52 protein-coding genes and 1 tRNA gene (2 of these 53 only partly in view) are annotated in these 55,525 nt (G+C 65.7%); 19 read left to right on the forward strand and 34 right to left on the reverse strand.

Annotated elements, in window-relative coordinates; all coding sequences use genetic code 11:
- The 5 genes from ACNI3R_RS02050 to ACNI3R_RS02070 all read right to left on the reverse strand — a co-directional run.
- Window positions 1-730, reverse strand: the 5' portion of a protein-coding gene (locus ACNI3R_RS02050; protein ID WP_426179493.1) for a cytochrome P450. Its footprint begins 503 nt before the window's first position; the window shows 730 of its 1,233 coding nt (coding positions 1-730); its start codon is at window positions 728-730; its stop codon lies beyond the left edge, outside the window.
- Between the two features lie 73 nt (window positions 731-803).
- A complete protein-coding gene (locus ACNI3R_RS02055; RefSeq protein WP_426179495.1) occupies window positions 804-1,478 on the reverse strand; it encodes a TetR/AcrR family transcriptional regulator in 675 nt (224 codons plus the stop codon).
- 22 nt (window positions 1,479-1,500) lie between these two features.
- Complete coding sequence (locus ACNI3R_RS02060) at window positions 1,501-2,283, reverse strand: SDR family NAD(P)-dependent oxidoreductase (RefSeq protein WP_426179497.1); 783 nt, start codon at window positions 2,281-2,283, stop codon at window positions 1,501-1,503.
- 4 nt (window positions 2,284-2,287) lie between these two features.
- Entirely contained in the window at window positions 2,288-3,187 is a 900-nt protein-coding gene (locus ACNI3R_RS02065) for an NAD-dependent epimerase/dehydratase family protein (RefSeq protein WP_426179498.1), read from the reverse strand.
- Window positions 3,188-3,220: 33 nt separating this feature from the next.
- Window positions 3,221-4,048 (reverse strand): SDR family NAD(P)-dependent oxidoreductase, encoded by an 828-nt coding sequence (locus ACNI3R_RS02070; RefSeq protein WP_426179500.1) that lies wholly within the window; start codon window positions 4,046-4,048, stop codon window positions 3,221-3,223.
- Between the two features lie 170 nt (window positions 4,049-4,218).
- Between ACNI3R_RS02070 and ACNI3R_RS02075 the strand changes: the two genes are divergently transcribed.
- The 3 genes from ACNI3R_RS02075 to ACNI3R_RS02085 are packed head-to-tail and all read left to right on the forward strand — an operon-like array spanning window position 4,219 to window position 6,195.
- Window positions 4,219-5,220: a quinone oxidoreductase family protein gene (locus ACNI3R_RS02075; RefSeq protein WP_426179502.1), complete on the forward strand. Its 1,002-nt coding sequence runs from the start codon at window positions 4,219-4,221 to the stop codon at window positions 5,218-5,220.
- Window positions 5,217-5,555: a hypothetical protein gene (locus ACNI3R_RS02080; protein WP_426179503.1), complete on the forward strand. Its 339-nt coding sequence runs from the start codon at window positions 5,217-5,219 to the stop codon at window positions 5,553-5,555. The genes ACNI3R_RS02075 and ACNI3R_RS02080 overlap by 4 nt, the downstream gene beginning before the upstream one ends.
- Complete coding sequence (locus ACNI3R_RS02085) at window positions 5,548-6,195, forward strand: Dabb family protein (RefSeq protein ID WP_426179505.1); 648 nt, start codon at window positions 5,548-5,550, stop codon at window positions 6,193-6,195. The genes ACNI3R_RS02080 and ACNI3R_RS02085 overlap by 8 nt, the downstream gene beginning before the upstream one ends.
- 9 nt (window positions 6,196-6,204) lie before the next feature.
- On the opposite strand, the gene ACNI3R_RS02090 is transcribed toward ACNI3R_RS02085, so the two are convergent.
- Together ACNI3R_RS02090 and ACNI3R_RS02095 are read right to left on the reverse strand one after the other, a co-directional pair.
- Complete coding sequence (locus ACNI3R_RS02090) at window positions 6,205-7,275, reverse strand: alkene reductase (RefSeq protein WP_426179506.1); 1,071 nt, start codon at window positions 7,273-7,275, stop codon at window positions 6,205-6,207.
- The gene (locus ACNI3R_RS02095; protein WP_426179508.1) at window positions 7,275-7,895 is read right to left on the reverse strand and encodes a nuclear transport factor 2 family protein; all 621 of its coding nucleotides are present in this window, start codon (window positions 7,893-7,895) and stop codon (window positions 7,275-7,277) included. Before ACNI3R_RS02095 ends, ACNI3R_RS02090 begins: the two co-directional genes overlap by 1 nt.
- 120 nt (window positions 7,896-8,015) lie before the next feature.
- Between ACNI3R_RS02095 and ACNI3R_RS02100 the strand changes: the two genes are divergently transcribed.
- Window positions 8,016-9,710: an FAD-dependent oxidoreductase gene (locus ACNI3R_RS02100; protein WP_426179510.1), complete on the forward strand. Its 1,695-nt coding sequence runs from the start codon at window positions 8,016-8,018 to the stop codon at window positions 9,708-9,710.
- 52 nt (window positions 9,711-9,762) lie between these two features.
- On the opposite strand, the gene ACNI3R_RS02105 is transcribed toward ACNI3R_RS02100, so the two are convergent.
- Window positions 9,763-10,638 (reverse strand): alpha/beta hydrolase, encoded by an 876-nt coding sequence (locus ACNI3R_RS02105; RefSeq protein WP_426179511.1) that lies wholly within the window; start codon window positions 10,636-10,638, stop codon window positions 9,763-9,765.
- 64 nt (window positions 10,639-10,702) lie between these two features.
- Here ACNI3R_RS02105 and ACNI3R_RS02110 point away from each other — a divergent pair, with 64 nt between their 5' ends.
- Window positions 10,703-11,812: a helix-turn-helix transcriptional regulator gene (locus ACNI3R_RS02110; protein WP_426179513.1), complete on the forward strand. Its 1,110-nt coding sequence runs from the start codon at window positions 10,703-10,705 to the stop codon at window positions 11,810-11,812.
- Window positions 11,813-11,815: 3 nt separating this feature from the next.
- On the opposite strand, the gene ACNI3R_RS02115 is transcribed toward ACNI3R_RS02110, so the two are convergent.
- Window positions 11,816-12,571 carry an SDR family NAD(P)-dependent oxidoreductase gene (locus ACNI3R_RS02115; protein WP_426179515.1) on the reverse strand — a complete coding sequence of 252 codons (756 nt, stop codon included), beginning with the start codon at window positions 12,569-12,571 and terminating at the stop codon, window positions 11,816-11,818.
- An 8-nt stretch (window positions 12,572-12,579) separates the two neighbouring features.
- Window positions 12,580-13,728, reverse strand: coding sequence for an LLM class flavin-dependent oxidoreductase (locus tag ACNI3R_RS02120; protein ID WP_426179517.1), 1,149 nt, complete (start codon window positions 13,726-13,728; stop codon window positions 12,580-12,582).
- A gap of 165 nt (window positions 13,729-13,893) precedes the next feature.
- Between ACNI3R_RS02120 and ACNI3R_RS02125 the strand changes: the two genes are divergently transcribed.
- Window positions 13,894-14,775 (forward strand): VOC family protein, encoded by an 882-nt coding sequence (locus ACNI3R_RS02125; RefSeq protein WP_426179518.1) that lies wholly within the window; start codon window positions 13,894-13,896, stop codon window positions 14,773-14,775.
- Between the two features lie 21 nt (window positions 14,776-14,796).
- Here ACNI3R_RS02125 and ACNI3R_RS02130 read toward each other — a convergent pair whose 3' ends face one another.
- A complete protein-coding gene (locus tag ACNI3R_RS02130) occupies window positions 14,797-16,584 on the reverse strand; it encodes an ABC-F family ATP-binding cassette domain-containing protein (RefSeq protein WP_426179519.1) in 1,788 nt (595 codons plus the stop codon).
- Between the two features lie 89 nt (window positions 16,585-16,673).
- Between ACNI3R_RS02130 and ACNI3R_RS02135 the strand changes: the two genes are divergently transcribed.
- From ACNI3R_RS02135 to ACNI3R_RS02145, 3 genes are read left to right on the forward strand one after another with little or no spacing between them, the layout of a single operon-like run.
- On the forward strand, window positions 16,674-16,982 hold the full coding sequence (locus tag ACNI3R_RS02135; protein WP_296623835.1) for a PepSY domain-containing protein: 309 nt from the start codon (window positions 16,674-16,676) through the stop codon (window positions 16,980-16,982).
- A 36-nt stretch (window positions 16,983-17,018) separates the two neighbouring features.
- Window positions 17,019-17,681: a response regulator transcription factor gene (locus ACNI3R_RS02140; protein WP_165323976.1), complete on the forward strand. Its 663-nt coding sequence runs from the start codon at window positions 17,019-17,021 to the stop codon at window positions 17,679-17,681.
- 4 nt (window positions 17,682-17,685) lie between these two features.
- Window positions 17,686-19,101: an ATP-binding protein gene (locus tag ACNI3R_RS02145; protein WP_426180244.1), complete on the forward strand. Its 1,416-nt coding sequence runs from the start codon at window positions 17,686-17,688 to the stop codon at window positions 19,099-19,101.
- A gap of 7 nt (window positions 19,102-19,108) precedes the next feature.
- Here the strand turns inward: ACNI3R_RS02145 and ACNI3R_RS02150 are convergent, their stop codons facing one another.
- From ACNI3R_RS02150 to ACNI3R_RS02165, 4 genes are read right to left on the reverse strand one after another with little or no spacing between them, the layout of a single operon-like run.
- Window positions 19,109-19,933 (reverse strand): ATP-binding protein, encoded by an 825-nt coding sequence (locus tag ACNI3R_RS02150; protein ID WP_426179520.1) that lies wholly within the window; start codon window positions 19,931-19,933, stop codon window positions 19,109-19,111.
- Window positions 19,934-19,983: 50 nt separating this feature from the next.
- Complete coding sequence (gene prsR / locus ACNI3R_RS02155) at window positions 19,984-21,339, reverse strand: PEP-CTERM-box response regulator transcription factor (RefSeq protein ID WP_426179522.1); 1,356 nt, start codon at window positions 21,337-21,339, stop codon at window positions 19,984-19,986.
- On the reverse strand, window positions 21,336-23,486 hold the full coding sequence (prsK, locus tag ACNI3R_RS02160; protein ID WP_426179524.1) for an XrtA/PEP-CTERM system histidine kinase PrsK: 2,151 nt from the start codon (window positions 23,484-23,486) through the stop codon (window positions 21,336-21,338). Before prsK ends, prsR begins: the two co-directional genes overlap by 4 nt.
- A 3-nt stretch (window positions 23,487-23,489) precedes the next feature.
- Window positions 23,490-24,878, reverse strand: coding sequence for a TIGR03013 family XrtA/PEP-CTERM system glycosyltransferase (locus ACNI3R_RS02165; protein ID WP_426179525.1), 1,389 nt, complete (start codon window positions 24,876-24,878; stop codon window positions 23,490-23,492).
- A gap of 95 nt (window positions 24,879-24,973) precedes the next feature.
- Here ACNI3R_RS02165 and ACNI3R_RS02170 point away from each other — a divergent pair, with 95 nt between their 5' ends.
- Entirely contained in the window at window positions 24,974-26,059 is a 1,086-nt protein-coding gene (locus ACNI3R_RS02170; RefSeq protein WP_426180246.1) for a mannose-1-phosphate guanylyltransferase/mannose-6-phosphate isomerase, read from the forward strand.
- Here ACNI3R_RS02170 and ACNI3R_RS02175 read toward each other — a convergent pair whose 3' ends face one another.
- A complete protein-coding gene (locus ACNI3R_RS02175; protein ID WP_426179526.1) occupies window positions 26,060-27,448 on the reverse strand; it encodes a helix-turn-helix domain-containing protein in 1,389 nt (462 codons plus the stop codon).
- 311 nt (window positions 27,449-27,759) lie between these two features.
- On the opposite strand from ACNI3R_RS02175, the gene ACNI3R_RS02180 reads away from it, so the two are divergent.
- Window positions 27,760-28,125: a response regulator gene (locus ACNI3R_RS02180; RefSeq protein ID WP_426179527.1), complete on the forward strand. Its 366-nt coding sequence runs from the start codon at window positions 27,760-27,762 to the stop codon at window positions 28,123-28,125.
- 24 nt (window positions 28,126-28,149) lie between these two features.
- Here ACNI3R_RS02180 and ACNI3R_RS02185 read toward each other — a convergent pair whose 3' ends face one another.
- The 5 genes from ACNI3R_RS02185 to ACNI3R_RS02205 all read right to left on the reverse strand — a co-directional run bounded on the left by ACNI3R_RS02185 (window position 28,150) and on the right by ACNI3R_RS02205 (window position 33,130).
- The gene (locus ACNI3R_RS02185; RefSeq protein WP_426179529.1) at window positions 28,150-29,439 is read right to left on the reverse strand and encodes a M20 metallopeptidase family protein; all 1,290 of its coding nucleotides are present in this window, start codon (window positions 29,437-29,439) and stop codon (window positions 28,150-28,152) included.
- Complete coding sequence (locus ACNI3R_RS02190) at window positions 29,439-30,074, reverse strand: DUF4893 domain-containing protein (protein WP_426179530.1); 636 nt, start codon at window positions 30,072-30,074, stop codon at window positions 29,439-29,441. Before ACNI3R_RS02190 ends, ACNI3R_RS02185 begins: the two co-directional genes overlap by 1 nt.
- A gap of 112 nt (window positions 30,075-30,186) precedes the next feature.
- Entirely contained in the window at window positions 30,187-30,972 is a 786-nt protein-coding gene (locus ACNI3R_RS02195) for a 3-hydroxybutyrate dehydrogenase (protein WP_426179532.1), read from the reverse strand.
- A 33-nt stretch (window positions 30,973-31,005) separates the two neighbouring features.
- Window positions 31,006-32,151, reverse strand: a complete 1,146-nt coding sequence (locus ACNI3R_RS02200) for a patatin-like phospholipase family protein (protein WP_426180248.1) — start codon at window positions 32,149-32,151, stop codon at window positions 31,006-31,008.
- Window positions 32,152-32,269: 118 nt separating this feature from the next.
- Entirely contained in the window at window positions 32,270-33,130 is an 861-nt protein-coding gene (locus ACNI3R_RS02205; RefSeq protein WP_426179534.1) for a DUF2171 domain-containing protein, read from the reverse strand.
- Between the two features lie 227 nt (window positions 33,131-33,357).
- Here ACNI3R_RS02205 and ACNI3R_RS02210 point away from each other — a divergent pair.
- Window positions 33,358-33,433 (forward strand) — tRNA-Ala (locus tag ACNI3R_RS02210).
- A gap of 143 nt (window positions 33,434-33,576) precedes the next feature.
- Here the strand turns inward: ACNI3R_RS02210 and ACNI3R_RS02215 are convergent.
- Window positions 33,577-33,732 (reverse strand): hypothetical protein, encoded by a 156-nt coding sequence (locus ACNI3R_RS02215; protein ID WP_426179536.1) that lies wholly within the window; start codon window positions 33,730-33,732, stop codon window positions 33,577-33,579.
- Between ACNI3R_RS02215 and ACNI3R_RS02220 the strand changes: the two genes are divergently transcribed.
- A complete protein-coding gene (locus ACNI3R_RS02220; protein WP_426179538.1) occupies window positions 33,731-33,877 on the forward strand; it encodes a hypothetical protein in 147 nt (48 codons plus the stop codon). The genes ACNI3R_RS02215 and ACNI3R_RS02220 overlap by 2 nt on opposite strands.
- Window positions 33,878-34,004: 127 nt before the next feature.
- Here the strand turns inward: ACNI3R_RS02220 and ACNI3R_RS02225 are convergent, their stop codons facing one another.
- The 6 genes from ACNI3R_RS02225 to ACNI3R_RS02250 form a co-directional block, all read right to left on the reverse strand.
- The gene (locus ACNI3R_RS02225) at window positions 34,005-36,077 is read right to left on the reverse strand and encodes a PQQ-dependent dehydrogenase, methanol/ethanol family (protein WP_426179539.1); all 2,073 of its coding nucleotides are present in this window, start codon (window positions 36,075-36,077) and stop codon (window positions 34,005-34,007) included.
- Between the two features lie 164 nt (window positions 36,078-36,241).
- Window positions 36,242-37,798 carry a GMC family oxidoreductase gene (locus tag ACNI3R_RS02230; RefSeq protein WP_426179540.1) on the reverse strand — a complete coding sequence of 519 codons (1,557 nt, stop codon included), beginning with the start codon at window positions 37,796-37,798 and terminating at the stop codon, window positions 36,242-36,244.
- Complete coding sequence (locus ACNI3R_RS02235; RefSeq protein WP_426179542.1) at window positions 37,795-38,307, reverse strand: hypothetical protein; 513 nt, start codon at window positions 38,305-38,307, stop codon at window positions 37,795-37,797. Before ACNI3R_RS02235 ends, ACNI3R_RS02230 begins: the two co-directional genes overlap by 4 nt.
- A gap of 17 nt (window positions 38,308-38,324) precedes the next feature.
- The gene (locus ACNI3R_RS02240) at window positions 38,325-40,604 is read right to left on the reverse strand and encodes a TonB-dependent receptor (protein ID WP_426179544.1); all 2,280 of its coding nucleotides are present in this window, start codon (window positions 40,602-40,604) and stop codon (window positions 38,325-38,327) included.
- A 128-nt stretch (window positions 40,605-40,732) separates the two neighbouring features.
- Window positions 40,733-42,040: an amidase family protein gene (locus tag ACNI3R_RS02245; protein ID WP_426179545.1), complete on the reverse strand. Its 1,308-nt coding sequence runs from the start codon at window positions 42,038-42,040 to the stop codon at window positions 40,733-40,735.
- A 5-nt stretch (window positions 42,041-42,045) separates the two neighbouring features.
- Window positions 42,046-43,551, reverse strand: coding sequence for an aldehyde dehydrogenase family protein (locus ACNI3R_RS02250; RefSeq protein WP_426179546.1), 1,506 nt, complete (start codon window positions 43,549-43,551; stop codon window positions 42,046-42,048).
- Window positions 43,552-43,815: 264 nt separating this feature from the next.
- Here ACNI3R_RS02250 and ACNI3R_RS02255 point away from each other — a divergent pair, with 264 nt between their 5' ends.
- A complete protein-coding gene (locus ACNI3R_RS02255; RefSeq protein ID WP_426179547.1) occupies window positions 43,816-44,772 on the forward strand; it encodes an AraC family transcriptional regulator in 957 nt (318 codons plus the stop codon).
- 24 nt (window positions 44,773-44,796) lie between these two features.
- Here ACNI3R_RS02255 and ACNI3R_RS02260 read toward each other — a convergent pair whose 3' ends face one another.
- Both ACNI3R_RS02260 and ACNI3R_RS02265 read right to left on the reverse strand, forming a co-directional pair.
- Window positions 44,797-46,152: an FAD-binding oxidoreductase gene (locus ACNI3R_RS02260; protein ID WP_426179549.1), complete on the reverse strand. Its 1,356-nt coding sequence runs from the start codon at window positions 46,150-46,152 to the stop codon at window positions 44,797-44,799.
- Window positions 46,149-48,266, reverse strand: coding sequence for a 3-hydroxybutyryl-CoA dehydrogenase (locus tag ACNI3R_RS02265; RefSeq protein ID WP_426179551.1), 2,118 nt, complete (start codon window positions 48,264-48,266; stop codon window positions 46,149-46,151). Before ACNI3R_RS02265 ends, ACNI3R_RS02260 begins: the two co-directional genes overlap by 4 nt.
- A 264-nt stretch (window positions 48,267-48,530) precedes the next feature.
- On the opposite strand from ACNI3R_RS02265, the gene ACNI3R_RS02270 reads away from it, so the two are divergent.
- The 5 genes from ACNI3R_RS02270 (at window position 48,531) to ACNI3R_RS02290 (ending at window position 52,826) form a co-directional block, all read left to right on the forward strand.
- Entirely contained in the window at window positions 48,531-49,850 is a 1,320-nt protein-coding gene (locus ACNI3R_RS02270) for a spinster family MFS transporter (RefSeq protein ID WP_426179552.1), read from the forward strand.
- A gap of 114 nt (window positions 49,851-49,964) precedes the next feature.
- Entirely contained in the window at window positions 49,965-51,122 is a 1,158-nt protein-coding gene (locus tag ACNI3R_RS02275; RefSeq protein ID WP_426179554.1) for an acyl-CoA dehydrogenase family protein, read from the forward strand.
- 43 nt (window positions 51,123-51,165) lie between these two features.
- Window positions 51,166-51,525: a hypothetical protein gene (locus ACNI3R_RS02280; protein WP_426179556.1), complete on the forward strand. Its 360-nt coding sequence runs from the start codon at window positions 51,166-51,168 to the stop codon at window positions 51,523-51,525.
- Complete coding sequence (locus ACNI3R_RS02285) at window positions 51,522-52,274, forward strand: SDR family NAD(P)-dependent oxidoreductase (protein WP_426179558.1); 753 nt, start codon at window positions 51,522-51,524, stop codon at window positions 52,272-52,274. Before ACNI3R_RS02280 ends, ACNI3R_RS02285 begins: the two co-directional genes overlap by 4 nt.
- Before the next feature lie 78 nt (window positions 52,275-52,352).
- Window positions 52,353-52,826, forward strand: coding sequence for a MarR family winged helix-turn-helix transcriptional regulator (locus tag ACNI3R_RS02290; protein WP_426179560.1), 474 nt, complete (start codon window positions 52,353-52,355; stop codon window positions 52,824-52,826).
- A 47-nt stretch (window positions 52,827-52,873) separates the two neighbouring features.
- On the opposite strand, the gene ACNI3R_RS02295 is transcribed toward ACNI3R_RS02290, so the two are convergent.
- The 4 genes in view from ACNI3R_RS02295 to ACNI3R_RS02310 are tightly spaced (at most 19 nt apart) and all read right to left on the reverse strand, a layout consistent with a single transcriptional unit that may run on beyond the window.
- Complete coding sequence (locus ACNI3R_RS02295) at window positions 52,874-53,665, reverse strand: 2-keto-4-pentenoate hydratase (RefSeq protein WP_426179562.1); 792 nt, start codon at window positions 53,663-53,665, stop codon at window positions 52,874-52,876.
- A 19-nt stretch (window positions 53,666-53,684) separates the two neighbouring features.
- Window positions 53,685-54,200 (reverse strand): aromatic-ring-hydroxylating dioxygenase subunit beta, encoded by a 516-nt coding sequence (locus ACNI3R_RS02300; protein ID WP_426179563.1) that lies wholly within the window; start codon window positions 54,198-54,200, stop codon window positions 53,685-53,687.
- On the reverse strand, window positions 54,197-55,450 hold the full coding sequence (locus tag ACNI3R_RS02305; protein ID WP_426179565.1) for an aromatic ring-hydroxylating oxygenase subunit alpha: 1,254 nt from the start codon (window positions 55,448-55,450) through the stop codon (window positions 54,197-54,199). The genes ACNI3R_RS02300 and ACNI3R_RS02305 overlap by 4 nt, the downstream gene beginning before the upstream one ends.
- Window positions 55,447-55,525, reverse strand: partial view of a nuclear transport factor 2 family protein gene (locus tag ACNI3R_RS02310; protein ID WP_426179567.1) — the final stretch only. Its footprint extends 467 nt past the window's final position; 79 of the gene's 546 nt are visible here — the last part of the coding sequence; its start codon lies beyond the right edge, outside the window; it ends in the stop codon at window positions 55,447-55,449. Before ACNI3R_RS02310 ends, ACNI3R_RS02305 begins: the two co-directional genes overlap by 4 nt.

Here is a 55,525-nt window from a genome sequence, read left to right on the forward strand (position 1 = left end):
TCAGATGCCACGAGCAGACGGTGATGAACTCGCGCGTCGTGACCATGCCGGCGGCACCATAGGTGATGCACTCGGTGAGGATTTCGGTGCCCTTATAGCCCTCCGCCAGCAGGTGCGAAATCACGTCCTCGCGCGGCGCGGCGCGGCGCACCTTCGCGCTCGGCCGGACATCGTACCAGTAGAAGCGCATCAGGCGATATTGCGCGACCAGCGCTTGCCACGTCTTGCGCAGCGCACCTTCGGCAGTGTCCAGCCCATCGGCGAAGAAGGCATTGATCCGCTTGTCGAGACCGGGCTTGCGGCTGTCGGTCAGACCCACCACCTGCGCGGCGACGCCGACGGCCATCTCCATCCCCATGGTGCTGAGTTCGCCCCGTCCCGCCCGCCGGAAGTCGCCGATCACCTTGTCGGCAAGGTCCGTCATCAGTTCGCGATAGCGGCTGTCCACCGCGCGCGGGGTGAAGAAGGGCGCGGTGAGCCGGCGCTGCTCGCGGTGAGTCTTGCCTTCGAGGAACAGGATCGGGACCTTGCCCTTCTCGGGCAGGCGCTCGAGCAGTTCGGCCTTGAACCCGGCCTGCTTGGTCGCATCGCTGCGCAGCAACTTCCGCGCGGCGGCGAAGCTGCGGATGTGCCAGGTGCCGTCCTTGTCGCGTTCGACGGGCACGCGCGACGGCCGGCGGCCAAAGGCGGTCCGCCGCTCATCGGGTTCGATTGTCGTTTCCATATCCATCTGGTTGGCTCCGATTTACGGAACCGAATTATCATAACCTCGGCAGCACGGCAACCTGATCCAAGGTGTCGTGTCAGGGGTGGTGACCGGCCATCTGCTCCATGACCGCTTCCAGGATCGGGCGCCAGGCGGTTGCGGCCGCTTCGTCCGCATAATCGTCGGCTGCTGCGCGGAGATGGGGAAGCTCCTCCTCGTCCCAGCTTTCCAGCGCCGTCTTGAGTTCGCGCGCCTGGTTGGTCCCGCGCGCCGACAGCGCCGCGAAGTGCCCGGCGGCAACGGCCGCGCCAAGCACGACCTTCGCCATCGCCCGATACAGGTCCATCGCCTCGCGCGCGGTGAAGCCCCGCGCCTTGAGCGCGCCGAGGAAACCGTCGACCGATTCGAGCTCGACCTCGATCCCCCAGCGCGCCTCGACGAACTCGATCACCAGCGACGGCTGCTGCCCGACCGAACTGAACAGCGAGGTGGCATGGTCCATCACCAGTTCGCGCCAGGGCTGGCCCCGGTCGATCGGCAGCGCGCGGATCGCCTGACGCCCGACGGCAAGGCGGATCAGCGCCTCGCGATTGTCGACATAGCGATACAGGGTCGCGATGCCGACGCCGAGCGTCGCCGCCAGTTCCTTCATGTTGAGGTCGGGCAGGCCCATCTCGATCGCCGTGTCGAGCAGGCGATCGAGGGTCAGGCGGCGCGGGCGACCAGCCGGCCGGGCGGGGGTAGAGTCTGATTTGGTGTCCACGCGGGTCATCTTCCCGTGCTTCGGCCGGGAATCAAGCGTCCTCTGGCAATTCCGGCGCCCAGGCCACGCCGTTGATGTGCGATCCCCCGTCGAGGAACAGAGTGTTGCCGGTCAGATAGCGGCTCTCCTCGCTCGACAGAAAGGCGATGACCGGCGCTATATCCTCGACCGGGTCGCCCATCCGTCCCATCGGATTCTGCGCAGCCATGATCGCCGCCGTTTCCGGGTTCATCTCGCGGAACTTGCGATAGGCCGCACTGATGCTCGCCGGACAGACGATGTTGCAGGTGATGCCATGCCCCGCCCATTCGCGCGCGGCCGTGCGGGTGAAGGCGCGCAGCGCTTCCTTGCCGACATTATATTCGGCCGAGCCGATATGGGCATTGACGCCGTTGAGCGACGCGATGCTGACGATGCGGCCCCAGCGCTTCGCCTTCATTACCGGGAACACCGCCTGCATCGCCCATTTCGCCGCCATGAGGGCCATGGTGAGGCCATGCTGGATCGCAGCGTCGCTCTTGTTCTCGATGCGGCCGAGCTGCGTTCCGCCCCAGGCATTGTTGATCAATATGTCGACCGTGCCGAAGCGGGCGATCGCCTCGGCGACCATCGCCTCGACCTGATCCTTCTGCATGACGTCGCAGGCGAAGAAATGCGCCCCCGTTTCTTCTGCGGCCCTGCGTCCGCCCTCAACATCGAAGTCGGCCAGCAGCACCTGCGCGCCGTCCGCCCGGAACCTCTCGACGACGCCCCGGCCGATGCCGTCGGCTCCGCCCGTGACGATCGCAACCTTGCCATCCAGCATGTCGGTCATGCGATCAACTCCGATACTGGGCGACGATCTCGCCGATCGCCGGGACGATATCGTTGCGGCGATAGCCGAGCAGTTCCACCACCTTGGGATCGGTATCGTAGAACAGGCTGTTGCCGCGCCCGAAGAAGATGGCGCCATCGGGCAGCATCGGATGCTCCTCGTCGCGCACCGGCGGCTTTTCGCGACCCACGCCCTCGAAGAAAGCCCCGAAATAATCCTGGAAGGACAGATTCTCGTCGCCGACAAGATAGGAGCCGCCCGGCTCGCCGCGCTCCAGCCCGCCCTCGATCGCTTCGGCGAGCGACTGGGTCGAGATGAAGTTGGTGCCCCCCGGAGGCGCGAATTCTGGCATCGGAGCGAACCTGCCCTCGGCATATTGGGTGTAGGCTGCAAACATCGGGATGACGAGGCCCGGGACCGCGCCGACGACGAAGGGTGCGTTGATGCTCATCGCGACGAAGCCGTCGTCGGCAAGTGCGGCGACGCCTTCGTCCGAGACCTTGCGCGATTTCACATAGGCGTTGGTCTCGACGAGGTGCGGCGCAGCCTGCGGATAAAAGCTGCCGACATTGACCGCACGCTTGATGCCGGCCTTCTTGGCTGCCTCGAAGAAGCGGGGCACACCGACCGAATTGGCGTCGTGCCAATGCTGGTCGCCCACCCCCGGCGGCTGGTGGCGCACGTCGTTGCCCGCCGCGAAGACGAGCGCGTCGAACTGGCCGAGCGCGTCGCGGTCGAAGTCCATGTTCACATAGTCGACCCGCAGGAAGGGCAGGTCGCCCAGCGGGGTGCCCGCGGCCGGCGGGTTACGGCCCGCGATGGTGACGTCATGGCCCTTGGCCTTGAGGTGGAGCGCGGCGCGCCCGCCGATCATGCCGGCACCGCCGACGACGATGATCTTCATATGCTTTTCCTTCGCATCAGAAATGGGGGCAGATCAGAAATTGAGGCCATTGCCCGACAGCACGGGCAGGTTGGTCCAGACGCCACGCGGATCGCGATACCAGCCGGCCGCGGCCAGCGCGCCGCCGTCGATATGCAGCGCGGTGCCGGTGATCCACGCCGCGTGCGGACTCGCGAGGAACAAGATGCCCGACGCCATGTCCTGCGGGGTGCCGAAGCGACCGAGTGGTATCCAGCTGGGGATATGCTCGCGATGCTCCTCGGGGATCATCAGCGACACCGGCACCTGCGGCGTGTCGGTCGTCTCCGGCGCGATCAGGTTGATGCGGATGCCTTCCGGCCCGAGTTCGAGCGCGAGGCTCTTGGTGAAGCCGGTGAGGCCCGCCTTGCATGCTGCATAGACCGCACAGTTGGGGATGCCGCGAAAGCCCTCGATCGACGACACGCAGACGATGCTGCTCCCCGCGCCTTTCTTGCGCAGCAGCGGGATCATCGCCTTGGTGACCGAAAACACCTGGCCGAGATTGGTCATGTAAAGCTGGCCGACCTCCTCGTCTGTCAGCTGCTCGAACGGCTTGGCCAGCATCAGGAAGTCGCCGACATTGTTGACGAGCACGTCGAGCCCGCCGAACGCCGCATCGACCTTCTGGCTGAGATCGGCGACTGCGGACGGGTCGGTCACGTCACCGACGACGACCAGCGCATCCGGGCCTAGTGCGGACTGCGCATCGGCCGCGCGCTGCTCGTCGATTTCGATGATGGCGACGCGGGCACCCGCATCGCGAAACGCTTCGGCGGCCGCCCGGCCGATGCCGACACCACCTCCGGTGACCAGCACGGTCTTGCCCGTGAAATCGTGCACCTGCCCCTCCTTTAGGATCATGTTCTCGTTCGACTCGATGGCTAACCCGACACACCGCCATTCGCAAGCCCGTACAACGCAATATGCAGCATCGTGACAGTTTGACTTTGCATTTGCGTTTTCCAGACGGCACAATGTTGCGAAATAGATCATGCGGAGGGGTGCGGACGATGTCCGGTGAAACGATGGAAGCGATGGTTCTCAACCGGTTCGGAGGTCCCGAGGTCCTCGAACTCGCGCGGATCGAGCGCCCACGCGCAGGGCCGGGCCAGGTGGTCGTGCAGGTAGCCTATGCCGGGGTGAACCCCGCCGACTGGAAGGCGCGCGAAGGCTGGCTTCAGCTCTACTTCCAATATGTCTTTCCTTTCGTCGTCGGCTTCGACGCCGCCGGTCTCGTCGCCGAAGTGGGCGAGGGCGTGACCGGCCTTGCGGTCGGCGACCGGGTTGTCACCGCGTCCAACCAGGGCAAGGGCGAACGCGGTTCCTATGCCGAATATGTGCTGTCCGACCGTGAGCGCGTCGTGAAACTCCCCGACCATGTCTCGCTGCGCGATGCCGCCTCGATCCCGACGGCAGCGATTACGGCATGGGAAGCCGTGTTCGACGTCGGGAGGACCCAGGCGGGCCAATATGTCCTCGTCAATGGCGGCGCGGGCGGCACCGGCGGCTTCGCCGTGCAGCTGGCGAATATGGCTGGCGCCAAGGTCGCGGCGACCTGTGGTCCCGCCAATATCGATTATGTCCGCAGCCTCGGCGCGGACCTGGCCATCGACTATCGCCAGGGCGACGTTCGCGCGCAGGTGGCGGCCTGGGCCCCTGCCGGGGTCGACCTCGTCGTCGACACGGTCGGCCAGGGTACGCTGCTCGACTCGATCGAGATGGTCCGCCAGGGCGGCATCGTCGCGCCGATCGGTACGCTGATCGCCGACGAGCCCATGCCCGATCCCGCGCGCGCCGCCGAACTGGGGGTGTCGATCGTCCCGACCATCGCCAATTTCGCCCGGCAGGAGCGCCAGCTGAACGCGCTCGTCGACGCACTCGGCGCTGGCAAGATCAAGGCGCCCGCGATCGAAGTCCTGCCGCTCGCGCAGGCGGGCGAAGCGCATCGCCGCGTCAAGGACGGCCATGTCCGCGGCAAGATCCTTCTCGCGGTCAATGAGGCGCTCGCATGATCTGGGTCGTCGACGAGGTCGAAACCAGGCCCGGCATGGGCCAGGCTTTCCTGGACGCCTATATGGCCGACTATGCGCCGGGCAACGAGGTGCGCGGCCTCAAGCTGGTGCAGACGATGGTCGAGCCGGCGATGTGGCTGGACGACGCGCCCAACCGGCTCCTGCTGATCTGGCAGGCCGATCATGCCGGCAGCGTCTGGGGCGCCAAGCATCAGGCGCGCGGCGACGAGTCGGTCTATCGCTGGTGGAACGAAACCGCACCGCAATATATCCTGTCGCGCAAGCGCGGCACCTATGCCCCGGCGGAGGCGCTGGAGGCGCTGGCCCATGTATAACCAACTGATCATCCCGACCTTCGCCCCGGAACACCGCCAAGAAGCGATGCGGACGATCGCGGAGGCGAGTGCGGCGCTCGACAGCGCCTCGATCCTGTTCGCCCCCACCCTTCCCGGCGTCTACAATGGCGGCGATGCGATCTGGCGGGGAAGCTTCGCAGACCGTGCGGCTTGTGAGGCGGCGTTGGCCAGTGACACATGGGCGCACGCGGCCCGACTGCTGGCCGACCCTGAGGTTACCGCCCATGCGGACAAAGTAGCCTTCCGGAACGGAAAGAACGGCGGGCCGGTCGAAGGCGGCGGCCTTTACCGCGTCGCCCTGTTCCGCGCCTCGGTGAACCCGACGCCCGAGCGGCTCGATGCCTTCGGGCAACAGACCGCGTCGATGCCGGGCGCGATCTCCTCGATCCGCCGCTGGCAGATCTCGACCGCCGACCATGCGTCGGGCCTCCACGAATGGACGCATGTCTGGGAACAGGAATATGCCGACCAGGCGGGGCTGGAAGGGCCCTATATGATGCACCCGGCACACTGGGCACATGTCGAGCGCTGGTTCGACCCCGAATATCCCGAGTTCCTGGTCCACCCGCTGCTCGTCCACACCTTCTGCGCGATAGAGCGGCCGGTGATCGTCGCCTGACTAGTCGCGTCAGTCGGCCGGCGAATAGGCCGGATAGTCGGTGTAGCCTCGCGCGCCCTCGGCGTAGATCAGCATCGGATCGAAGGTCGCGAGCGGGTGGCCGTGGCGGAAGCGGTCGACCAGATCGGGGTTCGCAATGAACGGCCGGCCGAAGGAGATCGCGTCGGCCGCCCCCTCCGCGAGCAGCGCTTCTGCACGGGCCTGATCGATGCTCTCGTTGAGGATCAGCGGGCCGTGCCAATGCGCGGCCGCCACGGCGCGATGATCGATCCCCTGCGGCACCTCCATCGCGATCAGATGGCAGTAGGCGAGGCCCAGCCCGTCGATCGCGTCGAGCAGCGTCGCATGGGTCTCCGCCGGGTCCTCGTCATGCAGATCGTTGAAAGGATTGCCGGGGCAGATGCGGAAGCCGACCCGGTCGGCCCCGATGCGCCCGGCCAGCGCTTCCAGCGTTTCGACCACGAAGCGGACCCGGTTCGCCACCGATCCGCCATAGCCGTCGGTGCGGCGGTTCGTCCCGGTCGCCATGAACTGGGCCGGCAGATAGCCCGAGGTGCAGTGGAGCTCGACCCCGTCGAACCCAGCCGCGATCGACCGCGCGCCGGCCGATGCATAGGCCTCGATCACGCCCGGAATCTCCGACGTCTCGAGCGCGCGGGGAACCATCGTCCCCGACATGCCGGTGGCGGTCCACAGCTTCGCATTGGCCTGGATCGCGGACGGGGCGATGATGTCGGTACCGGCCGGACGGTTCGCCTCGGCGGCGATGCGGCCCACGTGCATCAGCTGAGCCACGATCGCCCCACCGCGCGCGTGGACCGCGTCGGTCACCTTTTTCCAAGCAACCCGCTGGGCGTCGTCATAGATGCCTGGCGTGCGCGGATAGCCTTTGCCCTCGATCGACGGGTGAATGCCCTCGCTGACGATCAGGCCGGCATCCGCGCGCTGCGCATAATAGTCGACGTGCAGGTCGGTCGGCCGGTCCGCCTCGTCGGCGCGGCTGCGCGTCATCGGCGCCATCACGATGCGGTTGCGCAGGTCGAGCGCCCCCAGGCGCACGGGATCGAACAGTCCGGACATCAGCGTACCTTCACCTTGGGCGCGGCAGCCGATCCGCGCATCGTTGCGATGAATTTCTCCAGCGGTGCGGGCTCGGCCACGGGTCGGTCGGCCGGCCCGCTGCGCGCCCAGAATTCCCTCCAGGACGGGAAATAGTCATGATAGCCCCCCTCATAGGGCTCGCGACCGGGCCAGCGCATCTTGCGCGCGCCGATCGGCGGCTTGTTGAGGTCGGTCGCATACCAGTAGAGCGGCAGCCGGCGCCGGAAATACCAGCGGCCATCGATCCGCTCATAGCGATCGACATAGATCATCTGCATGATCACCCATTCGGGGCCGGTCTCATGCTCGTTCTTGGAATAGACGACCCCCTGCGCATGGTCGGGATCGTCGAACTCGATGATATGGCCGCCGATATGATGCGAGGTGCCGTCGAATTGCTGGCGCATCGTCTGGTCGAACCAGTCGCGCAGCGCCGCGCGGCCGGTGGAGCCATCGCCGACCTTGACGTCCTCGGGAAACAGGCCGACCCACGCATCGGCGTCGCGCATGTCGAGGGCGAGGCTGTATTTGGCGGCAAGCTGGCGGATCGCATCGATCGACTCGAGCCGGTCGAGCCGCCTGAGGATATCGTCGGTCACTGCTCCCTCCCAACGCAGACTCCAGCATCATTCCACTGGAAACTGTCGATTTGCGTTGATACACGTTCGATCAGCTTCGCATAGTGTAGTTTTACACGATAAGCGATTACGGGAGGGGACATGGCGTTCGATCGGGAAGTGGATCTGCTGGTGGTCGGGTCGGGCGCTGCCGCGCTGGTGGCGGCGCTGCGCGCGGCGAAGGCGGGCGCCGACGTCCTCGTGACCGAGAAGGGTGATCTCTGGGGCGGCACGTCGGCGACCTCTGGCGGCGGTATCTGGATCCCCGGAAGCCACCTCGCGGCTGCCGCCGGCAAGCCCGACGATCTGGAGGAGGCTTTCGGCTATGTCCGCCGGCTGACCGCGCCGAACGTCAAGGACGAGCAGATCCACGCCTTCATCGACAATGCCCACCGCATGCTCGCCTGGATCGAGCGCGAGGCGGACGTGGAATATGCCGCCCTGCCCTATCCCGATTATTATCCGGAGACCGAGGGCAGCCGCGACGGCTTCCGCACCCATTTGATGCCGGGCGAGATCGACGCCCGGACGATGGACCGCGCCACCTTCGACACGATGCAGCGCGCATCGCCGGCCGCCAGCCTGTGGGGGCGGATCAACTGGAAGCTGTCGGAAACCAACACCGTCCTGTTCCGCCCCAAGGGCTGGCTGGGCGTCACGCTCAAGGTCATGGCGGGTTATTGGCTCGACATTCCGCAGCGTCTGCGCAGCCCGCGCGACCGGCGCCTGACCCTCGGCACCGCGCTGATGGCGCAGCTCCGCAAGGCGCTCGATCGGACGGGCGCGACCTTCTGGCTGAAGAGCCCCTTCACCGGCCTGATCGAAGAGGGCGGCAGGGTGGTCGGTGCCACTGTCCGCCATGAGGGCCGCGAGCTGCGGATCGGCGCGCGCCGGGGTGTCATCCTCGCGGCCGGCGGGTTCGAGCGCAACGCCGCGCTGCGCGAGGAGCATCTGCCCGGCGCGCACCAGCCGCAGGCGAGCGGATCGCAGGTCAACAACGAGGGCGACGCGCTCTTCGCGGCCACGAAGCTCGGCGCTGCGACCCGCAACCTCGATTCGGCCTGGTGGGCGCCGGTCTTCCGCATTCCCGGCGAGGACCGCGCGCGGCTTTCGACGGTCGAGCGCGCCCTGCCCTACTCGATCATCGTCAACCAGGCCGGCAAGCGCTACGCCAATGAGGCGCTGTCCTATCACCGGTTCGGCGAGGCGATGATGGCCCGCCACCGTCCGGGCGCCGGCACCGATCCCAGCTGGCTGGTCTTCGACAGCCGCTATCGCGCCCGCTATCCGGCCGGCCCGGTGATTCCCGGCTTTCCCGATGCGATGCTACCCGCCGCCGTCCGGCAGGTGCTGGTCAAGGCCTCGACGATCAGCGAGCTGGCCGAGAAAATGAAGCTCGACCCGACCACGCTGAAGGCGACCGTGCAGCGCTTCAACACCATGGTCGGCCAGGGTCGGGACGAGGATTTCGGGCGCGGCGATGCCACCTATGACCGGCTCTATGGCGATCCGCGCGTCTCGCCCAATCCGTCGCTGGGGACGGTCGAGAAAGCGCCTTTCTATGCGATCCCGCTCTATCTGGGCGACATCGGCACCAATGGCGGCCTCGTCACCGATGGCCGCGCCCATGTGCTGCGTGAGGATGGCAGCGCCATTCCCGGCCTCTATGCGGTCGGCAATCTCGCCGCATCGGTGATGGGCTACAGCTATCCGGGCGCCGGCGCCACGCTCGGCCCGGCGATGACCTTCGGCTGGCTTGCGGCGGCCGATGCGATCGGGATCAACGAACCCGCCTGAACAAGCGAGGCCCGGCGGGGTGGCGAGCGATGGCCCGCCACCCCGCTCGCCATCAGGCGAAGGCGCGCTTCAGCGCGGCCGCGCCCAGCGCTACGGCCTGGTCGGCGATCGGCGACAGTCCGAAGAAGCTCGCAAAGCCATGAATGCCGCCCGAGAAATCGTGGAGATCGGTCGGCACGCCGGCTTCACGCAGCCGCACGGCATAAGCGAAGCCCTCGTCATGCAGCGGGTCATTCGCCGCCAGGATGATCGTCGCGGGCGGCAGGCCCGACAGGTCCTTCGCGCGGATCGGAGCAGCGAGTTCGCTCGGCTGCGCGTCGCCGATATAGGCCTTCCAGAAGAAGGCCATCATCTCGTTCGACAGGAAGCCGCCCGCCGCATTGGCGCGGTAGGAGCCATTGTCGAAATCATTGTCGATCACCGGATAGAACAGCACCTGTGCCAGCGGGGCATGCGGCTTGCCGCGCAGCGACAGGGCGGTCGCCGCAGCGAGATTGCCCCCGGCACTGTCACCGATCACCGCATAGCGGCTGCGATCGACGCCGAAGCTCGCGGCGCGCGCGGGCAGGCCTTCGACCGCTGCGACGCAATCGAGCAGCGGCGCGGGAAAGGGATGCTCGGGCGCCAGGCGATAGCCGACCGACAGCACGGCGCAGCCGGCCTCCTGCGCGATCTTGCGCGCCAGCCCGTCATGCGTCTCCAGCGTTCCGACGACCCAGCCGCCGCCATGGAACAGCACCGCGACCGGCAGCGTCTCGCCCGGCTTCGGGTGATAGAGGCGGGCGGGCAACGGCCCGGCGGCACCGTCGACCTCGACGTCGCGGACCTCGGCAACCTCGACCGGCGGCATGGGCATGGGATTGTCCATCATCGCCCGCATCGCATTCGCCTCGAGCGGGTCCGGCAAGGCGAAGCCGCTGGCGGCCATGGCATCAATCATTTGCTGCAAGGCTGGATCGATCATTCTATTCCCTCTCCTGATGCTGGACCTGATGCCCGAAGAATATGACGACATGCCCGGCGTGCTCGCCGCGCTGTTCGCGAGCCTGCTGGACGAAGAACCATGGGCTGCCTTTCTCGGCCGCCTGTCGAAGGCGTCGGGCGCGACCTGGGTCACGCTGATCCTGACTCCGCGATCGGCCGAGCAGCCCGGCATGATCCTGACGCCCAATGCCGATCCCGGTGTCGGCGCCGACTATAGCAGCCGCCTGTTCGCCGACGATCCCTTCATCGGCCTGCCCGACGGCAAGGTCGAGCATTTCCGCGATTTCGTCTCGGCGACGATGCTCGACCGCAAGAGCGCCTTCCGCGAGTTCGTCGAGCATACCAGCGACGAGATATTGGGTGTCGATATCGGCGAGGCGAGCCGGCTCGAGCTGCGGCTGCGCCTGACCCGCGCGGCCGACCAGCCGCGCTTCACGGTCGAGGACCGCCGCAAGCTGGAGAAGATCGTTCCGCATCTGCGCATCGCGCTGGCGCTGTTCGAGCGGATTGCTTCCGGCGAGACCGAGCAGCGCATCTATGCGGGCGCGGTCGCGCAGATGGCGGTCGGGTTGATCATCCTCGACCGCAAGGGCAAGGTTCTGCGGCTCAATGCGCCCGCCTCGACCATATTGGCGGAGCAGGACGGGATCGCGCTGCGCAACGGCGCGCTGACTTTCGACGATGCCGCGCTCGGCCGGCAATTGCAGGACCGCCTCGCGCGCGGCGAAGACGGCGCGCCCATGACGATCCGGATCGAGCGCCCCTCGGGCACGGGCGATCTGCTGCTGGTCGCAGGACAGGCGCCCGCCCCCGACTTCATATCGGCGGGGGGTGGCCCCGCGCTGGTGCTGTTCCTGACCGACCCGACCCATGGTCCGCGCATCTCCGCAGAAGCGATCCGCGACTTGCTGGGCCTCACCCAGGGCGAGGCTGCGGTCGCGGCGCATCTGGCGGAGGGACTGGCGCCAGCCGAAGTGGCGGCACGGCTCGGCATTTCGGCCAACACCGTGCGCGCCCATCTTCGGTCGATCTTCGGCAAGACCGGGGTCAAGCGGCAGAGCCAGCTGGTGCAGCTCGTCCATCAGAGCCTGCCCAGCCTGTCGCGACCCGCCGGCTGACCTCTAGAGATCGAGCGGCGGGAAGGACGACAGCAGCGCCGCATCGACCAGCTGCGCCTGACCGTTCACCCCGGCGGCGTTGCGCGACAGCAGGAACAGCGCCACCTCGGCGATGTGCTGCGCCGACAATCCACCGCGATAATCGGGGTCGGTGAGCTCGGCCTTGATCGAGTCGTCCTGCTCCAGCCCGTTCATCGGCGTCAGCACCATGCCGGGACAGATCGCGTTCACCCGCAGCTGCTTCTCCGCAAAGGCCCGGGCTGCCGAGCGGACCAGCCCGACCATGCCGTGCTTCGACGTGGCATAGGCCGCCGCTTCGGAGAAACCGATCACCCCGGCCGCCGACGCCGTGACGACGCAGGCACCGCCGGCACGCGAGCGCGCCAGCGCCAGCTGCAGGCCGAGGAAGGTCCCGCGCAGATTGACCGCGATGATCTTGTCGAACAGCGCGGGGGTCACCTGATCGAACGGGATATAGGGCTGCAGCATCCCGGCATTGAGGAAGGTCAGGTCGACCCCGCCGAACGTGCGCTCGGCAGCGTCGAACATCGCCTCATTATCGGCATCGCTGGAGATGTCGGCTTTGACCGCGATGGCGTTGCCGCCGGCCTGGACGATGAGCGACGCGGTAGCATCCGCGCTCTCCCCGTTCAGGTCGGCGACGACGACCGATGCGCCCTCCGCCGCGAGACGCCGGGACGCGGCACGGCCGATTCCCGACCCGCCACCGGTGACGATGGCGACCTTGTTCGCGAACATGGGCCCGGTCACTCCGCTGCGATCGCGGTCTTCTGCTGGTCGCGGAAGTGGGGGATGACCTTGGTGCCGATGTTGCGGATCGTCTGGAGGATCGATTCGTGCGGGATCGTCCCCATCTGGAACAGGAACAGCACCTCGTCGGCGCCCGCCTCCTGCAGCCGCGTCACATAGCGGATGCAGTCGTCGGCATTGCCATAGGCGTCCTGCGCGACCGAATAGTTGCTGGTGTGCTCGTCGCCGATCTCGATCTTCTCTTCGGACAGATAGGTGACGATCGCTTCCTTGCCCTTGCTCAGCGCAGCTTCCTGCTCCTCGGCTGACAGGTCGTCGATCGAAGGCTTGGGGCCACCCTGATACCAGTGGGCGATCGCCTCGGCGAAGAAGCGCTGACCGCGCAGGCCGATGCGACGGGCCTCCTCGCGGTCGTCGAGCACGCAGGCGGCACAGAAGGCGGCGAGATGCTCGGTCGGCACGACGCCGACCTGGTCCTCGACCTTCCGGTTGCGGAAATTCTCGCGATAGACCGCATTTTTGCGGGCGATTTCCTCGGGGCCGGAGAAGCCCAGAACAAGCGCGCCGATGCCGCGACGGCCGGCCAGCTCCAGCGTAGCCTCGCGCGTGCAGGCATAATAGAGCGGCGGATGCGGCTTCTGCAGCGGCTTCGGGTGGATCGGACGGCGCGGAATCTGGATGTACTGGCCATCATGCTCGATCTCGTCCTGCGTCATGATCTTCGGGATCAGATACATCGACTCGTCGATCATCGGCTGCAGCTGGGTCAGGTCATAGCCGAAGGTGCCGGCTTCCTGCTGGGTACCGCCCTTGCCCATGCCGAAATGGACGCGGCCGCCCGACAGGATGTCCAGCGTCGCGATCCGCTCCGCCACCTTCACCGGGTGGTTCATCGCGGGCGGCAGGCAGACGACGCCATGGCCGATGCCGATGCGCGAAGTCTTGCCGGCAAGATAGGCCAGCATCGTCTCGGGCGCGGACATATGGGCATATTGGGTGAGCGCCGTGTGCTCGACGCACCAGACCGTGTCGAAGTCCATCTGCTCGGCGAGCAACACCTGCTCGACGATCTCGTTGAAGCAGCGCACCTCCGATTCGGGTGAGGGGTCCGCCATCTGCGCTTCGTAGATGATCGAGAATTTCATGATGTCCGCTCTCCTTAAACCTGGCCGGTCTTCGTATCGCCGGCTGCATCCGGGTGAGAGACTATGTGGCGCGGAAATGCGCGGCATCGTCCAATCGGACTATGCGGCCCAAGCTCCCATGCGGCACGTTTGCGCCAACGACATAACCCATGAGGAGGGGACGATATGGTCAGGCTGTCGCATCGCGGAATCTGCATCAGCGACATGGAGGCCTCCGAGCGCTTCTATCGGGAGGGCCTGGGGTTCGAGGACCATCAGGACTATGGGATCATCGAGGGTCCCGACATGGACAAGACCATGGAGCTTCCCGGCGTCCGCCTGCGGGCAAAGATGCTCCGCCACCCCGATGGCCCGGTCATCGAACTGCTGCACTTCCTCGCACCCGAGGCATCCGGCCCGCGCGAGCGCCGGTCGACGCTCGACTATGGCCTTGTCCACCTGTCCTTCTATGTCGACGACATCGACGCGGCGGCGGCGCGGATCGCGGCGGCGGGCGGCCACGTCCATGAAAGCACCCGCGCGCATTATGCCGAGAACGATACGACGATGCTCTACTGCACCGACCCCGACGGGGTGCGGATCGAGCTGATGAAGGCGCCCGGCGTCGCCGCGCGCTTCTCGCACAGCGGGATCTGCGTCGACGATGTCGATGTGTCGCTGGCCTATTATCGCACCCTGGGCTTCGAGCGGGCCGAGGATTATGTTCTCGACCAGGGCCTCGACTGGCTCGGCGTGATCAACGAGGTGCCCGGCATCAAGCTGCGCGCCCAGATGATCCGCGACGCCGAGGGCAATACGCTCGAACTGCTCAAGGTGTTCGAGCCCGGCAGCAAGGGGCAGCGGACGCGCCGTCCGCTCAACCGCTTCGGCCTGACCCACATCGCCTTCTGGGACGACGAGCCCGAGAAGACGGCGGCCGAGCTCACCGCGCGCGGCGGCCATTTCGTCGAGGCGGCGCATGTCCGCACCCCGGTGATCGAGCTGATGCACGGCGCCGACCCGGACGGCGTCCGCATCGAGCTGATGCGACCGCTCGTTACGGCCTGAGCCGAAGATGGCTGCTGGGCATCAGCCCAGCTGCTCGGCCATTTCCGCCAGTTCGAGCCAGCGCAGCTCGGCCTCTTCCTTCTTCAGGCGGGCGGCGTCGATCGCCCTGGTCAGCGCGTCGAAGCGGGCCGGGTTGCTGGCATAGAGATCGGGGTCGGCCAGCGCCGCCTCGTCGCGGGCGATCGCGGCTTCGAGCTTTTCGATCTCGCCCGGCAGCAGGTCCAGTTCGCGCTGGTCCTTGTAGCTGAGCTTGGTCTTGGCCTTGGTCGCGGCCGCGACCTGCGGAGCCGTCTTGGCCGCAGACGGACGGTTGCGCGCCGCCGCATCGGCCGCGCGCTGCTTCTCCCAATCCTCATAGCCACCCGCGACGATGTCGACCTTGCCGCTGCCGTCGAGGCCGAGCGTGACCGTCACCGTCCGGTCGAGAAAGTCGCGATCGTGGCTGACGATCAGGACGGTGCCCTCATAGTCGGCGATCACCTCCTGCAGCAGGTCGAGCGTCTCCAGGTCGAGGTCGTTGGTCGGCTCGTCGAGCACCAGCAGGTTGGACGGCCGGGCGAATTCGCGCGCCAGCAGGACGCGCGACCGCTCGCCGCCGGACAGCGTGCCCACCTTGGCGTCGGCCATCGACGGCTCGAACAGGAACTCCTTGAGATAGCCGTGGATATGCTTGCGGTTGCCCTGCACCTCGATCCAGTCGCCACCATCGGCGAGGACGTCGCGGACGCGCTTCTCGGGCGCCATCAGCTTGCGCTGCTGGTCGATGACGATGCCGTCGAGCGTCTTCGACAGCTTCACCCGGCCGCTGTCGGGCGCCAGTTCGCCGGTCAGCAGCTTCAGCAGGGTCGACTTGCCCGCGCCGTTCGCGCCGACGACACCGATGCGGTCGCCGCGCGTGATGCGGAAAGTCAGGTCGCGGATGATGGTCCGGTCGCCGAAGGCCTTGGTGACATGCTCGGCATCGATCACGACCTTGGTCTTGACGTCGTCGGCGCCGATCGAAAGCTTGGCGGTGCCTTGCGGCCCCATCATCGCCTTGCGCGCCGCGCGCATCTCGATCAGCTTGGCGAGGCGGCCCTGATTGCGCTTGCGCCGCGCGGTGACGCCGCGGTGGAGCCAATGTTCTTCCAGCTTCAGCCGCGCGTCGAGCCGCTCGGCATTGCGCGCCTCGTCCTCATAGACCTTTTCGGTCCAGGCTTCGAAGCCGCCGAAGCCGACTTCGTTGCGCCGGATGGAACCGCGATCGAGCCACAGCGTCTGCTTGGTGAGGCGGGTCAGGAAGGTGCGGTCATGGCTGATCACGACGAACGCGCCGCCGAAGCGGCCGAGCCAGGATTCGAGCCATTCGATCGCGGCGAGGTCGAGATGGTTGGTCGGCTCGTCGAGCAGCAGCACCTCGGGCTCCTGCGCCAGCGCGCGGGCGATGGCGGCACGGCGACGCTCGCCGCCGCTGGCGGTGGCCGCCTCCCGGTCGAGATCAATCCCGATCTGGCTGGCGATCGCCTCGACGACATGGGCCGGCGGCGCATCGGCGCCCGCCAGCGCGAAATCGCGCAGGGTCGCATGGCCCGCCATCGACGGCTCCTGCTCGAGCATGATGACGCGCGTGCCGGGCACGATCGTGCGCAGCCCCTCGTCGGAATCGATCTTTCCGGCGAGCAGCTTGAGCAGGGTCGTCTTGCCCGCGCCGTTGCGCCCGATCAGGGCCAGGCGGTCGCGCGGCGCGATATTGATGTCGAGGCCCCGGAACAGCCAACCGCTGCCCTGCACGACGCCGAGATTCTGATAGGATAGGATGGGAGCGGACATGTGTCTTACTGATGCAACAGGTCTGGGCTTTCTGCCGAAGCACGAACATTCATGCCCTATTCAAGCCCATGACCCTATGCCTATACCCCATGTCAATGCGTAACCCCGTTGCCGCCCTTTCGCTGGCGTTGCTTTTCGTTGCCGCGTCGCCCGCTTCGGCGGACCGGAATCGCGTGCCCGAACAGGATGCGCTGCGCGCCGGGGTGCAGTCGGGCGAATATCTTCCCTATTCCGAAATGCGTGCCCGGGCCCAGGGTCGGGTCGAAGGGCGCATGATCGGTTCGGAATTCGATCCGGGAACCGGACGCTACCGTTTCAAGTTTCAGCGAGGCGGTTCGGTGATATGGATGGACATGGACGGCCGCACCGGTCGCGAACTGGGTCGCGTCGGCCAATGAACTCGACCCCGGACGGGGTTCTGAAAAGGGGAATCAATGCGCGTCCTTATCGTCGAGGATGAACCGAATCTGGGCCGCCAGCTGCGCGCCACGCTCGAAGGCGCCGGCTATGCCATCGACCTCGCCACCGATGGCGAGGACGGGCATTTCCTGGGATCCACCGAAAGCTATGACGCGATCATCCTCGATCTCGGCCTGCCCGAAGTCGACGGGCTGACCGTGCTCGATCGCTGGCGCCGCGAGGGCCGCGACGTGCCCGTTCTGGTGCTCACGGCGCGCGACAGCTGGTCCGACAAGGTCGCAGGGCTCGACGCGGGCGCCGACGATTATCTGACTAAGCCCTTCCAGACCGAAGAGCTGATCGCTCGCCTGCGCGCGCTGATCCGCCGTGCGTCGGGCAATGCTTCGTCCGAACTGACGGCGGGCGACGTCCGCCTCGACACGCGCAGCGGCAAGGTGACGCTGGCCGGCGAGCCGGTGAAGCTGACCGCGCAGGAATATAAGCTGCTCAGTTACCTGCTCCACCACAAGGGCAAGGTCGTCAGCCGCACCGAGCTGATCGAGCATATTTACGATCAGGATTTCGACCGCGACTCGAACACGATCGAGGTCTTCGTCACGCGTATCCGCAAGAAGCTGGGCCAGGACGTGATCACGACCATCCGCGGCCTCGGCTATTCGCTGGATGATCCCGCTTAAGGCGATGCCGGCCGCTTTGAAGGGCTGGTTCTCGCGGGAGGCCGGCCCACGGCGCCATTCGACCGGCTCCCTCACCCGCCGCATGATCTCGATCGCGGCGTTGTGGATCATCGTCCTGCTCGTTGGCGGCGGCTTTGCGCTCGACCGCGTGCTGAGCGAGGCGATCACACGCAATTTCGACGGGCAGCTCGAATATGTGCTGAACGCGATGATCGGTTCGGCCGAAATCGGCCCGGACGGCGAAGTCCGCTTCAACCGGCCGCTCGGCGACCAGCGGTTCCTGGAACCCTATTCGGGGCTCTACTGGCAGGTCTCCGGGCCCGGCCATGAGCCCTTCCGATCGCGCTCGCTGTGGGACCGGGCGCTGCGCCAGGATGCCAAGCATCATGGCCGCGCGCTCCATGTCGACAATAGCGACGAGTTCGACGGCGAACCGTTGCGCGTGCTCGACCGCGAAATCCGCCTGCCCGGCTCCGACACCGAATGGCGCTTCGAGGTCGCCGCCAGCCGCGCCGCGCTCGACGACCAGATCGCGGTGCTGCGACGGACGCTGGTCCGCTCCTTCGCGATATTGGGCCTCGGCCTGATCATCCTCGCCGCGCTGCAGGCGACCTATGGCCTGTGGCCGCTGCGCAGCCTGCGCCGGGCGGTCGCCTCGGTGAGTTCGGGGATCAGCTCGCGGATCGAGGCACGCTTTCCGAATGAGGTCCAGCCGCTCGTCGACGAACTCAACGAACTGCTCGCGCATAATGAGCGCCAGGCCGAGGAGGCGCGGCGCCACGCCGGCAACCTCGCCCATGCGCTCAAGACCCCGCTGACCGTCCTGATGAACGAGGCTACCGCCAACACGCCCGAGCTGGCGGAGACGGTCGTGCGCTCGACCACGATGATGCGGCGGCAGGTCGACCACCATCTCGCCCGCGCCCGCGCTGTCGGACGCCGCGCCAACGCCCAGGCCCGCGCCGAGGTGTGGCCTTCGCTCAAGGCGGTCGAACGCGCGGTCAACCGCATGCACCGCCACGTCACCGTCGATCTGGCCGGCGACAAGGACGCGATCGTCCATGTCGAACGTCAGGATCTGGACGAGATCCTCGGCAATCTGATCGAGAATGCCGCGAAATATGGTCAGGGCCGGGTGTTCGTCACGGTCGGCCGCGTGGTTCGGGACTTGCCGGGCAACCGCAAGGCCGAACAGATCGAGATAGTGATCGAGGATGACGGCCCCGGCATTCCGGAGGCCGAACGCGGCAAGCTGTTCGAGCGCGGCGCGCGGCTCGACACGGGCAAGCCCGGTACCGGTCTGGGTCTCGCGATCGTGCGCGACGTGATCGGCATCTATGGCGGATCAATCATGCTCGAGGAGAGCGAGGATCTGGGCGGTCTTCAGATCCGCGTGCGGCTGCCCGGCGGCGGAAGCTGATCGCGCGTCAGAGCGCCTTGCCGGCCCGCCCGGCCAGTTCGACCACATATTGCCAGGCGACCCGGCCCGAGCGGCTGCCCCGCTGGGTGGCCCAGGCGATCGCGTCGAGCGGTTCGAACTCCAGCCCGTAGCGGTCGGCATAGCCCTTCACCATCGCGACATAGGCATCCTGGTCGCAGACGTGGAAGCCCAGCGAGAGGCCGAAGCGATCGGCCAGCGCCAGCTTGTCGTCGACCACGTCGCGCGGGTTGATCGCGCTGTCCTGCTCCTTCAGATCGCGCGGTACGATGTGGCGACGATTGGCGGTGACGTACAACCGCGCATTGGCCGGGCGCGCCTCGGCCCCGCCCTCCAGCATCGACCGCAGGATACGCGGCCCCTGCCCGCCCGCTTCTTCGTCGAAGCCAAGATCGTCGATGAACAGCAGGAAGGCGCGCGGCACCTCGGCGATCAGCGCGAACAGGCGCGGCAGATCCTCGATCTTCTCGCCCGCGATCTCGATCAGCGCGATGTCCTGCCCCTCGCCGCGCAGATGCCCGACCGCCGCCTTGACCAGCGCCGACTTGCCCGCCCCGCGCGCGCCCCAGAGCAGCACGTCATGCGCCGCCGCGCCCTGGGCCAGCCGCCGCGCATTTTCCAGAAGAGCGGCCTTCTGCGCGTCGATGCCCGTCAGCAGGTCGAGCGGCAGAGGCGCAAAGGCCCGCGCCGCCGCCAGGCCGTGATCGCGCCAGACATAGGCCGCATGCGCCGCCGGATCGGCATGCGGCGCCGGCGGCGGCGCGAGACGTTCGAGAGCGTCGGCGATGCGGCGGAGCGTGTCGGGATCGGTCATGCCGGAGGCTTAAAGGCGAAGGGGACACGCTTCAACCAGTCGGCGCAGCTTTACGCCTCCATCCCATATTGCTTGAGCAGGTCGTACAGCGTCGGTCGGCTGATCCCCAGCATCTTGGCGGCGCTCGATATATTGCCCTCGCTGCGGGCCAACGCGCGGCTGATGGCGGTGCGGTCGGCGACCTCGCGGACGGCCTTCAGGTTCAGATAGCCGCCATCCTCGCGCTCGGGGGCGAGGTCGAGGTCGTCGGCGGTCACCAGCTTGCCGTCGGCCATGATCACCGCGCGCTTGAGCTTGTTCTCCAGCTCGCGGACATTGCCCGGCCAGCGCCAGCCGTCGATCGCGGCAAGCGCGTCGGGGGCGAAGCCCTTGACCGGCGAGCCCATCTCGCGCGCCAGCCGGCGGAGCAGCGCGCGGGCGATCAGCAGCGCGTCGCCGGGCCGTTCGGCCAATGTCGGAATGCGCACGACGATCTCGGCAAGGCGATAATAGAGGTCCTCGCGGAAACGGCCCTCGCCGATCATCGCTTCCAGATTCTGGTGGGTGGCGCAGACGATGCGGGTGTCGACCGCGATCGCCTTGCGGCTGCCAATCCGCTCGATCACCCGCTCCTGCAGGAAGCGCAGCAGCTTGACCTGGAGCGGCAGCGGAATGTCGCCGACCTCGTCGAGGAACAGCGTACCGCCCTGCGCGAGCTCGATCTTGCCCTCGGTCGTCTTGATCGCCCCGGTGAAGGCGCCTTTCTCATAGCCGAACAGCTCGGCCTCGAGCAGATTCTCAGGGATCGCGGCGCAGTTGATCGCGACGAAGGCCCCGGCGGCGCGCTTGCTCGCCCGGTGCAGCATCCGCGCCAGCACCTCCTTGCCGGTGCCGCTGGCGCCGAGCAGCATCACCGACACGTCGGTATTGGCGACGCGCTCGATTGTGCGGACGACCTTGAGCATCGCGGGGTCGTTGGTCAGCAGTCCGCTATCCTCGTCGACGCCCTGCTGCGCCTGGAGCCGCGCATTTTCGCGCTCCAGATCATGCAGCTGGAAGGCGCGGGCAACGATCAGGGCCAGTTCGTCGATCTCTACCGGCTTGTGGTAATAATCATAGGCGCCCGCCGCGATCGCCCGCAGCGCGCCTTCGCGCGCGCCATGGCCCGATGCGACGATGACCTTGGTATCGGGCTTGAGCGACAGGATCGCGTCGAGCGTCGCGAACCCCTCGCTAGTGCCGTCAGGATCGGGCGGCAGGCCCAGATCGAGGGTCACGACCGCCGGCTCGTAATGGCGCAAAGCGTCGATCGCGGCTGCCCGCGTCGTGGCGGACACCACCTCATAGTCCTCGAACGCCCATCGCAGCTGCTTCTGCAGCCCCTCGTCATCCTCGACGATCAGCAGGCGCTGGCGCGGACCGCTCATGCGCGCGCCCCCGCCCGATCGGCGGCCGGGCCGGTCAGCGGCACTTCGGGCAGCAATATGGCGAAGCGGCTTCCTTCTCCCTCGCGGCTGTACACGTCGATCCTTCCGCCCATCGACGCGACGATCTCGCGCGCCTCATAGGTGCCGATACCGAAACCGTCTTGCTTGGTCGACGAAAAGGGGTGGAAAAGGCGTGTGCGGATGAATTCGGGCGCCATCCCGCACCCCTTGTCGACGACCTCGACGACCGCCTGCCCGTCACGGCGCAGCAGGCGCACCTCGACCGGCCGTCCCGGCGGGCTCGCATCGATCGCATTCTGGACGAGATGGCCGAGCGCCTGGCCGAAACGGTCTGGATCGACCGAAGCCGCGACGTCGTCCTGGCTGACGATATGGACCCTGGCCGCGTCGACCCGGTCCCTGACCGTCTCCTCCACCAGCATGCGCAGCGCGTGCGGCGCCGGCTCGTCGGGACGGGCGCGGTGATGTTGTGAGAGACGGGCCAGCATGTCGTTCATCTTGTCGACCGAATTGCGCAGCGTGTCGATCATGTCCGCGCGGAATTCGGGCTTGTCGGCATGGCGCTCGGCGTTGCGGGCGAGCAGGCTGAGCTGGCTCACCAGATTCTTGATGTCGTGCATGATGAAGGCAAAGCGCCGGTTGAACTCGTCGAAACGCCGCGCGTCCGACAGCGCCTCCTGCCCGCGCGCTTCGGCCAGATAGCTGGCGACCTGCCGCCCGGCCACGCGCAGCAGATCATGGTCCTCCTCGTCGAGCAGGCGCGGTGCTGCGGGCCGTTCGAGCAGGACCGCGCCGACCAACCGGTCGAAATGGATCAGCGGCACCAGCACCCAGGCGGTCGCTTCGCTCTGCATCCAATTGGGAAGCGGCACCGCGCCGGGTTCCCCATCGGGCTCGCCGGCGAGCTCGACGATCTCCCCACGCTCGAGATGGCGCGTCAGATCGGTCGGCGCCGCGTTGACCGGTGCATCGAGGCCGGGCCAGTTCCACCGGGCGGAGGCCGTCAGCCCACCCTGCTCGGACGCAAGCAGCAACAGGCCGCCGGGCGCATCCAATATGTCGGCCACGGCCTTCACCGTGCGTTCGGCGAGCGCGGGGGCAGCCTCTCCGGGACGACCGAGCGTCTCGGTGAAGCGGCGCCATTCGACGCGATAGTCGTAGCGATGCTGGAACAGGCGGCGCGTCATCGCCTTCTTGAGGCGGCGGCGATAGCGGCTCGACGGGAAGAGCGACAGGGCAACGGCCAGCACGGCCGCCGCGATCGTCAGCTGCGGCAACCACCGAACCGCCGCCACGACCGCGAGCAAGCGCGCCACGAGCAGCATCAGCGCGAGATAGGCTCCGCTCAGCACCAGCGTAATCGTCTGGAAGCGCGCCCCGCGCGAGACGCGCACGCGGTCGAGCGTGGCGAAGCGCCCCGCCGTCACCAGCAGCGGCGCGATCATCATCAGGAGGATGCCGCGCAGCCCGAACAGCCACATCGGCCAGGCGCTCATCAAATAGGCAACGGTCGCCAGATTGAGGTCGAACGCCCAGAGCAGCGCGAGCGCAAGCATCGGCGAAGCGATGCGGATGCGCGCCTCGGGCGATGCCGCCGCGTAGAGATTGTGCAGCAGACACAGCCCGCCGATCGCGATGAAGGCACGGATCGACTGGTCGGTCAGGAACAGCCCGGTCTGGATGCGGGGGCTGCCGTCGAATGCCAGCGGCAACAGCTTCATGACCACGGTCGCCGCGATCAGCCCGCCGAGCAGCAGATAGATGGTCAGGATCAACGGCTGGCGATGCTCGCGCGAGACCGGCGGCTGGAGCGCGAAGAGAAAGGTGAGCCAGGCCGCATCGACCAGGCTCTTGACGACATTGGCCGAAATGCTCGCCGCCCCGTCCTTTGCCACGAGTACGCACCAGAGCGCCGTCAGCGCGCCTGCGACCGTGAGCATGACGCGCCGCGCACCACCGGTGCGAACGGTCGCCTGCCAGCAGACCAGCGCCGCGAACATGATCGCCGCCAGCGCATGGCTCCACTGGATCGTCCCGAAGACGAGCGGCTCGGACAGTCCGTTCGAATAGACGCTGGGCTGGACCGTCTGCTGGGCCAGCATGGCGGCTTCGAGCCCCCGCGCCATCGTCTAGCGCGCCCCCTCCGCCCAGAGCAGGACGCGCATCGTCTGAAGGATGATCAGCACGTCGAGAAAGGGGCTGTAATTCTTGGTGTAGTAGAGATCATATTCGAGCTTGTGGCGGGCATCGTCGAGGCTGGCGCCATAGGGATAGTTGATCTGCGCCCAACCGGTGATGCCCGGCTTCACCATATGCCGCTCGGCATAGAAGGGAATCTTCCGCTCCAGCTCCTCGACGAACTCGGGACGTTCGGGACGCGGGCCGACGAAGCTCATATGCCCCTTCAGCACGGTCCAGAGCTGAGGCAGTTCGTCGACGCGGATCAGGCGGATGATCCGCCCGATGCGAGTCACGCGGGGATCGCCCTTTTGCGCCCAGATCGCGTTGCCTCCGCTTTCGGCATCCTGCCGCATCGAACGCAGCTTCAGTATCTCGAAGGTTTCGCCATAGCGGCCGACGCGGATCTGCCGGTAGAAGGCGGGTCCGGGGCTGTCGATCTTGACGATGATCGCGGTGAGCAGAATCACGGGGGCGGTGATCAGCAGGATCAGCGCGCTGACGACGAGATCGAAGCCCCGCTTCAGTACCGCCGACAATTGACGACCCGAGGAAAAACCGTCGGAGAAGATCAGCGTCGAGGGGCGGACGGTATCGAGGTCGATACGGCCCGTCTCGCGCTCCAGAAAATCGGAAATGTCGATGATGTGGACGCCGGTCGTCTTCAGCCGCAGCAGCGCGTCGACCGGCACCGTGTTGCGCCGTTCGTCGAGCGCCAGCACCACTTCCTGTGCCTCAGCCCGGTCGACCAGCTGATGCAGGCTGGCGACGTCGGTTCGGATCACTGCGCCCGGCACCTGAGCGGGCGCGTCCTGCATGTCGACGCAGCCGACGATCCGGAAGCCCGAGCCGACGCGATGTTCGAGGTCGACGACCCGCTTCGCCCGGCGCCCAGCCCCGAGCAGCAGCACCCGCTTCTTGAACACGTCTCCGCTGACGAAGCCACCCAGCAGGACGCGGACCATCATCAGCAGCACGACGGCGAGCACCATCGAATAGAGCGAGTTGGACCGCCACAGGGTCAGTTCGGGCAGGATGAAGAACAGCACCGACATCAGGATGACGCCGAGCGAGATCGCGACGAGCAGGCGGGCCGCGGCGAAGCGCATGTTCTTGACGGACTCGGGCGAATAGCAGCCCACCCCGATCATCGACGCCTGAATGGCCAGCGCGAAGGTGATCAGCTGAGGAGCCCTGTCCCAAACCGGGCCGGGAATGCTGCCAATCTGCCGCAGGCGCAGCACCCAGCCGGCCTCCGCCACCAGCAACAGCACCGCAAGGTCGATCACGCACAGCAGAATGACCGGATAAGCGACATAATGCTTGAACAGCCTCACCATCGCCGATGCCATACCATCGGTTCAGCCCCCACCTTCATGAAACCCCCTTGCCGCCAGTCCGCTACCTGTCGGATAACGACATCTTCTTCTGGACCATGGAGCCCGTCATTTCCACCACCATAATCACCCCGGTCATCCTCTCGGGTGGATCGGGTACGCGGCTCTGGCCCCTCTCTCGGTCGCGCCGGCCCAAGCAATTGCTTCCGCTGACCGGTGAGCGGACGATGCTGCAGATGACGTCCGACCGCTGCCGCGAGGCTGCGCGCTTCGCCGCACCGATCATCGTCACCAACGCTCTGCACGCGACCGAGATCGCGCAGCAATTGGCCGAGGAAGCGCCTCGCGCGATCATATTGGAGCCCGCTGGCCGCAACACCGCGCCCGCCATCGCACTGGCAGCGATCGAGGTGGCGCCGGAGACCCCGCTGCTGGTCATGCCCAGCGATCATGTGATCGAGGACGTGCCCGCCTTCCATGCGGCGATAGCCGCCGCCCTGCCCCTGGTCGAGCAAGGCTGGCTCATCACCTTCGGCATCACGCCGGACAAGCCGGAGACCGGCTATGGCTATATCCGCCGGGGCGACGCGGTGGCGCCGGGGGTCCAGAAAGTAGACGCCTTCGTCGAGAAGCCTTCGATCGAACGGGCGACCGAATATCTGGCCGACGGCAACTACAGCTGGAATGGCGGCATCTTCCTGTTCCGGGCCGACGCCTATCTGGCGGCGCTCGAGCAATTCGAACCCGAGATGGTCACCGCCGTAAAGGCCTCGCTGAGCGATGCAGCCCGCGAAGGCCGGATGGTGATCCCGGCGGCCGATGCCTTCCTGTCGGCCAGATCGGAGTCGATCGACTATGCGGTGATGGAGAAGGCCGATCACGTGGCGGTGGTGCCGGTCGAGATGGGCTGGTCCGACGTCGGCAGCTGGGACGCGCTCCACACGCTCGGTGCCCGCGACGGATCGGGCAACGTCATCAAGGGCGACGTGCTCGCGATCGACACCGAAGGCTGTCTGCTGCGCAGCGAAGGCCCGGTGATCACGACCGCCGGCGTGCGCGACCTGATCGTGGTGGCGACCCGTGACGCGGTGATGATCCTGCCGCGCGGATCGAGCCAGGAGGTGAAGAAGATCGTGGAGGGGCTGAAGGCGACCGGCCACGCCACGCTCGACATTCCGTTCTGATCAGTCGCCCACGAACGAGAAAGGCGCCAGCCCCCTTTCGCGCTCGTTGATCGTCACCGCCCGTCCCGCTGGTGGCGCGGCGCGCTGGACGCAGTCGGGGCGCTGGCAGTGGGTGCAGCCCAGCCCGATCCGTTCTGCGGGCCCCGACAGGTCGACGCCCCGCGCGATGGCGAGCGACGCCGCATGTTCGGCCGCGACGCCGACCGCCACGACATGCTCGGCCGCAGGTACGCCCGCCGCACCGCCATGGTGGCGAACGCTGCGCGCGATCGTGAACCAGCGCGAGCCATCTTCGAGTTCGGCAAGCTGATGGAGCAGCCGCCCCGGCTGGCTGAAACTGTGGTGGATGATCCAGAGCGGGCAGCGATGCACCGCATAGACGAGCGCCGCGCCGCTGGCACCGGGATAGCCCTTGGACATCTGCCCGGCCCGGTCGATCCGCAACATGAAGAAGGGCAGCCCGCGCGCGCCGACCCGTTGCAGGGTCGTGAGCCGGTGGGCAACCTGCTCATAGCCGGCGCCGAAGCGCCGCTGGAGCAGCTGGATGTCATATCCGCTCGCCTCGCAGGCGCGCAGGAAGCGGCCATAGGGCATCATCAACGCCGCTGCGACATAAGAGGTCACATGCTGCCGGTAGAGCCGCTCGGCCGGGCGATCGCCGAACGCCGCGCCCGACACCAGCGCCTCGATCCCGGCCTTGGCTTCGATCTGGGCGAGCTGAAACGCCGCCTGAAAGGTTCGCGCCGCCGGATCGAGCAACTCGGACAGCTGCAGCTGCCGCGCGTGCAGGTCGAGCCGGCGCAACCGGTCGGGCATCACGTCGAACGGCAGGATCCGGATCGCCAACTGGTGGCGCACCCGCAACCTTTCGGCAATCGCGCCATAGAGATCACCCGCGCCAATGCGAAGCTCGTCGGCCAGCGCTTCCGCCTCGGCGTCGAGGTCGGCGAAATGGTTGCGCCAGCGCTCGATCTCCCGTCGGACCCGCGCGACCGGCGATGGGCCATCGGCCTCCACCACACCACCGCCCTCGCGCCAGCGGTCGAACAGCCGGGCGAAGGCCTCGGCGGCCCCCGGTGCATTGTCCATCCACGCCTCCAGCTCGGCGCGATCGACCGACAGGTCGGCGAACAGCGGATCGCCCAGCCGCCGACGCATCGCGGCAGCACCGCCACCGGGCTCCTCCTGGCTGAGGCTGCGCACATCGAAGTCGAACAGTTCGGCCAGCCGGAGGATGAGGCTCGCGGTCAACGGACGACGATTGCCTTCGATCAGGGCGAGATAGCTGTCGGAAATGCCGAGCATCTCGGCCATTACCTGCTGGGTCAGGTGCTGATCCCGGCGCAGCCGGCGCACGCGCGGTCCGGCGAATATCCCCTGTTTGGCCATGTCGTAGCATCCGTAAGATATTTACAAGATTACACAGCTCTTAACGCGTCACCGGACAAACGCACATGAAAATCGCGATGCCGGGGATAGCGGGCTGGCGCGAAGGCCGCCAGAAGGCACCCCACGTCGAGACGCTGACGGCGTTGCCTTGCCGCCATTTCGACACCGAGCTTTTCCTGGGGAGGAAGAGATACGCCCGTCAGGCTCTGCCTGGCGGGCGTAATCCTGTATGTTAACTATCGATGGCGATTGCGTCGGCAACACTTATCGTCCATCACGCGCCCAAGGGGGAATTTCGTAGAAGGACTGAAATGGCTACCGAACCCCCTGCGGGAACCCGTGTGCTGATCGTCGAGGATGAGACGATCATCGCGATGACGGCGGAAGACATGCTCGAGGAAGTCGGTTGCACGACCGTCGCGATTGCCGCGAGTGTCGACGAAGCGCTGGCCCGGGCCAAGGATACCGAATTCGATATCGCCCTGCTCGACCTCAATCTGGGCAGCGAGAACAGCCTGATCGTCGCCCACGTCCTGCGGGAGAGCGGCCGCCGCTTTCTTTTCGCCACCGGCTATGAAGGACTGCCGCCGGGAAGCGGTTTCGACAATGCGCCGGTCATTGCCAAGCCCTATCGGCTCGACCAGCTCGCGACCGCCATCGCCGCAGCTCTCGCCTGACGCGAGGCCTGCGGCAGACCTGGCCTATCCCTTCTTCAGCACGTCCAGCGCCGCCGCCGTCATCGCCTCGACAGCCGTCGAGATCACGGCGTCGGCATCGGGCGCCCAGAAGGGGCTGTGGATGGACGGCAGCTTGGTGACGTCGCCGCCGGCCGCCTTCCATTTCTCCGGCGACACGCCTCCGACCCAGAAAAGCATCGACTGGATCGATTTGTCGGCGAGGTAGAACTCGCTGAAATCCTCGCCCCCCATTTGCGGTTTGATCATCTTGACCCGCTCCGGCCCGAAGCGGTCACGGAACAGGTCGACCATGCGGGTCGTGACGTCATGGGTATTGAAGGTGGCGGGTGTGCGCTGATCCTGCAGCGTGACCACGGGCAGCTTGTCGTCAGGCAGGCCGGCCGCAATCCCCTCCCCCTTGGCGATCCGGGCGATGCCGTCGAGCAGATGCTGGCGCACCTCGGGCGTGTAGGAGCGCACCGTGATCTGCAGCTTCGCCTCGGGCGGGATGATGTTGTGCTTGGTGCCCGCCTGGAAACTGCCCACCGTCACGACGCCGGACTCGAGCGGATCGGTCTCCCTCGAGATCAGCGTCTGCAGGGTGGTCACGATTCGCGACCCGAGCACGATCGGATCCCTGGCGAGATGCGGATAGGCGCCATGGCCGCCGACACCCTTCACAAGGATATCGACCGAATCGACATTGGCCATGATGTAGCCGTCGACCGTACCGATCGTCCCGGCCGGAAGCGACGCGGAATCGTGGAAGGCGATCACGGTCGAGGGCTTGGGAAAGCGGCTGTACAGCCCGTCCTTGAGCATCGCCCGCGCGCCCGAACCGATTTCCTCGGCCGGCTGCCCGACCATGACGAGCGTGCCGGACCAGCGACCCTTCATCGCGGCCATCCGTCGGGCGACTCCGATCCAGCTCGCCATGTGCGTGTCATGGCCGCAGGCGTGCATCACGCCCGGATTCTGGCTGGCATAGGCGAGCCCGGTCTGCTCGGTCACCGGCAGGCCATCCATGTCGGCGCGCAGCAGCAGTACCGGTCCCGGGCCATTACGCAGGATCGCGACGACGCCGGTGCCGCCGACGCCGCTCGTCACTTCGAAGCCTGCCTTCTTCGCCTCCACCGCCATGATGCCGGCGCTGCGGCCTTCCTTGAAGCTCAGCTCCGGATGCATGTGCAGATCGCGATAAATGGCGGTGAGGCCCGGCATGTCGGCCTTGACCGCATCGACCAGGGGATCGGCGCGGAGCGGCGTCGCGACCATGGCCGCGCCGGCGGCGAGCAGCGCAATCAGCTTGATCATCATGCCCCCTTGGGAATCAATTCGAAGACGTCGATGGTGGATTCCCATCGCGGATAGGGAAAGGCGATGCGCCAGCGCTGCGGCCCGATGCGCTCGACGATGCCGGCCATGTCGCGCTCGGTGTCGCGGCCATAGGGTAGCGGCCGCGCCTCGTCGCCCAGCGACATCGCCCCGAGGAAGATCATGCGACGACCTTCGTCGGGATAGATCATGCCCACCGGCCGCTGTGATCCGTCGAGTTTTGCAAAGCGCAGGCCAGACGCATCGGCGGTCACCCGGCAGGTGAAATAGGGGTAGGCGATATAGTCGAGCAGGCCCTTGGTCTGCGCGCCCAGTTTGATCACGCGGCAGCGATAGTCACCGACAGGCAAGGCCGGATCGTCGATCGCCATGTCGGGTTGCAGCAGCGCGCCCTGCGCCGCGACCTGCTGCGGGTTGCTGGCGCGGGCCTTGTCGAGACCCGCGATCCAGGCGCTGCGCCAGCGGGCGATGCGATCACGATCGGCCGCACTGGCGAGGCGTTGCCAGCCGGGTGCGCGGTCGGGGGACGAGGCGCGCTCGACGCCGCCATCCTTGCCGCAGCCCGGCAGCGCGAACAGCACGCAGACAGCCAGACCGAGTCGCGATGACTGCAAGCAATCGTCTCCTCACGCCCCTCGTAAAGCATCAGCCTGCCCGCCCGCGCCATGCTTGGCAAGCCCGGCTTTTCAGCGATTTACGCAACAGCGGGACGCGCGGACTCCAAGATCACTGCGCGGTCCAGCCGCCGTCGATCGAAATGTTGGTGCCGGTGATCGACGCTGCCTCGTCGCGGCAGAGATAGAGCGCCATCGCCGCGACCTGTTCGACCGTCACGAACTGCTTGGTCGGCTGCCCCGCGAGCAGCACGTCGTTCATCACCTGCTCGCGCGTCATGTTCCGCGCCTTCATCGTGTCGGGAATCTGATTTTCGACCAGCGGCGTCCACACATAGCCGGGGCTGATGCAATTGGCGGTGATGCCGTACGTCGCCGTCTCCAGCGCCACCGTCTTGGTGAAGCCGGCGAGGCCGTGCTTTGCGGTCACATAGGCCGATTTGAAGGGCGATGCCGTGAGCGAATGCGCCGAAGCCGTCTGGATGATCCGGCCCCATTTGCGCGACTTCATCCAGGGCAGCGCCAGCCGGGTGGTATGGAAGGCGCTGGTCAGGTTCAGCGCTATGATGAGGTTCCATTTGTCGACCGGGAAGTCCTCGACCGGAGCGACATGCTGCATGCCGGCATTATTGATCAGGATGTCGACGCCGCCAAAAGCCTTGGCAGCCTCGGCCATCATCGCCTCGATCTGTTCGGCCTTGGTGAGATCATGAGCGCTGTAGAGCGCGCCTGCACCGCTCGCCGCTTCAAGCGCCTTGCGCTCCTGCTCGATGGCATCGGCATCGCCGAAGCCGTTGAGCACCACATTCGCGCCCTCGGCCGCGAGGCTCTTGGCATAGGCGAGGCCGATGCCCGAGGTCGAACCGGTGATCAGAGCGGTCTTGCCCTTGAGGAACATGCTAACGGACTCCTTGGCAGTTGAAGGGTGCTTTCAGCGGGTGAGATCGAAGGCGGCGATGCGGCCGTCATAGATGTTGCGCGCGAGCAGTTCGGAGCGGCTCATCGTCTCCGCGATGGCAGCGCGCCCGGCGGCGATATGGTCGCGCATCGTGCGCTGCGAGAATTCATAATCGCGCGAGCCGCCCTCCCAGCGATTGGCACGGTAGATCAATTGGACGAGGCTCAGACTGGAACTGCGCGCACGTTCGCGCAGCGCGACCACGTCGGGATCGTCCGCCATGTCGGGTGGCAGTTTGTCGAGCAGCCGCCCGATCAGCTGCAGGTCGCGCCGGCTGCGGATCAGCTGGTCCGATATCTGGCGCGTGCGGCTGGAGAAGCGGATTTCCTTTTCCCGCGCCATAACGTCGAAGATGGTGCGCGGCGGTTCCGAAGAGGCCGCGAACAGATCGACCTGGAACACCAGCATGTCCTCGGCCTGGTTCTCGACGATATGGCTGAGCGGTGTGTTCGAGACGAGGCCGCCATCCCACCACAGCTTGCCGTCGATCTCCACCGGCGGGAGGCCCGGAGGCAGAGCGCCCGACGCCATGACGTGGCGGGCATCGATCCGGTCGGTGCGGTTGTCGAAATAGCGGAAATTGCCGCTCTCGACCTCGACTGCCCCGACCGAGAAGCGCATCGGCCCCTCGTTGAGCAGGTCCCAGTCGACCAGCGCATCGAGCGTCTCGCGCAAAGGTGCACTGTCATAGACGCTCAGCGCCGCCATCGAGCCGGCCGGAGCGAAAGCGGGCGGCAGGAGCCTCGGCCGGAAGAAGCCCGGGACGCCGAAGGTGGCCACCAGCGCAGCCGCGCTTTCATGCAGCGCCTCGCGCCCGAAATCACCCCCGAAATCGCCGTTGAACAACGCGATGGCCGGAAGCGCCTCGGTAATCCTGTCCCAGAAGGCATGCAGCCGCTCCAGCCTGCGTTCGCACGGATTGCCGGCGATCAGCGCCGCGTTGATCGCGCCGATGGAAATGCCCGCGACCCAGTCGATCTCGATCCGGGCGGCGTCGAGCGCCTCGAATATGCCGACCTGATAGGCCCCGAGGGCGCCACCGCCCTGCAACACCAGCGCCACGCTGTCGGGAAGAGGGAGGCCGGTCGCGGCCTGCCTGGCGGGATCGGGTTCGGCCATGTCGCTATAGTGGGCGCGATGCTGCACCGCATCAAGAGGGACGGTCACCGAACTGCAAGCAAAAGGGGCCGATCCGAAAACCGGCCCCCGCTGCCGTCGCGCTGCGACCGGAGAGGCGTCAATAGGTGCCGGAAAAGGCGCGGTTGAGATTGCGCGGACCATCGTTCCGCTCCTCGTCCTTCCACGCGGCCTGCGCCTGTTCCGCCGTGCGGTTCAGCTTCACTTCGGTGCCGACCTCGGCGATCCAGCTGCACGGGACCGAATGGTGACGACCGCCAGCATCCTTGTCGGTCTTGGTCAGCAGGATCCGATCGCCACGAACATGGTCGACGGTGCCGACATGCGTGCCGTCGGAACCGACGACTTCCTGATGCTCGCGGACCTGACGAACCGCCGAACGCTGTCCCTGGCGGGTCGATCGCCAGCTGCCGAAATCGCTCTCGAAGCGGCTCTGATTTTCGCGGCGATAATCGTCATAGTCGCGGTCGAGTTCCTCCATCTGACGGCGGCGCCACTGGATGTAATTGGGGTCCTGACCCCAGCCGTCATGGTCGCGGCCGGCACCGAGACCCCAGCTGCTGGTGGCACCCGCACCACGTCCGGCGCCATGGTCCGAAGCATAGCCGCCGGAGCCGCCGAGATAGCCGCCGCGCGCGCCATAGCCCGAGCCCGAGCCCGAGCCGGCGAAACCACCGCCCGACGATCCATAGCGACGCTCATCCTCCCGGTCGCGCAGCCGCTCGTCCCAACGCCGCCGACGCTCGGCCTCCTCGTCGCCGAACCAGGACCGGACCTCGTCCCCGGCACGGTCGAAAAAGCCGCGATCATCATCATAGTCGCGCGGCCGCGAATAGCCGCGATCAAAGTCAGAGCGGCTGCGATAGCCACGCTCCTCGTCGCGATCACGCTCCCGATTGCCATAGCCATAGCGTCGGTCCTGATCGTCCCGATAATAGCGGCTGCTACGTTCGTAACCCATGACATCCTCCTGCTCTGGTGTGATTTTCCCGGGACTTGCCCGTTGGAAAGGATGTCGCGAGAACGTCCGCCTCGCCGTCCCCGTTCCGGGTTCGGCGTCGGAACGGCATGAGAAATCGACCGGCGGTTGGTCGCAAGCGTAACGCTTGGAGCGGCGGAAATCGGCGGCCATCGATTTGGCCTGTTGCATCGAACCGCGCCGCCCGCTAGAGGAAGCGCCCGGCGTGCGGGGCTGTAGCTCAGATGGGAGAGCGCTGCAATCGCACTGCAGAGGTCAGGGGTTCGATTCCCCTCAGCTCCACCACCCCACGCCGTTTTCTGCCAGCATTTTAATGCATTTACCTTTTGACTCCGAAGATGCGCGCCATCTGTTCCCACACGTTGCCGCGAATTGCGGCGACTGGAGCCGCCCCGCGATAACTCATTCGGCCGTTAAGTGCTGGAACGTCAGCGCGCATGCGGCTTCTGCGCCTTTTCCAAGAGCTCGGCGAAGGCTGAGCGGGGGGGGCCGCCTATCGGCTCGACCTGGCTGAGGTCGGCCAGCGCGCGGCCGAGGCGGCGAAACGCGGCGCGACAGAGCTTTGTCTGCAGGGCAGCATCCATGGCCGGCACCCTCGTCAACTCGGCAGCCGCCGAGGCGCTCAGTGCGGTGCTGATCTTCCTCAACAAGACCTATCAGACCGGCGACGGCATCCGCATCACGGGCGCGCTACTGGCCCCTGCCAGCGGCGTTGCGCTGCCCAGCTAGAGCATGTTCACAACGGCTAAAGAGTCTATCGTCTTTTGGTGCCGCATTTTCCGAGCCATTGACCGAATCCGGTCAACTTGAAAATATTCTAGAAACCGCGATGCCCCCGCCGCTCGGCGGGTGACCGTCACGGCATTGACGGGTCGGCCTTCAGGTCGTTGGCGCGCTTAACGATATAAGCGCGGATCGCCTCGACCTCTTCGGCTGTCAGGTCCTTCGAAAAGTTGGGCATGCCAAGCGGTTCCGCCGCACCTTCGAGGACGAACGCTCTGAAACTGGCCGGGTCGGCGATCGCCATCGAACGACGAAGATCGGGAACCCCGCCATGGTTCACGGCCGTATCGCCGTGGCACATCCAGCAGCGCACATGGTAAAGCGTCCTGCCGCGCTCGATCGCAGCGGCGGATGCGGTCGAGGGCGGGGGCGCCAGGGGTGCTGCCGGTTCATCCGCCGGCATCGGCAGCTTCGCGTTTCCTCCCAAGCGGAAGGTGACTACGCGGTTGACCTTTGGCTTGACCGATCCCTGAAGCGCCTCTCCCATGTTGAGCGGCAGGATACCTCCCCAGCCGACCGCGACCGAGACATATTGCACCCCCGCGACAGAATAGGTGATCGGCGGCGCGACGATCCCCGAGCCCATTGGCATCGACCACAGCTTCCTGCCGCTGGTCGCATCATAGGCAGCAAACTCGCCCGTGCCATTGCCCTGAAAGACCAAACCCGACGTGGTCGACAGCGTGCCCCCGTTCCACGGCATTGGCATGGGTACCGACCAGACGCGCTTGCGGGCCTTGGGGTCCCAGGCAACCAGCGCGCCGCTCATCATCGAGCGGATCTGCTTCCGGATCGCCGGATCCTCCGGCATCGCCGTCTTTGCAGGATCCTGACCGGTGTTCCATCCCCGCTGGTCGAACCGGAAATCCTGGGTCTTGCCGGAGATATAGCCATAGGGGATTTCGGCCGTCGGCAGATAGACGAGGCCGGTTCGAGGATTGTAGCTCATCGGCTGCCAGCCATGGCCGCCGGCCGGTGACGGCATTCCCAGATAGGGCTTGCCCGTGCCGCTATAGCGCGCTGCCGGCACGATATCGGGCCGGCCGGTCTTCGGATCGAGACCCTTTGCCCAGGTCACGTTGACATAGGGCGTACCCGAGATGAAGGTGCCGTTGGTCCGATCGAGCACGTAGAAGAAACCATTCTTCGGCGCCTGCATCAGCACCTTGCGCGGCTTCCCGTCGATTTCGATATCAGCGAGAATCATGTGCTGGGTTGCGGTGTAATCCCATTCGTCGCCCGGCACTTCCTGGAAATGCCAGACATATTCACCGGTGGACGGGCGCACCGCCACGATCGATGACAGAAACAGATTGTCGCCCTGGCCGGCGCTGCGCACGGCTCGATCCCAAGGTCCGCCATTGCCGACGCCGATGTAGAGCAGATCGAGTTCGGGATCGTAGGACATCGAATCCCAAGCCGTACCGCCGCCGCCATATTTCCACCATTCGCCGTTCCAGCTCTTGGCGGCCATCGCCATAGCCGCGCTCTCGAACCCCTTCCTGGGGTCGCCGGGGATGGTGTAGAAGCGCCAGGCCTGCGCGCCCGTAGCCACCTCATAGGCGGTGACATAGCCTCGCACGCCATATTCGGCACCGCCATTGCCGATGATGACCTTGTCCTTCACGATCCGCGGCGCGCCAGTGATCGTGTAGGACTTGTCCTTGTCGGTTGTCTGGACCGACCACAGAGGTCTGCCCGTCTTCGCATCGAGCGCCACGAGACGACCGTCGAGCACGCCGACGAAGATCTTGCCATCGGCATAAGCGACGCCCCGGTTGACCACGTCGCAGCAGGCTCGCCGGGCGATGGCACCGTCGATCTCGGGATCATAGTCCCAAAGCTTGCGACCGGTCCGCGCGTCGAGCGCGATCACCTTGCTCCACGGCCCGGAGGCGTACATCACACCGCCGACGACCAGCGGAGTTCCCTCCACACCGCGCAGCGACCGCGCTTCGAAGTCGGCATACCAGGCGACACCAAGCTGGCCGACATTGTCGGGCGTTATCTCTCCCAGCGCGCTGAAGCGGCTCTCGCCCGCATCGAGGCCGTGGAGGGCCCAATCGACATTGACCGCACGGTTGGTCGGCGCGCAAGAAGCCAGCGCAGCCACCAGCAGGGCCGCGGACACAGCCTGAAATCTCACCTCGTTCACTCCTGATGGCGTGGGCCGGAAAAGGTCATTCCGCCTTCATCGGACCGGATGCGGAGATCGGCTAGTTCATGAGCGCAGTCATTGTACGCGCTGCGCAGGGTTGATGCGGGAAGCGCCAGGCCATGCCTCCCGCCGAGAGCGGACGAGAGCCGTCGTCAGATCTTCCCTGCCCGTATCTGGCTGTCGACATGGTCGGCTTGGCGCAGCGTCAGCGCCACGATCGTAAGCGTGGGATTGCACCCGGCGGAGGTCGGGAACAGGCTGCCATCGGAAAGGAAGAGATTGTCGATGTCGTGCGTGCGCCCAAAGGGGGTGCAGACGCTCGCCTTCGGATCGGTGCCCATCCGCGCGGTGCCCATATTGTGGGTGGCAGGGATGTAATCGCCCATCTCGATGATCTTCTCGGCGCCCAGCGCTTCGTAGATCCTGCGCCCCACCTTCCAGGCATAGGTCTTCATCGCGATGGTGTTGGGATGATCCTCATAATGGATCACCGGCACCGGCAGCCCATAGCCATCGCGCTCGGTCGGGTGGAGCGTGATGCGGTTCGACAGCTGCGGCGGATCCTCGCCGGTCAACAACATGCCGGCGAGATGATCATATTTGTCGAGAACCGAGGTCAGGTCCTCGCCCCAACCGCCGATCATCATGTTCTTCGCCAGGATTTCCGGTGTGAAGGGCACGGTGCTGATCAGGAAGCCGCCAGCGAACCCGCGTTCCGGCCGGTGGCCGCGCTCGTCGCGCACCACCCCTGCAAGATGGGTCTGACGGTGGAAGTTTACCTTGCCGGGCATCACTCCCATCACCTGGATGGTGAAGTGCCGCATATAGTTGCGCCCGACGAGACCGCTGCTGTTGGCGAGCCCGGAAGGAAAACGGTCGCTGCGGCTGTTGAGCAACAGGCGCGTGGTCTCGACCACGTTGCCCGCGACCGAGACGGCGCGACACTTCTGCGTGACCTTCCTGCCCTTGGTGAGATAGGTGACGCTTTCGGCCCGACCCGCATCGTTCAGGTTGACCGCGATAGCCATCGATTCCGGACGCAGTTCGAACCGACCAGTCTCCTCCGCCTTCGGGATCTCGGTATAGAGGGTCGACCATTTCGCGCCGATCGCACAACCAGAGGTGCAGAAACCAAGCTGCTGGCAGGCCGGCCGGTCGTCGCGGGGAACCGAGTTGATTGCCATGTTGTGCGTGTCGATATCAGTATAGCCGCACAGCCGCGCCCCGGCTTCCAGAACCTTGGTGTTGTTGCCGGCCGGCAGGAAAGGCAGCCCTTGCTTGCCCGAGACACCCATGCGGAGTTCCGCCTTGTCATACCAGGGTGCGATTTCCTCCGGCGTCACCGGCCAGTCCACCAATGTCGTATCAGCGAGTTCGCCATAAGTGCTGCGCGCCCGCATCTCGTGCGGCTCGATGCGAGGACAGGCACCGGTCCAGTGCATCGTCGTACCGCCGACGGTCTTGCAGCTCCAGACCGGGAAATTGGCATCCGGCTTTCCGGTGGCCATGCGCCGGTCGAGCCAGGTCAGCTTTTCGAACATCACCGCTTCGTCATTGACGACGTCGGCGAGAGACAGGCGCGACCCGGCTTCGAGGCAGACGACCTTATGCCCCTTCTGCGCAAGTTCGTTCGACAGGGTGCCGCCGGCGGCGCCCGATCCGATCACCACGAAGACGGAATTGTCGTCCAGGCTGAAGCGCGCAGTCATGCCCCGGAACTTCCCGCCTTCGGAAGCCAATCGATGTCGTCGAACCCCCGATCATGATAACCGCCATATTCGAGCGACGATCCCTCATAGCCGACCATCTTCCACACCGACCGGTCGCGATAGATCAGTTCCGCGCCGCGCCAAAGGATCGCCTTGAAGAACGGTTCCTGATCGACCTTTTCGACCAGGCCCTTCTGGATGACAGGCGGCAGATCCGCGAACGGCGCGATATGGCTGGCGTCGAGCAATGCGAGCCCGCGATCATGCTCGGAGATCGCGGCGGGCTGCGCCGCGATCTCCTTCACATAGGTTTCCGCGGCACCAAGGTAGAAGCCGGGCGTCAGTCCGCGATGCGGGAAAGCAGCCTTCAGCAGTGCGGCGGTCGCAGCCACGCGCCGGTCCGGCACCGCCGAAGCTGCCCCGAACGCCTTGCCGGAGGCGAGCGGCAGGGCTGCCGCGAGGGCGATGCCCCGCATAAGACCCCGCCGCGACATGAAAGCGCTGGTCATCGCCATGCCCCGATGGATCAGAGGGAGAAACCGGCCTTCAGATAATATTGCCGGCCACGGTCATAGGCCTGCATGAAGAAGCCGAAGGACGGCTGATAGTCCCCGAACAGCCGGAACTTCTTGTCGCCGATATTGTCGACGCCCGCAGTGAGCGTGAAGACCTTGCTGTCGCTCTGCCAACGGATATTGCCGTTGAAGACGCTGTAGCCCGGCTGATAAAGCTCGGGATTGTTGATGCCATTGGCATTGGTGAAGAAGCCCGACCTGTAGGACCAGTCGATGTGCGGCGTGACCGAACCGTTGTCGCCCAGGCCGAACTCCTTTTCGCCCGATGCGCTGATCGTCCATTTGGAAACATAGACGAACTTGGAGTCGAGCGTGAGCCCCTGCACGCCGGCGTTCAACTGCTTGAACTTCGCATCGGTCATGCCCGCCGCCGCGTTCAGGCGCCAGCCGCCACCGGGTGCAAAGTTGGTTTCCAGTTCGAAGCCCTGAATCCGCGCCTTGCCGGCATTGGTGATGAACGGGCCGACCCGCGTCGCATCGGCAACGAGGAGCTGCATGTCCTTATAGTCGGTGTAGAAGAGCGCACCGTTGAGGCGCAGGCGGTTTTCGAGCGCCATCAGCTTGAAGCCGGCTTCATAGGAATCGACCGTCTCGGGCCGGAAACTCGGCAGACTTGGCTCGGGCGGGAAGATGCGCTGGGTGTAGCCACCGCTCTTGAAACCCTGCGAATAGGTCGCATAGAGCATGGCATCGCTGGTCACCTGATAGGACAGGTTCACCATCGGGTTCAGCTTGTTGACGTCCGCCTTGACCGTCTGGAACGGTACGATCCGTGTGCCCGGCGGGATGACCAGGAACGGCGCCAGCGTCGAGATCACAAATTGGTCGGGCAGAAAGTCCTTGCGATCCTGCGTATAGCGCAGGCCGCCGGTCAGGGTCAGCTTATCACTTATCTTGTACCCAAACTGCGCGAACGCCGCCCAGTTCTTGTAATCGTAAAAACCGCCTGACTGGGCAGACACCACCAGAAAATCGATACGGTTGAGATCCTGCCCCTTCTCCTTGAAGAAGTAGAGCCCCGTCACCCAGTTCAGCTTGTCGTCCAGAGCCTTGCCGGTGAACTGGAGTTCCTGGCTGAACTGCTTCTGGGTGAAATCGTCGAACACATGGTTGATCGGCAGGTTCGATCCGTCGCGATCCTGCGCGAAGACACCGTTGATGCGGCGGATCGCCGTGATCGACTTGAGCTGCATCTCGTCGGTCAGATCATAGGAGGCCGTGAGCGATGCGGACCACAGCTCCAGGTCCGAATAGGTCGGCGCAGTGGAGAAGTTCGTGGTCTTCGAAAAGAGGCGGTTGTTGTAGCACTGCGTATTGCTGGAGCCAGCCGCGCTGAAGCAGCCCGGAAGCGCGCCGAAGCCGGTGGCGATGGCGTTTTGCAGCGAAACGAAGCTGCCGGTAGCGGTCGGATCGATCCCCGAAATGGTGACCGGAGCGCCATTGCTCTTGTCGCGCGTATAGTCGGCGGCGATGGTCGCCTCGAAACGGCTGTCGACCGGCGCGAAACGGATCGCACCACGCACCATCTTGGTGTTCTGGTTACCCAGCTTCTTGCCGAGGCCCGGCGCGTTGACATAGCCCTCCTGCGAGAACAGGCCTGCGCTCAGCTTCGCGTAGAGGCCCTCGGCGATCGGCCCGCTGACCATGCCGCGAACATTGATGCGATCGTCGGTGCCATATTTGATGTCGCCCTTGAGCCTGAACTCGTCGCTCGGCTGAAGGGTCGTCAGGTTGATCGCGCCGCCGATCGTGTTGCGGCCGAACAGCGTGCCCTGCGGACCGCGCAGAACTTCGACCGAGTTGACGTCGATCAGATCGAATACGCCGCCGGCGGTGCGGCCGAGATAGACGCCGTCGACATAGATGCCCACGCCCGGCTCGACTGTCGGAGCAAAGTCATTCTGGCCGATACCACGGATATAGACGGCCGCATTGGACGCAATGCCGCTGTTCGAAGGAATATTGGCGAAGGTCAGGTTGGGGGTGAAGTCCTGAATGCGGCTGACCTGGGTGATCCCTTGCGCCTCCAGGCGATCGCTGGAGAAAGCCGTTATCGAAATGGGCGTGCTTTGCAGATTCTCGGCCTGTCGGCGTGCCGTAACGGTGATCTCTTCGAGCCCCGCCTCACTATCGCTCGTCTGAGCCATTACCTTCTGGCTGACGCTGCCGATCGCGGCAATGACGAACATAGACGAGACAATGTTGCGCTTGATCCAACCTCGACTATTCATGATTTCCCCCTTCTGCTATTTTTGTCCCTGCGATGTCGCGTCGGTCTGTGCCGATCTTGCGGGGGCAGCGTCTCAATTCATGGGCTCGTCGGCTATCCACTTTCCGTAACCGATGTGCGCCATGGGTATCAAATAGGCGTCGCCAGGCGGGGTGCCGGATAGTCAGGACGCGCGATCAGGGCCCGGGCGAAGGCCAGAAGATCGCCGTCGCGATGGCGCGCCCCGATCAGCATCATGCCGATCGGCAAGCCTTGACCATCCGACCCAAATGGCAGGCTGATCGACGGGAGTCCGGCCATGCTGTCGGGCCGGGTGAAACGGGTGAGGGTCGGGAAGGTCGGCGCAGGCCGGCTGTTGAGCATGAGTTGCTCGCCGCTGTCGATCGGGGGCGCCACAAGCGGTGCCGTGGGCAGCAGAACACGGTCGACATCGCCGGCGAAAAGGGTGGCATAGGCTGTTCGCAACGCCGGCCAGTGATGACCGATAGCCTCGGCATAGACCGGGTCGGGCACCGTCACGCCGTCCGAAGCCATTCGCAGCAGATGGGCGACGTCGGGGGTCGCTACCGCCGCGACCAGGTCTTCGAAGGCTATGCCGGCAAGATCCGGCGCAGTGGCGCGCAATGTCTCATAGGTCTGGCGCAGCGCGATCGGGAAGCCGCAGGCTTCGTCAAGCGCGTTGACCTGCGCCAGATCGACCTGCATGACGACATGTCCGGCCGCGCCGAGCAGATCGGCCATCGCGCGATAAGCGTCGGCGACCGCAGGCTCCAGTTCGCCGAGATCGGCGGCGGATGCGATCCCGATCCTGCCCGCGCGATCGCTCGCCGCGACAGGCTGCTCACCCGACAGGATCGCGTCGGCCCATTCGATCCAGCGCAAGTCGCGTGCCATCAGACCGATGGTGTCACGGCTCGGGGACAGACCGATCAGCCCGTCGCACGGATAGCGTCCGGTGGACGGACGGAAGCCGATGATGCCGCAGAAGCTGGCCGGGATTCGGGCCGACCCGCCAGTGTCGGTAACCAGCGACAGGTCACCGAGGCCGAGCGCAAGCGCTGCGGCCGATCCGCCGCTCGACCCGCCAGACGCCCGGCCCCTGTCGATCGGGTTAGCGATCGCTCCGGTCCAGCCATTGGCACCGGTCACGCCGAAGGCCAGTTCGTGGAGCGTGGTCTTGATCGGCAGTATCGCACCATGCTGCCGCAGCAGCCGCACGGCGGTGGCATCGCGTGCTGCAAGAACATCGGCGAAAGCGGGCGATCCTGCCGTCCAGGGCAGGCCGGCCACTGCGACATTGTCCTTGACCAAAACCAAAGGTGCGCTTCCGGGCGGAAGTGCACTCCAGGCAGCCAGGGCCTCGCTGTCCACGGCCGCGATGGCGTTGTGCGCCCTTGCGGCTTCGATCAGCGCTTCGACGATCGCCGGGCCAGCCATTGCGGTCAGGCCAGCGCGATGGTGACGGATTTGCTCTCGGTATAGAGGTCGCGAACGGCATGACCGAGTTCCCGGCCATAGCCCGACATCTTGTAGCCACCGAAGGGCACTGCCGGATCGAGCAGATTGTGGCAGTTCACCCAGACGGTTCCCGCCTTGATCTTGCGGACCAGGCGATTGGCGAGCGACAGATTGTTGGTCCACACGCTGGCGCCGAGCCCGTAGCTGCTGTCATTGGCCATCGCCACCGCGTTCTCCACCTCGTCGAACGGCGTCGCGGCCAACACCGGGCCAAAGATTTCCTCGCGATAGATGGTCATGTCGGGACGGACGTCGGCAAACACCGCCGGACGGAAGAAGAAGCCCGAGCCATCGACAGCCTTGCCCCCGGCGACGAGGCGACCGCCCTGCTGCTGACCGACTTCCAGGAAGCTCTGGACCCGCTCGCGCTGCTTGGCCGACACCAGCGGCCCCATTTGCACGTTCGGATCGAAGCCCGAGCCGAGCGTGAAACTGTCCGCGACCTGCGCCAGCCCTTCCATGACGGCGTCGTAGATCGGACGCTCCACGAACAGGCGCGATCCCGCCGTGCAGACCTGGCCATGATTGAAGAAAACCGCCTGTGCGGCACCCTGCACCGCCATGGCGACGTCGGCGTCCTTCAGGATGACGACCGGCGACTTACCGCCCAGTTCGAGCGAGATGCGCTTCATCGTGTCCGCGGCGCGGCGCTGGATGATCTGGCCGACCTCCGTCGATCCGGTGAAGGCGATCTTGTCGACATCTGGATGATCGACCAGCGCCGCGCCGGGCTCGGCATCGCCGGTGACAATGTTGACGACGCCATCGGGGAACCCCGCTTCACAGATCAGCTGGCCGAGACGCAGCGCGGTCAGGGGCGTGTCCTCGGCCGGCTTCAGCACGACGGTGCAGCCCGCCGCGACGGCAGGTGCGATCTTCCAGATCGCCATGACCAGCGGGAAATTCCAGGGGATGATCTGCCCGACCACGCCGACCGGTTCACGCAGCGTGTGCGAGGTGAACTGCATGTCGGGGACATAGGCAAAGGAAGGACTGAGCGTGGTCCCTTCGATCTTGGTCGCCCAGCCGGCCATGTAGCGCAGCGAGTCGATCGCGATGTTGAGGTCGCCATGGCGGGCCATCATCAGGATTTTGCCGTTGTCGAGGGTCTCCAGCTCCGCGAATTCTTGGGCATGCTGTTCGAGAAGATCAGCCAGCTTGAGAAGCAGGCGCTCACGCTGCACAGGCCTGATGCTGGCCCAGCTCCCCTCAAATGCCTTGCGGGCGGCCTTCACGGCCCGATCGATGTCGGCCTTCCCGCCGGCGGGCACGGTGGTGATCGGAAGGCCGGTGGCCGGATCGGTCACGGTGATGGTTCGGCCCGACTCGGCGCCAACCCACTGGCCGTCGATCAGCATCTGTCCCGGTGCCGACACGAAGACGCGGGCGGCCGCTCCGAGCTTGCTCTTCTGGTCGATGACGTCCGACATTTCCACTCCTCAAGCCTTGCAAAAGACGGCGCAGGCTAAGCGGCACAGGCAGACGCACGCTATCCGCAATGCGAAACGCCGACCCGCATATGGCATCCATCGGAAGCGGCCTCGGCGACGCCACTTGACATTTCAACTAAATTACATTGTCCTTCATGTCCTCGAGAGCCCCGGGGAGCAGAGCCGGCACAGGCCAGCCACTTGCCCGCATGGCATGAGGGGGAATGCGATATGCTGAGCCTGGCCGGACGCGATTCTCGTACCATGCGTAATTTCCAGTCCAATGATCCCGGAGAGATCATCGACTATGTCGGCAAGGCGTTTGCGCCGCATCGTATGGATATGGCCGATCCTGCGCAGATGTCGGCAAAGCTGAGCTGCATCGAGGTCGCACCCACGCAGATCGTCGACATCCAATATGGCACCGACGTCTGGATCGATCCCGGCGAACTGGAGTCCCGTTTCCTCGTGCACGCGTCGATCGGCGGATCGAGCGAGGTCTGGGCCGGGGGGAGCGAGGGGCATATCCGGCCCGATAATCTCTATATCAGTTCACCGGGCGCGCCGATCCGCATCCACATGACACCGGCCTGCCGACACCTGACGGTCCGCATCGGCCATTCGGCGTTCGAGGATTATCTGACCCGGGTCATGAACATTCCGGTCAATCGCCCGCTCGTCTTCCATCCGGATCGCGAGTGCGGGCGCGAACTGCCGGTGGTGTGGCGCAACCTGCTCAACCATCTCATCGATCAGGCAAGCCAGGGTCCGATGCTGATGGCGAACAACCGGACGCAGCGCCAATATTCAATGCTGATGATCGAACTGCTGCTGAGCAACTACGCCAACAGCTATTCCGACCAAATCGCGCTTTACGGCAACGATATCTCTCCCTGGCACGTGCGGCGGGCACGCGACATCATTCACGCCTCGTTCGACGAGAGCATCTCGGTGACCGACCTCGCCAGCCAGGTGGGCGTCAGCGTCCGCAGCCTGCAGAACGGCTTCCGCCAGTTTCTGGGCCTCACGCCGGTCGAATATGTCCGCCGCCACCGGCTCGAAAAGCTCCACGCTGCGCTGATGGAGGCGAGTGCGGATACCAGCGTCACAGAACTCATGCTCGAATGCGGCATCGTCAATTTCGGCCGTTACGCCCAGCATTACCGCCAGCAATATGGATGCCGTCCATCGGAAACGCTTCGCAGCCGCCGGCCCTGTTGACGCACCGGCGGAGCGAGCCCTGCCCTAGAATATCCGACCGCGGTTGAGGATTTCCCTCGGGTCCATCGCCGCCCGGATCCGCCGCATCAGCGCAATTTCCTCGGGGCTGCGGCTATGCCCCAGCCAGGTGCGTTTGAGCAGGCCGATGCCATGTTCGGCCGATACCGAACCGCCCACGTCGCGAACCGCATCATAGACGATCGCCTCGACCAAGGGTCGCTGGTCCTCGCGCGGCAGTTCGACGGCGATGTGGAGATTGCCGTCGGCGATATGGCCGAAGAAGACGGGCCGGCTACCCGCGACCTCTGCGGCCAGACGCGCGCGGACATCGTCGACCAGTTCGCCGATCACCGGGAGCGGAGCGCTGACGTCGAAGGGTTCGACGATCGTCATCCCCCGGGCGATCTCCCCGATCGCATCGCGGTAATGCCAGAAACGCTGTCGATCGCGATCGGACCGGGCGATCAGCGCATCGGTCATCGTGCCGTCCTCGAAGCTGTTGGCGAGCGCGGCCGACAGCCCGGCGTCCTCGGCGGCTTCGGTTTCCACCAGGACGACCAGCGCATGCGTGCGATCGAACGGGCTGTCCTGCCCCAGGCTGCCGCACGCAGCCTCGAAAAACTCGCGCCACATCAGCTCATACGCGGAGAGCTGCGCCGGCATGGCCTTTTCCAGGCGGGCTAGCAGCCGCAGCGCGGCCGGATAGTCGCCCACGGCACATAACGCCGTCTGCTGGCCAATCGCCGGCGGTCGGAGGCGCAAGAGCGCACGGGTGACGACACCGAGCGTCCCTTCCGATCCGATGAAAAGCTGCTTCAGATCATAGCCGCTGTTATTCTTCAGCATGCCGCGCATCGACGAGATGATCGTGCCGTCGGCCAGCACCGCTTCGAGTCCCAGTACCTGGTCGCGCATCATGCCATGGCGCAGCACCTGCGTGCCCCCGGCATTGGTCGCGATCATGCCGCCGATCGTGCAGCTGCCCCGCGCACCAATGTCGACCGCAAGCCGCCACCCAGCTTCCAACGCGGCATTCTGAGCCATTTGCAGTACGCAGCCGGCACCGACGGTCATCAGCCCCGTGTCCGCATCGATCGCCTCGATCGTGGACAGGCGCTCCAGCGACAGGATCAGTTCGCCCGCCTGGGGGACTCCGCCCCGCGCCATGCCGGTACGACCGCCCTGCACTACGACCGGCTGACCGGCGCTGTGGCAACAGGCCAGCACCGCCGACAGTTCCGCCGTATTGGCAGGGCGGACCACGCCCGCGGGCCAGCCCGCCCCGCCGTTGGTTTCATCATCCAGATAGCGAGACTCGACGGCGTCGGCACCGAACATATGGGCGGCGCCGACGATGGCGGAGAGGGCGTCGACGATCACGCGGCCGTCTTGGCGGCAGTAGCGATCACCGGCAGCAGACCGCGCTGCCGCAACGCCGCTACGAAATCACCCAGCCGCGCAGTTCGGTAAGCATCGAGATCGACGCCCGCATAATCGTAGAACCCCGCCCCGTCGCGCAGGCCGCGCCGGTGCCGCGCCATGTTATCGCCGATGATCGCAGGGGCGGCAAATCGGCCCACGTCGATCTTGTCGGACAGGAAGGCGCTGGCGTGGTGCAGGATGTCCCCACCACCCCAGTCGATGAATTCCAGCAGTCCCAGCACGGCGAAGCGGAGTCCGAAGCCGACCCGAACCGCCGTGTCGATCTCGTCGGGCGAAGCGACGCCCTCCTCGGCCATCCGCGCCGCCTCGTTCATGGCCAGCGCCTGGATGCGTGGAACGATATAGCCGGGCGAAGCCGCGCAACTGATCGGGACCTTGCCGATCGCAGTCAGGATAGCGCGCAGACGATCGACGATCTCCGGTGCGGTGCGAGCCGAAGGGGATATCTCGACGAGCGGCATCAGATAGGCCGGGTTGAGCCAGTGCGCGTTGAGGAAGCGTTCCGGGCACTCCACCAGCGGCGCCAGCGTTTCGGCGTCGATCGTCGAGGTGGTGGAGGCGATGATGGCGTCGTCGCGCGCATGCTCGCCGATAAACGCGAAGCAGGCGCGCTTGGCTTCGACCGTTTCCGGCACGCCTTCGAACAGCAGATCGCAACCGGCAATTACAGCCGGCGCCGCAGCACGGCCCACAAACCTAACCCGCCGCAGCGCTGCCTCGACGCCGGCCTGGTCAAGCAGGTCGACGGACTTGAGAAAGACCAGGTCTCGCTCAATCTCTTGCAGCGCTTCGGCTGCGAGCCGGGCGACGTCACCCTCTTCACGCGGCTTGACGTCGACCAGGGCGACCTCGTGCCCTGCGAGGGCGAAGGCGACGGCGATGCCGCGCCCCATCCGCCCCGCACCGATCGCGCCGATCGCGCCGATCTTTGCGCGCTCGGGGCCCTGCGCATAGGTGATCGCGCTCGCTTCGGGACCATGATGCAAATAATCCGCCATGGCCTTGCGGTCGAGCCGATCGAGCCCCAGTTTTTCGAGCGTACGGCCCGAGGCGTAGAGATCCTCTCCCGTGATCGCCGAGGCCATGGCAAGCAGCCCCGACGCGACCGGGGTTGGCGTGCCGAGCCAGCGGCCGATAGAGACCAGCATGCTCAGGCCCAGCGCGGTGTCCTCGCGCATGTAGCGGTGCGTCTTGAGGTCGATCTTCTCGCGCCAGTCGCCGCTGTCGGTCAGCTTTTCATGCGCGGCATTGCCGTACATCCATTCGTCGCCATCGAGCGTGTAATGATCGGCGAGCGGGAAATGCGGCGGGCCGTAGCCTAGCGCTTCGCGCAGCGCGATCCGCTCCTGATCGAGCGCCGTGGTGACGGCGCGGATCGACGGCTGCGTGCCTTCATTATGAATATCCCAGGCAGGGAAATATTCGAGCGGTCCGGCGTTCATCAGGATCAGCGGCGGGTGGATGATCGGTCCGGCGTTCATCAGTCCGCCGGAAAGCCCGTCCTCGATCCGTTCGATTGCCGGATAGGCCTGCTCGAGCAGCGCAAAGGCATGGTCCGCATTCTTCGACGGGAAGACGCCGGTCGGCAGTCGTGTGGCATAGGCACTGACCACGATCTCCGCCGGACCATGTTTGCGCACAAGATAAGGCAGCGTGCCGGTCTCAGCGAAGCTGACGTCCGCCATATTGCCGGCAGCCCTTGCCGCCTGCAGGAACAGGATCGAACCGAGCGTGCCGGGCGGCAAGAAGGCGGCCTGCCCGTCGCGCCAATAGGGCGCGCAGGCCAGCGCCAGATCCTCGTGGGTCTCGGCAGGCAGCGGGATCACCACCAGTTCGGCCGACGTAATCGCTTCTTCAAGCGACAATGTCGGATGGGCGATGGCAACATCGCGATCGCCCTGCGCGTCGCGGACCCGGATAGTCTTGCGGTCGAGCACCGGGGCGAAGGCTTCTGCCCCCCGGCGCCAGAACCAGACCTCGTGACCGCGCTCGCTCAGTTCTGCCGCCGCCGCATAGCAGCCATGTCCCCCACCCAATACCGCGACGCGCATCAAGACATCTCCCTCGGATCCAAATCCCGGGCGATTGTGCGCAACATTGCTGGCGCCACTATACGCTATCGGCAAAGGCGATCCGTAATCTGCAGCAATATTGCGTGTCATCATACGGTTCGATTGACAGGCGCGACGAGAGGCGGCCCTCTCTCGACCGGAGAATAGGCGCGATCTTCATTGCTTTTTCACGTGACATATACTCCACTCGATTCCGGATTCGATACCGGGTCGGCATTGTCCAGAGGGAGGAGCATCGGCGATATGGAGCAGGACGAACGACGGGGATGGTATGTCGTCCTCCTGTGCATGGTCGCCTATATCTTCTCGTTCATCGACCGGCAGATCCTGGCGCTGCTCATAGCCCCCATCCAGGCCGATCTCGGTATCAGCGATACGCAGTTCGGCCTGCTGCACGGCCTCGCCTTCTCGCTTTTCTATGCGACGATGGGCATCCCGGTGGCGACATTGTCCGACCGCACCTCCCGTCCTCTGATCATCGCGACCGGCGTCGCCTTCTGGAGCGCTGCGACCATGGCCTGCGGTCTGGCGCGCAGCTTCCCGTCGCTGTTCCTCGCGCGCATCTGCGTCGGCGCGGGTGAGGCCGCGCTTTCCCCCGCGACCTACTCGCTGATCAGCACCTTGTTTCCGAAGGAGAAGCTCGGCCGCGCGGTAGCGGTCTACTCGCTGGGCTCCTTTCTCGGATCGGGTATCGCCTTCCTGGCGGGTGGCGCTGTAATCGCAATGGTCAGTGGGGCGGACAGCATCTCGCTCGCAGGGATCGACTTCCGGTCCTGGCAGCTCGCCTTCCTTATCGTCGGCGCACCCGGACTGCTGCTCGCTTGCGTCATTCATCTGACCATCAAGGAGCCGGCACCGCGCGGTGCGCGTGGCGGGGGAAAGGATCGGCCCGCGCTGAAGGCGGTCCTCGCCTTTCTCGTCCGCGAACGCGCGATTTTCGTGCCCCATATGCTCGGCTACACTTTCGCGGCGATGGCGCTCTTCGCGCTGCTCGGCTGGTCGCCCGCCTATCTGATGCGCAGCTACGGGATGACGCCGGCGGCGGCTGGCCTGTGGCTGGGTGTCGTGATCGTCTTTGCCGGCGGCGGCGGCGTGCTCGCCAGTGGCTGGCTCATGGACCGGCTGACCCGCGGCGGCGTTGCGGACGCCCCCTTCAGGACCGGAATCGTCGGGGCGCTCGGCACGCTGCTGCCTACCGGCGCCCTCCCCTTCGCGCCGTCCTTCGCCTTCGGCATGGCGCTGCTCAGCATCGCCCTGTTCTTCGCCTCCTTCCCGATGCCGCCTTCGACGGCGGTGATGCAGATCATCGCGCCTCCGACGATGCGATCGCGCGTCTCGGCGATCTTCTTGTGCAGCAATTCGCTGATCGGCCTGACGTTGGGGTCACTGGCGGTCGGCCTGCTAAACGATCGGCTGTTCAGCGGAGCGGCGGCAGTGGGCCATTCGCTGGGCATCGTCGCGGCTTGCGCCTCTATCATCGCAGCGGCCCTGCTGGCCTTGGGGTGCCGCCCCTATGCTGCCGCCCAAAGGGCCGATCAGACAGCCACTATTTGCGTTACTTGACTTTTCACGTGAGTTATATAGTTTCAATTGGAATCATGATGAGGGTCGGTATGAACGGCGGCGTCGACGGGCGCACCGGGGTCCGCTCCTCCCCATCCCGCAGGAGCTTTCGGCATGAACGCGATCCACCCACTGAAATACGAAACGGCTAGGGCGTCCGCGCTGGAGAAGCTGCTGAACACCGTTCGCGCCCGCCGCGACGAGTTCACCGCCAATCAGCAGATCAGCGCCGACGTGGTCGACCTGATGAAGCAGGCCGGCGTCTATCGCGCGATGGTCGCCAAGCGGTTCGGGGGCGACGAAATGTCCCCCGCAGACTTCCTGCGCCTGATCGAGACGATCTCTCAAGCGGATGGCTCCACGGGTTGGGTCGCCAGCTTCGGCTTTTCAGCCGTCTATCTCTCGGCCCTGCCGATCGAGACGCTGCAGACGATGTACGCCAAGGGACCCAACGTCGTGTTCGCCGGCGGTATCTTCCCGCCGCAAAAGGCGATCCCGGTCGAAGGCGGGCTGGAAGTATCAGGGTGTTGGAGCTGGGGTAGTGGGTGCACCGGCGCTGACCTCATCGGCGTCGGGATCAAGGTCGAGGGCGGCGGATCCAATGGTGGCCTGCCGCTGATCGCGGTCACCCCGGCGAGCAACGTCGAGATCGTTCCCAACTGGGACGTGATCGGCATGCGGGGCACCGGCAGCCACGACATGAAACTCGACAAGGTCGTGGTGCCCGAAGAATGGACCTTCGTGCGCGGCGGCAAGTCGAGCCTCGACACCCCGCTTTACCGCTATCCGTCCATGCCGCTGGCGGCGCAGGTTCTGGCGGTCGTCGGCCTCGGCATCGCCCGGACCGCTCTCGACCAGATGATCGAGCTGGCGGGCGGCCGCACCTCCATTACCGGCCAGCCGACCCTTGCCGACCGCGCCTATGTCCAGTCGGACATCGCCAAGGCGGAGGCCGCTTTGCGCTCGGCGCGAGCCTTCTTCTACGAGATCACCGAAGAGGCCTATGCGACCCTAGTCGCGGGCGACGATCTGAGCATCGAGACCCGCGCGCTCCTCCGCCTTGCCTCGACCAACGCGGCGCGGGTGGCCGCCGACATCACCCTCGACATCTACCGCATGGCAGGGACCACCGGCGTCTTCGCGGACCACTGGATCGCACAACTGATGCAGGACGCGCAGGTCATTCCTCAACACGCCTTCCTGGCCGACGGCACCTGGCAGAATGCCGGAAAGGTTCTGCTGGGCCTCGAATCGGCGCCCGGCTTTCCGTAAGCGCCGGATATTCTCCTGCTCCCCCATTGAAAGGACGACCACCATGGCCACGGAAAAGCAGCCCATCCGCGTTCTGTTCTGCGGCGCCGTGCTGCAGAACTTCTTCGATCTTCCCGCCAGCGACATCGGCAAGGTATGGGCCGCAACCGGAGAGATGCTGAAGGGCATACGCGATCTGCCGGGCGTGCAGATCCTTGGCACCATCGACGACGATCAGACGATGGTCGGCACCTCCCCCACCGGCTGGCCCTGGACCTTCTACATCCTTGCCGACGTTCCCGACCGCGAAACGGCGGTGGCCGCGTGCAATCTTTTCCGCACCATCGAGGTCGGTGAGTATCGGCTGTGGAAATATATCCGGGTCGAAGCCCGCCTGGGTCGCGAATTGGTGATACCCGCATGAGCGGGAAAGGCGGCGACGTTGTCCTCGTCACGGGCGGTGCGCGGGGCCTCGGCGCGGCCATCGCTCGCGGCCTTCACCGGCGCGGCTTCCGCGTCGGGATAGGCGATCTCGACGCCACGGCTGCGGACACGCTGGCGAACGAGATCGACGCGAGCGGCGCTACTGCGATCGGCCTGTCCCTCGACGTGCGCGAGCAGGCCTCTTTCGAACAGGCGCGCGACGCCCTCCTCGCCCGCTGGGGATCGGTCGAAGGGCTGGTCAACAACGCCGCCGCCACGGCCGCCAAACCCGTTCTGGACATCACGCCCGATGAATTCGACGCTGTGATGGCGATCAATGTGCGCGGGACCTTCGTCGGCTCCCAGGTATTCGGCCGCCTCTTCAAGGCGCAGGGCTATGGCCGCATCGTCAACATGGCGTCCCTCGCTGGGCAAAATGGCGGCACCGCCACCGGTGCGCATTACGCGACCTCCAAGGGTGCAATCGTGACGCTGACCAAGGTCTTTGCCCGCGACCTCGCCGCCTTCGGCGTCACCGCCAACGCGATTGCGCCAGGACCGATCGACTCCCCGATGGTCCACCGTACGATTTCCGAAGAAGCCATGCCTGGCTTTCTCGCCAACATCCCGGTCCGCAAGCTCGGCCAGCCCGATTTCATCGCCGATACGGTTGCACGTCTGTGCGCCCGCGACGCCGATTTCGTGACGGGGGCAACCTGGGACATCAATGGCGGGCTCTACATGCGTTGACGCCGCGTGGCTGTGCGACGATAGACGGACCTGCAAATCGGCTTGCACAGCCCAGAAAAGCGGGAGAGAGCGATCGGCATGACCGACAATGCCCTGCGCGACAGTCCTTCGTCCGACGCCACCGGGTTCGACCCGCACGACTGGCCCTTCTTCTGGATGACCCAGGCGGTCGGCCGCTATCTTCAGCGGCTCGAGACCGGGCTTAAACGCGTCAACCTCGACGTGGCGCGCTGGCGCGTGCTGATGTGCCTGAAGGAAGGCCGGGCCACCAGCGTAAGCGAGATCGCCGAACTGGCGATCGTCAAGCTCCCCACGATGACGAAGATCGTCCAGCGGATGCAGGCCGACAATCTCGTCACCTGCGAAGCGCGCGCCTCCGATGGCCGGGTGACCGAGGTATCGCTCACCGAACGCGGCATCGCCGCCCGCCAGGAGGCATGGGCAATCGCCAACCGACTTTATGGCCAGGCGTTCCGGACGATCTCGGGCGAAGATACCGCGCGGCTGAACATGCTGATGGAGGCGGTGTTCGACAATCTGAGCGAGTGGTGAGGAACCACCCGCGTTCAGCCGCTGCACAGGCCGGGCAGCCCCCGGGATCAGCGCCGGGGAAGCGCCTGCGTGACGGTGCAGGCGATCCGCCCGAAGCGGCCGAAATCAGCCTCACAATACTGCCCGATCCGCACAGCATGGACACCGGTGATCGCACCGGTCGAAATCAGATCTCCTTTGCGGACAGGCCTTCCCAACCTTGCGGTGCAGCTGAACGCGAAGGCCACAGCCGCCAGCGGCGAGCCTGGGATCGCGCTGGCCGCAGCATGGCCCGCCACCACCCCGTCTATCGTCGTCGTGCAAGGAATGTCGTCGAAGCGCAGCGCGCGCCAGTCGGGCACCTCTGCACCGAGGATCAAGCCGTTATTGTTGCCGAAGCCGGCAATGGTGGCGATCGCCCCGATATCGTTGATCGAAGCGAGCGGGCTTCCGGCGACTTCGACCGCAATATGCATTGACCCCGTCAGCGCGCGCGCCTCGTCGATCGACCAGTCCGCCTTATCGGCCGGCGCATCGTCCGCCGCGACGATGACAAGCTCGGCTTCGAAGGCCGCAAAGCCGCCGGCAAAGGCCGGGAAGACGGCGTCCTGCCCCACCGAACGAATGTCCGTCGCGAAGATCGGGCCAACGAAGCGATCTTCGCCCACCCTGTCCGCGAGGGGCGGCGCGATCTTCCCGACCTTCCAGCCCGCGATGCGATCGGGCCATTGCGCGATCGCCTCCTGCTGAACCGTATAAGCGGTGGCGAGATCGCCTGGAAGGTCGCCCGGATAATCGGAAAAGCCCGCCGCCGCCAACCGGCCTTCTACAAAGGCCTTCGCCTGCGCTTCACTGCTCATAGCGTGCCTTGTTCCCCCTTCAGAGAAGATAGCCGATGCCGTGCTGGAAATCGTCGCAATTGATCAGCGTGACGATCTTGTGATCGAGCTTCAGCCCGTCGGGCGTCGCGACGATACGATAGTCGACATCGCCCGCCAGCGTGCGCATCCTTTCATACTTATACTCGACGAGGATCATCGCGGCGCGCAGCCTGAGCGCCCCCTCTTCCTGCGCAACGGGAACGAAGCGCGAAACGGTGCGCACTGTGCGCGCCGGCGGCGCCGAGGACATCGAAAAACCCGACAGCAAGCGCTTGATCCGCGCCTGACGCATTTCCGCACCATCGTTCACGATGTTGAGGCTGTCGTCATAAGAGGCCAGGCCGCGCTCCGTCGGAATGACGTAGCGACCATCTGCGGTCCAGAGCGGCAGCCATTTCTTATACTCAAGCCGGTCGAGGATGTCGGCTTCGGCCCAGATGAACTGGATCGCATCCTGCAGCGACGGGGCGTCCACCGCATCCGTGCGGCTAAGGGGTTCAGCGAGCGTGCTCACGCGGTCATCATCCTTTTCCACATTTGATAGGCGGCGCGCATGCCCGTCTCGGCGCTGACGTCGCCCGCTGCATGGCCCGGCGCGGCGACGCCCTCAGGGGCATCGACGCCGCGGTTGACCATGATCCAAAGCTTCTCCCCAGCCTCGGCGCCGCGCTGGACGCGCTCCCAGCCCTCGGCATCATCGGGGGTTCCGAAGCCCATCGGGCCCTGGAAATGCTCATGCAGGCGCAACCGCATTCGGTTGGCAGCCGCCGGCCCCCCATCCATGCCGATCGCGACATGGGTGATCTCGGTCTCATCGACCTCGACCGGGCGCAGCACCCGAAAGAAGGCCATCGAACAGGCAATGTTCGGAAACAGGTTCAGGTTGAAACCCGATCCACCAACGGCGCGAACGATCCGCCGGATCTGGGCGTCGGGCAAGCCTTCGGCAGCCAGTGCATCGGCCAGTTCCTGGAAGCGCTGCGGAATGGGCGCGTCCAGGCCTTCTTCCAGATCGATCAGATCGGGGATCATCACCATCACGCTGTGGCCATTGCCGAGATCCTCGACCCAACCGCCCTGACCGAGCACGTCGAACACATTTTCGGCCTCCGCATCGAGCGAGTCGAGGAAGGTCTTATGGACGATCGGGAAATGATAGGCGTCGGTGGTATTTTCGAGCTGTATCTTCCAGTTGCCGCGAAAGCGGAAGCGGTGCTCGCCCAGCGTTTTCACAGCGTAGCCGCCGCCCTGCTTCATGAACAGGTCGATCCACTTCTTGGCGCCACCCAGAAATTCGACGAGCGGCTCGATATCGTCTCGATAGGTGGCGAAGATCATGCCGTTATATTGTTCGGTGCGTAGCGAGACCAGCCCGAGTTCCGACTGTTCGAGCCCCTCACCATAGCCGCTCAGATGCGGCACCTTGCGCAGGGCGCCATCCACTTCATAGCTCCACCCATGATAGGGGCAGACAAAGACGCTGGCCTTGCCCTTGCGCTTTTCGCAGATCGTCGCGGCGCGGTGCCGACAGCGGTTCAGCAAGGTGTGGATCTTTCCCTGCTTGTCGCGGGTGACGATCACGCGCTCGCGGCCGACATGCGAGGTCTTGAAGCTGTTGCCGGTCGGAATGTCGCTCTCATGCGCGACCCAGACCCAGGTGTTCTTGAAGATGCGGTCCATCTCTTCCTCGAAGATGGCCGGGTCGGTATACATCGGAGTCAGGACGCGATCGTCCCGCACCAGCGTGGCGAAATCTGTGCTCATGATGGCTCCCTCGGCGAGCGGTCGGCTTCAGGTACGGAAATCGGGGCGGCGTCGGACCAATGGTCGACGTCGCGG

Source organism: Rhizorhabdus antheiae (genome assembly GCF_049889055.1).
Lineage (GTDB): Bacteria > Pseudomonadota > Alphaproteobacteria > Sphingomonadales > Sphingomonadaceae > Rhizorhabdus.

What these genes read in the sequence shown, in the direction of transcription:
- ACNI3R_RS02055 (WP_426179495.1), bottom strand. Translation starts at nt 1,478, where the DNA reads ATGACCCGCGTGGACACCAAATCAGACTCTACCCCCGCCCGGCCGGCT.
- ACNI3R_RS02060 (WP_426179497.1), bottom strand. Translation starts at nt 2,283, where the DNA reads ATGACCGACATGCTGGATGGCAAGGTTGCGATCGTCACGGGCGGAGCC.
- ACNI3R_RS02065 (WP_426179498.1), bottom strand. Translation starts at nt 3,187, where the DNA reads ATGAAGATCATCGTCGTCGGCGGTGCCGGCATGATCGGCGGGCGCGCC.
- ACNI3R_RS02075 (WP_426179502.1), top strand. Translation starts at nt 4,219, where the DNA reads ATGTCCGGTGAAACGATGGAAGCGATGGTTCTCAACCGGTTCGGAGGT.
- ACNI3R_RS02080 (WP_426179503.1), top strand. Translation starts at nt 5,217, where the DNA reads ATGATCTGGGTCGTCGACGAGGTCGAAACCAGGCCCGGCATGGGCCAG.
- ACNI3R_RS02085 (WP_426179505.1), top strand. Translation starts at nt 5,548, where the DNA reads ATGTATAACCAACTGATCATCCCGACCTTCGCCCCGGAACACCGCCAA.
- ACNI3R_RS02090 (WP_426179506.1), bottom strand. Translation starts at nt 7,275, where the DNA reads ATGTCCGGACTGTTCGATCCCGTGCGCCTGGGGGCGCTCGACCTGCGC.
- ACNI3R_RS02100 (WP_426179510.1), top strand. Translation starts at nt 8,016, where the DNA reads ATGGCGTTCGATCGGGAAGTGGATCTGCTGGTGGTCGGGTCGGGCGCT.
- ACNI3R_RS02105 (WP_426179511.1), bottom strand. Translation starts at nt 10,638, where the DNA reads ATGGCCGCCAGCGGCTTCGCCTTGCCGGACCCGCTCGAGGCGAATGCG.
- ACNI3R_RS02110 (WP_426179513.1), top strand. Translation starts at nt 10,703, where the DNA reads ATGCCCGAAGAATATGACGACATGCCCGGCGTGCTCGCCGCGCTGTTC.
- ACNI3R_RS02115 (WP_426179515.1), bottom strand. Translation starts at nt 12,571, where the DNA reads ATGTTCGCGAACAAGGTCGCCATCGTCACCGGTGGCGGGTCGGGAATC.
- ACNI3R_RS02120 (WP_426179517.1), bottom strand. Translation starts at nt 13,728, where the DNA reads ATGAAATTCTCGATCATCTACGAAGCGCAGATGGCGGACCCCTCACCC.
- ACNI3R_RS02125 (WP_426179518.1), top strand. Translation starts at nt 13,894, where the DNA reads ATGGTCAGGCTGTCGCATCGCGGAATCTGCATCAGCGACATGGAGGCC.
- ACNI3R_RS02130 (WP_426179519.1), bottom strand. Translation starts at nt 16,584, where the DNA reads ATGTCCGCTCCCATCCTATCCTATCAGAATCTCGGCGTCGTGCAGGGC.
- ACNI3R_RS02135 (WP_296623835.1), top strand. Translation starts at nt 16,674, where the DNA reads ATGTCAATGCGTAACCCCGTTGCCGCCCTTTCGCTGGCGTTGCTTTTC.
- ACNI3R_RS02140 (WP_165323976.1), top strand. Translation starts at nt 17,019, where the DNA reads ATGCGCGTCCTTATCGTCGAGGATGAACCGAATCTGGGCCGCCAGCTG.
- ACNI3R_RS02145 (WP_426180244.1), top strand. Translation starts at nt 17,686, where the DNA reads ATGCCGGCCGCTTTGAAGGGCTGGTTCTCGCGGGAGGCCGGCCCACGG.
- ACNI3R_RS02150 (WP_426179520.1), bottom strand. Translation starts at nt 19,933, where the DNA reads ATGACCGATCCCGACACGCTCCGCCGCATCGCCGACGCTCTCGAACGT.
- prsR (WP_426179522.1), bottom strand. Translation starts at nt 21,339, where the DNA reads ATGAGCGGTCCGCGCCAGCGCCTGCTGATCGTCGAGGATGACGAGGGG.
- prsK (WP_426179524.1), bottom strand. Translation starts at nt 23,486, where the DNA reads ATGGCGCGGGGGCTCGAAGCCGCCATGCTGGCCCAGCAGACGGTCCAG.
- ACNI3R_RS02165 (WP_426179525.1), bottom strand. Translation starts at nt 24,878, where the DNA reads ATGGTGAGGCTGTTCAAGCATTATGTCGCTTATCCGGTCATTCTGCTG.
- ACNI3R_RS02170 (WP_426180246.1), top strand. Translation starts at nt 24,974, where the DNA reads ATGGAGCCCGTCATTTCCACCACCATAATCACCCCGGTCATCCTCTCG.
- ACNI3R_RS02175 (WP_426179526.1), bottom strand. Translation starts at nt 27,448, where the DNA reads ATGGCCAAACAGGGGATATTCGCCGGACCGCGCGTGCGCCGGCTGCGC.
- ACNI3R_RS02180 (WP_426179527.1), top strand. Translation starts at nt 27,760, where the DNA reads ATGGCTACCGAACCCCCTGCGGGAACCCGTGTGCTGATCGTCGAGGAT.
- ACNI3R_RS02185 (WP_426179529.1), bottom strand. Translation starts at nt 29,439, where the DNA reads ATGATCAAGCTGATTGCGCTGCTCGCCGCCGGCGCGGCCATGGTCGCG.
- ACNI3R_RS02195 (WP_426179532.1), bottom strand. Translation starts at nt 30,972, where the DNA reads ATGTTCCTCAAGGGCAAGACCGCTCTGATCACCGGTTCGACCTCGGGC.
- ACNI3R_RS02200 (WP_426180248.1), bottom strand. Translation starts at nt 32,151, where the DNA reads ATGGCCGAACCCGATCCCGCCAGGCAGGCCGCGACCGGCCTCCCTCTT.
- ACNI3R_RS02205 (WP_426179534.1), bottom strand. Translation starts at nt 33,130, where the DNA reads ATGGGTTACGAACGTAGCAGCCGCTATTATCGGGACGATCAGGACCGA.
- ACNI3R_RS02220 (WP_426179538.1), top strand. Translation starts at nt 33,731, where the DNA reads ATGGCCGGCACCCTCGTCAACTCGGCAGCCGCCGAGGCGCTCAGTGCG.
- ACNI3R_RS02215 (WP_426179536.1), bottom strand. Translation starts at nt 33,732, where the DNA reads ATGGATGCTGCCCTGCAGACAAAGCTCTGTCGCGCCGCGTTTCGCCGC.
- ACNI3R_RS02230 (WP_426179540.1), bottom strand. Translation starts at nt 37,798, where the DNA reads ATGACTGCGCGCTTCAGCCTGGACGACAATTCCGTCTTCGTGGTGATC.
- ACNI3R_RS02235 (WP_426179542.1), bottom strand. Translation starts at nt 38,307, where the DNA reads ATGACCAGCGCTTTCATGTCGCGGCGGGGTCTTATGCGGGGCATCGCC.
- ACNI3R_RS02240 (WP_426179544.1), bottom strand. Translation starts at nt 40,604, where the DNA reads ATGAATAGTCGAGGTTGGATCAAGCGCAACATTGTCTCGTCTATGTTC.
- ACNI3R_RS02245 (WP_426179545.1), bottom strand. Translation starts at nt 42,040, where the DNA reads ATGGCTGGCCCGGCGATCGTCGAAGCGCTGATCGAAGCCGCAAGGGCG.
- ACNI3R_RS02250 (WP_426179546.1), bottom strand. Translation starts at nt 43,551, where the DNA reads ATGTCGGACGTCATCGACCAGAAGAGCAAGCTCGGAGCGGCCGCCCGC.
- ACNI3R_RS02255 (WP_426179547.1), top strand. Translation starts at nt 43,816, where the DNA reads ATGCGTAATTTCCAGTCCAATGATCCCGGAGAGATCATCGACTATGTC.
- ACNI3R_RS02265 (WP_426179551.1), bottom strand. Translation starts at nt 48,266, where the DNA reads ATGCGCGTCGCGGTATTGGGTGGGGGACATGGCTGCTATGCGGCGGCG.
- ACNI3R_RS02270 (WP_426179552.1), top strand. Translation starts at nt 48,531, where the DNA reads ATGGAGCAGGACGAACGACGGGGATGGTATGTCGTCCTCCTGTGCATG.
- ACNI3R_RS02275 (WP_426179554.1), top strand. Translation starts at nt 49,965, where the DNA reads ATGAACGCGATCCACCCACTGAAATACGAAACGGCTAGGGCGTCCGCG.
- ACNI3R_RS02280 (WP_426179556.1), top strand. Translation starts at nt 51,166, where the DNA reads ATGGCCACGGAAAAGCAGCCCATCCGCGTTCTGTTCTGCGGCGCCGTG.
- ACNI3R_RS02285 (WP_426179558.1), top strand. Translation starts at nt 51,522, where the DNA reads ATGAGCGGGAAAGGCGGCGACGTTGTCCTCGTCACGGGCGGTGCGCGG.
- ACNI3R_RS02290 (WP_426179560.1), top strand. Translation starts at nt 52,353, where the DNA reads ATGACCGACAATGCCCTGCGCGACAGTCCTTCGTCCGACGCCACCGGG.
- ACNI3R_RS02295 (WP_426179562.1), bottom strand. Translation starts at nt 53,665, where the DNA reads ATGAGCAGTGAAGCGCAGGCGAAGGCCTTTGTAGAAGGCCGGTTGGCG.
- ACNI3R_RS02305 (WP_426179565.1), bottom strand. Translation starts at nt 55,450, where the DNA reads ATGAGCACAGATTTCGCCACGCTGGTGCGGGACGATCGCGTCCTGACT.